The organism is Pseudodesulfovibrio tunisiensis (assembly GCF_022809775.1).
Lineage (GTDB): Bacteria > Desulfobacterota > Desulfovibrionia > Desulfovibrionales > Desulfovibrionaceae > Pseudodesulfovibrio > Pseudodesulfovibrio tunisiensis.
This window is the reverse complement of sequence record NZ_CP094380.1, coordinates 3,184,611-3,242,281: the sequence shown is the minus strand read 5'-3', so window position 1 is coordinate 3,242,281 and position 57,671 is coordinate 3,184,611. Positions and strand designations below refer to the sequence as shown.

General features: G+C 61.0%; 51 protein-coding genes and 2 pseudogenes (2 of these 53 cut by a window edge). 7 read left to right on the top strand and 46 right to left on the bottom strand.

The annotated features are described in order from the left end of the window. The 7 genes from MPN23_RS15440 to rfaD form a co-directional block, all read right to left on the bottom strand. On the bottom strand, positions 1 to 211 hold the 5' end (the start) of the coding sequence (locus MPN23_RS15440) for a DUF47 domain-containing protein (RefSeq protein WP_243545093.1). Its footprint begins 464 nt before the window's first position; 211 of the gene's 675 nt are visible here — the first part of the coding sequence; the start codon lies at positions 209 to 211; its stop codon lies beyond the left edge, outside the window. Positions 212 to 260: 49 nt separating this feature from the next. Next, positions 261 to 1,496 (bottom strand): inorganic phosphate transporter, encoded by a 1,236-nt coding sequence (locus MPN23_RS15435; RefSeq protein WP_243545092.1) that lies wholly within the window; start codon positions 1,494 to 1,496, stop codon positions 261 to 263. 23 nt (positions 1,497 to 1,519) lie between these two features. Continuing rightward, positions 1,520 to 3,313, bottom strand: a complete 1,794-nt coding sequence (locus MPN23_RS15430; RefSeq protein ID WP_243545091.1) for a HAMP domain-containing sensor histidine kinase — start codon at positions 3,311 to 3,313, stop codon at positions 1,520 to 1,522. A gap of 469 nt (positions 3,314 to 3,782) precedes the next feature. Next, positions 3,783 to 3,986: a hypothetical protein gene (locus MPN23_RS15425; RefSeq protein WP_243545090.1), complete on the bottom strand. Its 204-nt coding sequence runs from the start codon at positions 3,984 to 3,986 to the stop codon at positions 3,783 to 3,785. Positions 3,987 to 4,106: 120 nt separating this feature from the next. Continuing rightward, positions 4,107 to 5,936 carry a DNA mismatch repair endonuclease MutL gene (mutL, locus tag MPN23_RS15420; protein WP_243545089.1) on the bottom strand — a complete coding sequence of 610 codons (1,830 nt, stop codon included), beginning with the start codon at positions 5,934 to 5,936 and terminating at the stop codon, positions 4,107 to 4,109. 1 nt (position 5,937) lies between these two features. After that, on the bottom strand, positions 5,938 to 8,316 hold the full coding sequence (locus MPN23_RS15415) for an LPS-assembly protein LptD (protein WP_243545088.1): 2,379 nt from the start codon (positions 8,314 to 8,316) through the stop codon (positions 5,938 to 5,940). Next, on the bottom strand, positions 8,313 to 9,317 hold the full coding sequence (gene rfaD, locus MPN23_RS15410; RefSeq protein WP_243545087.1) for an ADP-glyceromanno-heptose 6-epimerase: 1,005 nt from the start codon (positions 9,315 to 9,317) through the stop codon (positions 8,313 to 8,315). Before rfaD ends, MPN23_RS15415 begins: the two co-directional genes overlap by 4 nt. A gap of 247 nt (positions 9,318 to 9,564) precedes the next feature. Here rfaD and MPN23_RS15405 point away from each other — a divergent pair, with 247 nt between their 5' ends. From MPN23_RS15405 to MPN23_RS15395, 3 genes are all read left to right on the top strand, one after another. Then, positions 9,565 to 10,125, top strand: coding sequence for a vWA domain-containing protein (locus MPN23_RS15405; RefSeq protein WP_243545086.1), 561 nt, complete (start codon positions 9,565 to 9,567; stop codon positions 10,123 to 10,125). Beyond that, the gene (locus MPN23_RS15400; RefSeq protein WP_243545085.1) at positions 10,089 to 10,613 is read left to right on the top strand and encodes an OmpA family protein; all 525 of its coding nucleotides are present in this window, start codon (positions 10,089 to 10,091) and stop codon (positions 10,611 to 10,613) included. Before MPN23_RS15405 ends, MPN23_RS15400 begins: the two co-directional genes overlap by 37 nt. Before the next feature lie 93 nt (positions 10,614 to 10,706). Beyond that, entirely contained in the window at positions 10,707 to 11,219 is a 513-nt protein-coding gene (locus MPN23_RS15395) for a hypothetical protein (protein WP_243545084.1), read from the top strand. 13 nt (positions 11,220 to 11,232) lie between these two features. Here MPN23_RS15395 and MPN23_RS15390 read toward each other — a convergent pair whose 3' ends face one another. After that, complete coding sequence (locus MPN23_RS15390) at positions 11,233 to 11,802, bottom strand: GrpB family protein (RefSeq protein WP_243545083.1); 570 nt, start codon at positions 11,800 to 11,802, stop codon at positions 11,233 to 11,235. A gap of 14 nt (positions 11,803 to 11,816) precedes the next feature. After that, positions 11,817 to 12,719, bottom strand: a complete 903-nt coding sequence (locus MPN23_RS15385) for an Lcl C-terminal domain-containing protein (protein WP_243545082.1) — start codon at positions 12,717 to 12,719, stop codon at positions 11,817 to 11,819. A gap of 294 nt (positions 12,720 to 13,013) precedes the next feature. On the opposite strand from MPN23_RS15385, the gene MPN23_RS15380 reads away from it, so the two are divergent. Beyond that, the gene (locus MPN23_RS15380) at positions 13,014 to 13,910 is read left to right on the top strand and encodes a DMT family transporter (RefSeq protein WP_341540080.1); all 897 of its coding nucleotides are present in this window, start codon (positions 13,014 to 13,016) and stop codon (positions 13,908 to 13,910) included. Between the two features lie 63 nt (positions 13,911 to 13,973). On the opposite strand, the gene MPN23_RS15375 is transcribed toward MPN23_RS15380, so the two are convergent. The 11 genes from MPN23_RS15375 to panC all read right to left on the bottom strand — a co-directional run bounded on the left by MPN23_RS15375 (position 13,974) and on the right by panC (position 27,106). Continuing rightward, positions 13,974 to 15,716, bottom strand: a complete 1,743-nt coding sequence (locus MPN23_RS15375) for a bifunctional aspartate transaminase/aspartate 4-decarboxylase (RefSeq protein ID WP_243545081.1) — start codon at positions 15,714 to 15,716, stop codon at positions 13,974 to 13,976. A gap of 213 nt (positions 15,717 to 15,929) precedes the next feature. Continuing rightward, complete coding sequence (locus MPN23_RS15370; RefSeq protein ID WP_243545080.1) at positions 15,930 to 17,321, bottom strand: FAD-binding oxidoreductase; 1,392 nt, start codon at positions 17,319 to 17,321, stop codon at positions 15,930 to 15,932. Between the two features lie 44 nt (positions 17,322 to 17,365). After that, positions 17,366 to 17,842 (bottom strand): SsrA-binding protein SmpB, encoded by a 477-nt coding sequence (gene smpB, locus MPN23_RS15365; protein WP_243545079.1) that lies wholly within the window; start codon positions 17,840 to 17,842, stop codon positions 17,366 to 17,368. A gap of 81 nt (positions 17,843 to 17,923) precedes the next feature. Beyond that, positions 17,924 to 18,403 (bottom strand): CreA family protein, encoded by a 480-nt coding sequence (locus MPN23_RS15360; RefSeq protein WP_243545078.1) that lies wholly within the window; start codon positions 18,401 to 18,403, stop codon positions 17,924 to 17,926. 122 nt (positions 18,404 to 18,525) lie between these two features. Beyond that, positions 18,526 to 21,066 carry a preprotein translocase subunit SecA gene (secA, locus tag MPN23_RS15355; RefSeq protein WP_243545077.1) on the bottom strand — a complete coding sequence of 847 codons (2,541 nt, stop codon included), beginning with the start codon at positions 21,064 to 21,066 and terminating at the stop codon, positions 18,526 to 18,528. A gap of 248 nt (positions 21,067 to 21,314) precedes the next feature. Next, positions 21,315 to 22,439, bottom strand: a complete 1,125-nt coding sequence (locus tag MPN23_RS15350) for a (Fe-S)-binding protein (RefSeq protein ID WP_243545076.1) — start codon at positions 22,437 to 22,439, stop codon at positions 21,315 to 21,317. Continuing rightward, positions 22,402 to 23,664 (bottom strand): pyridoxal phosphate-dependent aminotransferase, encoded by a 1,263-nt coding sequence (locus tag MPN23_RS15345; protein WP_243545075.1) that lies wholly within the window; start codon positions 23,662 to 23,664, stop codon positions 22,402 to 22,404. The genes MPN23_RS15350 and MPN23_RS15345 overlap by 38 nt, the downstream gene beginning before the upstream one ends. Beyond that, positions 23,661 to 24,452 (bottom strand): GNAT family N-acetyltransferase, encoded by a 792-nt coding sequence (locus MPN23_RS15340; protein ID WP_243545074.1) that lies wholly within the window; start codon positions 24,450 to 24,452, stop codon positions 23,661 to 23,663. The genes MPN23_RS15345 and MPN23_RS15340 overlap by 4 nt, the downstream gene beginning before the upstream one ends. Positions 24,453 to 24,665: 213 nt before the next feature. Then, complete coding sequence (gene metK / locus MPN23_RS15335; RefSeq protein ID WP_243545073.1) at positions 24,666 to 25,838, bottom strand: methionine adenosyltransferase; 1,173 nt, start codon at positions 25,836 to 25,838, stop codon at positions 24,666 to 24,668. Positions 25,839 to 25,875: 37 nt separating this feature from the next. Continuing rightward, entirely contained in the window at positions 25,876 to 26,250 is a 375-nt protein-coding gene (gene panD, locus MPN23_RS15330; protein ID WP_243545072.1) for an aspartate 1-decarboxylase, read from the bottom strand. A 7-nt stretch (positions 26,251 to 26,257) separates the two neighbouring features. Beyond that, entirely contained in the window at positions 26,258 to 27,106 is an 849-nt protein-coding gene (panC, locus tag MPN23_RS15325; RefSeq protein ID WP_243545071.1) for a pantoate--beta-alanine ligase, read from the bottom strand. A 193-nt stretch (positions 27,107 to 27,299) separates the two neighbouring features. On the opposite strand from panC, the gene MPN23_RS15320 reads away from it, so the two are divergent. Beyond that, on the top strand, positions 27,300 to 29,723 hold the full coding sequence (locus MPN23_RS15320; RefSeq protein ID WP_243545070.1) for a diguanylate cyclase domain-containing protein: 2,424 nt from the start codon (positions 27,300 to 27,302) through the stop codon (positions 29,721 to 29,723). A gap of 78 nt (positions 29,724 to 29,801) precedes the next feature. Here the strand turns inward: MPN23_RS15320 and MPN23_RS15315 are convergent. The 12 genes and pseudogenes from MPN23_RS15315 to MPN23_RS15260 form a co-directional block, all read right to left on the bottom strand. After that, positions 29,802 to 31,008: pseudogene (locus MPN23_RS15315) on the bottom strand (FprA family A-type flavoprotein). 91 nt (positions 31,009 to 31,099) lie between these two features. Next, positions 31,100 to 31,261: a rubredoxin gene (gene rd / locus MPN23_RS15310; protein WP_243547406.1), complete on the bottom strand. Its 162-nt coding sequence runs from the start codon at positions 31,259 to 31,261 to the stop codon at positions 31,100 to 31,102. A 72-nt stretch (positions 31,262 to 31,333) separates the two neighbouring features. Beyond that, positions 31,334 to 31,549, bottom strand: a pseudogene (locus MPN23_RS17230) (rubredoxin); the annotation flags it as partial. A 68-nt stretch (positions 31,550 to 31,617) separates the two neighbouring features. After that, complete coding sequence (locus tag MPN23_RS15300) at positions 31,618 to 32,004, bottom strand: desulfoferrodoxin (RefSeq protein ID WP_243545069.1); 387 nt, start codon at positions 32,002 to 32,004, stop codon at positions 31,618 to 31,620. Between the two features lie 26 nt (positions 32,005 to 32,030). Then, on the bottom strand, positions 32,031 to 32,606 hold the full coding sequence (rbr, locus tag MPN23_RS15295; protein WP_243545068.1) for a rubrerythrin: 576 nt from the start codon (positions 32,604 to 32,606) through the stop codon (positions 32,031 to 32,033). 117 nt (positions 32,607 to 32,723) lie between these two features. Beyond that, positions 32,724 to 33,122: a Fur family transcriptional regulator gene (locus MPN23_RS15290; protein ID WP_243545067.1), complete on the bottom strand. Its 399-nt coding sequence runs from the start codon at positions 33,120 to 33,122 to the stop codon at positions 32,724 to 32,726. Positions 33,123 to 33,492: 370 nt separating this feature from the next. Further along, positions 33,493 to 35,508 carry a methyl-accepting chemotaxis protein gene (locus tag MPN23_RS15285; protein ID WP_243545066.1) on the bottom strand — a complete coding sequence of 672 codons (2,016 nt, stop codon included), beginning with the start codon at positions 35,506 to 35,508 and terminating at the stop codon, positions 33,493 to 33,495. A 12-nt stretch (positions 35,509 to 35,520) separates the two neighbouring features. Further along, entirely contained in the window at positions 35,521 to 35,934 is a 414-nt protein-coding gene (locus MPN23_RS15280; protein ID WP_243547405.1) for a cytochrome c family protein, read from the bottom strand. Between the two features lie 342 nt (positions 35,935 to 36,276). After that, positions 36,277 to 39,276 carry an AIR synthase-related protein gene (locus MPN23_RS15275; protein WP_243545065.1) on the bottom strand — a complete coding sequence of 1,000 codons (3,000 nt, stop codon included), beginning with the start codon at positions 39,274 to 39,276 and terminating at the stop codon, positions 36,277 to 36,279. Positions 39,277 to 39,348: 72 nt separating this feature from the next. Next, positions 39,349 to 40,317 carry a polyprenyl synthetase family protein gene (locus MPN23_RS15270; RefSeq protein ID WP_243545064.1) on the bottom strand — a complete coding sequence of 323 codons (969 nt, stop codon included), beginning with the start codon at positions 40,315 to 40,317 and terminating at the stop codon, positions 39,349 to 39,351. A gap of 46 nt (positions 40,318 to 40,363) precedes the next feature. Continuing rightward, positions 40,364 to 41,059, bottom strand: coding sequence for a futalosine hydrolase (mqnB, locus tag MPN23_RS15265; RefSeq protein ID WP_243545063.1), 696 nt, complete (start codon positions 41,057 to 41,059; stop codon positions 40,364 to 40,366). Between the two features lie 12 nt (positions 41,060 to 41,071). Then, a complete protein-coding gene (locus tag MPN23_RS15260) occupies positions 41,072 to 42,391 on the bottom strand; it encodes a nucleotide sugar dehydrogenase (RefSeq protein WP_243545061.1) in 1,320 nt (439 codons plus the stop codon). A 69-nt stretch (positions 42,392 to 42,460) separates the two neighbouring features. On the opposite strand from MPN23_RS15260, the gene MPN23_RS15255 reads away from it, so the two are divergent. Next, positions 42,461 to 42,670, top strand: a complete 210-nt coding sequence (locus MPN23_RS15255; RefSeq protein ID WP_243545060.1) for a DUF2065 domain-containing protein — start codon at positions 42,461 to 42,463, stop codon at positions 42,668 to 42,670. On the opposite strand, the gene MPN23_RS15250 is transcribed toward MPN23_RS15255, so the two are convergent. The 9 genes from MPN23_RS15250 to MPN23_RS15210 all read right to left on the bottom strand — a co-directional run bounded on the left by MPN23_RS15250 (position 42,636) and on the right by MPN23_RS15210 (position 50,945). Beyond that, a complete protein-coding gene (locus MPN23_RS15250; protein WP_243545059.1) occupies positions 42,636 to 43,472 on the bottom strand; it encodes a ubiquinone/menaquinone biosynthesis methyltransferase in 837 nt (278 codons plus the stop codon). The genes MPN23_RS15255 and MPN23_RS15250 overlap by 35 nt on opposite strands. Continuing rightward, positions 43,473 to 43,664 (bottom strand): hypothetical protein, encoded by a 192-nt coding sequence (locus tag MPN23_RS15245; RefSeq protein ID WP_243545057.1) that lies wholly within the window; start codon positions 43,662 to 43,664, stop codon positions 43,473 to 43,475. 1,510 nt (positions 43,665 to 45,174) lie between these two features. Continuing rightward, positions 45,175 to 46,956 carry a phosphoenolpyruvate--protein phosphotransferase gene (ptsP, locus tag MPN23_RS15240; RefSeq protein ID WP_243545056.1) on the bottom strand — a complete coding sequence of 594 codons (1,782 nt, stop codon included), beginning with the start codon at positions 46,954 to 46,956 and terminating at the stop codon, positions 45,175 to 45,177. A 9-nt stretch (positions 46,957 to 46,965) separates the two neighbouring features. Continuing rightward, entirely contained in the window at positions 46,966 to 47,271 is a 306-nt protein-coding gene (locus tag MPN23_RS15235) for an HPr family phosphocarrier protein (RefSeq protein ID WP_243545054.1), read from the bottom strand. Between the two features lie 50 nt (positions 47,272 to 47,321). After that, a complete protein-coding gene (locus MPN23_RS15230; protein ID WP_243545053.1) occupies positions 47,322 to 48,107 on the bottom strand; it encodes a PTS system mannose/fructose/sorbose family transporter subunit IID in 786 nt (261 codons plus the stop codon). 34 nt (positions 48,108 to 48,141) lie between these two features. After that, the gene (locus MPN23_RS15225; protein ID WP_243545052.1) at positions 48,142 to 48,687 is read right to left on the bottom strand and encodes a biotin transporter BioY; all 546 of its coding nucleotides are present in this window, start codon (positions 48,685 to 48,687) and stop codon (positions 48,142 to 48,144) included. 45 nt (positions 48,688 to 48,732) lie between these two features. Next, positions 48,733 to 49,701: a biotin synthase BioB gene (gene bioB, locus MPN23_RS15220; protein ID WP_243545051.1), complete on the bottom strand. Its 969-nt coding sequence runs from the start codon at positions 49,699 to 49,701 to the stop codon at positions 48,733 to 48,735. Further along, a complete protein-coding gene (gene rsmI, locus MPN23_RS15215; RefSeq protein WP_243545050.1) occupies positions 49,698 to 50,531 on the bottom strand; it encodes a 16S rRNA (cytidine(1402)-2'-O)-methyltransferase in 834 nt (277 codons plus the stop codon). Before rsmI ends, bioB begins: the two co-directional genes overlap by 4 nt. A 6-nt stretch (positions 50,532 to 50,537) precedes the next feature. Further along, positions 50,538 to 50,945 (bottom strand): YraN family protein, encoded by a 408-nt coding sequence (locus tag MPN23_RS15210; protein ID WP_243547404.1) that lies wholly within the window; start codon positions 50,943 to 50,945, stop codon positions 50,538 to 50,540. Between the two features lie 151 nt (positions 50,946 to 51,096). On the opposite strand from MPN23_RS15210, the gene MPN23_RS15205 reads away from it, so the two are divergent. Then, entirely contained in the window at positions 51,097 to 53,601 is a 2,505-nt protein-coding gene (locus tag MPN23_RS15205; protein WP_243545049.1) for a transporter substrate-binding domain-containing protein, read from the top strand. A gap of 17 nt (positions 53,602 to 53,618) precedes the next feature. Here MPN23_RS15205 and MPN23_RS17055 read toward each other — a convergent pair whose 3' ends face one another. From MPN23_RS17055 to MPN23_RS15185, 5 genes are all read right to left on the bottom strand, one after another. Next, positions 53,619 to 53,876, bottom strand: a complete 258-nt coding sequence (locus MPN23_RS17055) for a molecular chaperone TorD family protein (protein ID WP_279388679.1) — start codon at positions 53,874 to 53,876, stop codon at positions 53,619 to 53,621. Positions 53,877 to 53,880: 4 nt separating this feature from the next. Next, the gene (locus MPN23_RS17050) at positions 53,881 to 54,315 is read right to left on the bottom strand and encodes a TorD/DmsD family molecular chaperone (protein ID WP_279388678.1); all 435 of its coding nucleotides are present in this window, start codon (positions 54,313 to 54,315) and stop codon (positions 53,881 to 53,883) included. Beyond that, on the bottom strand, positions 54,312 to 54,932 hold the full coding sequence (locus tag MPN23_RS15195) for a DMSO/selenate family reductase complex B subunit (RefSeq protein WP_243545048.1): 621 nt from the start codon (positions 54,930 to 54,932) through the stop codon (positions 54,312 to 54,314). The genes MPN23_RS17050 and MPN23_RS15195 overlap by 4 nt, the downstream gene beginning before the upstream one ends. After that, complete coding sequence (locus tag MPN23_RS15190) at positions 54,926 to 57,379, bottom strand: DMSO/selenate family reductase complex A subunit (RefSeq protein WP_243545047.1); 2,454 nt, start codon at positions 57,377 to 57,379, stop codon at positions 54,926 to 54,928. The genes MPN23_RS15195 and MPN23_RS15190 overlap by 7 nt, the downstream gene beginning before the upstream one ends. A gap of 256 nt (positions 57,380 to 57,635) precedes the next feature. Then, positions 57,636 to 57,671 carry the 3' portion of a ribonuclease HII gene (locus MPN23_RS15185; protein WP_424450076.1) on the bottom strand. It continues 597 nt past the right edge of the window, so 36 of the gene's 633 nt are visible here — the last part of the coding sequence; its start codon lies beyond the right edge, outside the window; the stop codon is at positions 57,636 to 57,638.

The following is a 57,671-nucleotide window of genomic DNA, read 5'->3' as shown; positions in this document are numbered from 1 at the left end:
TGTTCCGCTTGATCTTGTCCGCATGGTTCTCGATTTCATCAATGGTCTTGGTCAGTTCCTCGAATTCGCGGCACATCCCGCCGGAAACGTAGCACTCCAGGGACTCGTCGATGGTGGCGATGCATTCCGCGATCTTGTCATAGTGCTCCACCAGCCCGTCCATGGGAGACCGCCGGGCCAGCAAGCCGAAAAAAGGAATTCTCAAAAACATATGTTCACCTCTTCTAGAGATATTCGACTGGGTTACCGTCTTCCCTGTATTACAGGCAAAGCCATTTGAGCAACACAAAAAATACTATGGAGGTCAGCGCCGCAATGGGCACCGTCGCCACCCAGTACATGACAATGCGTCCAAGGACGCGAAAATCCACGGCCTTGAAACCGCGCGCCAGTCCCACTCCGGCAACGGCGCCAACAGCGGCGTGCGTGGTGGAAACCGGCAGTCCCATGTTCGAGGCCAGCAGAACCGTGCTGGCCGCGCCGAAATCCACGGCAAAGCCTCGGGTGTTGGTCAGGGTGGTGATCTTCTCGCCCACCGTGCCCATGACCCTGTGGCCGAGAGCCGCGATGCCCACGGCAATGCCCACGCCGCCGAGGACCAGCATGGACAGGGGCACGTCCGCCTTGGCCAGCAGCACATGCTCCTTGGCGATGAGGTAGATCGCGGCCACGGGCCCGATGGCGTTGGCAACGTCGTTCGCGCCCTGGGAAAGAGCCACGTAGCAGGAGGTGCCCACCTGCATCTTGCGGAAAACCTGTTCCACGCCTTCCGCGCCCTGCTCCACATTGGCGATCATGCGGGTCACCACCATGCGCGCGGCCACGAACGCGGCCCCGGACAGACCGGCGGCGATCATCAGGGAGACGGTCCAGTGCAGGTTCAGTCCCTTGCCCGCCGGAGTCTTGTACAGAAAGGAAAGGGAAATCAGGGCCAGGGTCAGGGCAATCCAGAACGGTGCCCAAAACCGAACCTGCCGCAGGAACTGCCGCTTGAACAGAATGTATTTCCGGATGTGACTGAACACCAGAAACCCGATGGTCGCGGCAAAGAACGGAGAAATGATCCAGGACATGACAATGCCCCCCATCTTGAGCCAGTTCACCACATCCGGACCGCCGGCAACCAGACCGAAGCCCATGATGGCCCCGACAATGGAATGCGTGGACGATACGGGCAGGGAAGTCAGGGTAGCGATGAGCACCCATGTTCCCGCAGCGAGCAGGGCCGCGAACATTCCCACCATGATCAGCTTGGGGTCGGCGATGGCAGCCGGATTGATGATCCCCTTGCTCACGGTGGCGGTGACGTGGGACCCCAGAAACACCGCTCCCGCGAAATTCAGGGTTCCGGCGATGAACACCGCCTGCCTCACCGTGATGGCCTTGGCCCCCACGGCGGATGCCATGGAGTTGGCCACGTCGTTGGCACCGAGATTGAACGCCATCAGAAAACCGGCGAACAACGACATATAAAAGAACAGATCGTAAAGGTCCATATTGGCTTCCCCAGAGGGGACGTCTAAAGGTTCCTGTCCGGGGTCGGCGCGTTCAGCCGGAAGCAGAATCGTGCTCCCCGCGTGTCCTCGCCATACCCGTCGTGCCAGATGTCTCCGTCGAAATTCCTGACTATGCGGCGGCAGATCGCCAGTCCGAGCCCGGCGCTGCCAGAACCGTCTATGGTGTTCCCGTCCACGCGGTAGAACCGCTCGAACACCTTTGTGCTGTGCTCACGGGAAATGCCCGGCCCCTGATCCTCCACGCAGAAGACCACGGATTCGCCGTCGTCCTCGGCATTGATCTGAATCACGCCGTTGTCCGGGCTGTACTTGACCGCATTGTTCATGAGGTTGTGAAACACGTGCAGCAACCCGTCCGGCTCGGCCATGACCGTGATGGTCCCCTCGGGTACGCGCAGGCCAAAGGAAATCCCCCGCTCTCCGGCCCAGGGAGCGAGATCGGCCAGCGCCCTGTCGAGAGTTTCCCTCGCCGAAACCGGGGAAAGTGTCAACCTGCGGCCCATCTCCTCGGACTTGGCCAGTGCCAGCATGCTGGAGATGACCTTGTCCATGTGGTCGGCATTCTTGAGAATGGTTTCCAGAAACTCCCGACCGACATCGGAATCGGCCGGAGGCGTGTCCACCAGTGTTTCAGCATATCCCTTGATGCTGGTGAGCGGCGTGCGAAGCTGATGCGAGGCGTTGGCCACGAAGTCCTTGAGGCCGCGCTCGCTGCGCTTCAGGGCGGAAATGTCATGAAAGACAAGCACCATCTTGCGCTCGTTCTGATGGTCGAAATACGGCACGGCCGCGACTTCCACGGTCCGCTGGTCCATGAGGTCGATCTCGGCCGAGGCATGGGGCAGGTCTCCGCCCAGGATCGAATCCGCCAGATCCTGCACCTCGAACCGACGCGTCACCTCGATGGGCGTGCGTCCGAGCGCGGACTCGGGCAGGTTGAACATGCTGTCCAGCGCGCCGTTGAACGCCTCGATGCGGCCCTCGGCATTCAGGACCATGACCCCGTCGCACATGCCGTCGAACACGGCCTGCAACCGCCCCTTCTGTTCTTCTATGGTAGTGATGTGGTGCTCGATGCTCCGGGCCATGCCGTTGATGGAATCGGCAAGGGGCTTGAATTCGCTGCCCGGGGTCACACGGATGCGCTTGTCGTACCCGCCCGCGCCGATGTCCCGGGCAAGTTCGGAAAACTCGCGCACGGAACGGGCCATGTTGCGTGACAGAAGCGCGCCGGTCAGGGCTGCGGCACCCAGCGCACCAAGAAATATCCAGAGGAAATCGAGACGAAGCGCATGAATGCGCTCGGCCACACGGGAAAACGGGACAGCCAGCCGGACAACGCCGTCCGGCACCCCGGAAAGGCCGGAGACCTTCCCGGCCACGTAGAGCATGTCCTTGTTCAGGGTTGCGCTGCGACGAATGTTCACGCCCCTGCCGGACTCGAGAGCCTGCACGATCTCGGGCCGGGACGCATGATCCTCCATTTCCCCGATCCGGGCGTATGGCACCTCGGAATCCGCAAGCACCCGGCCGCCGGTCACGTAGGTGACGCGCACGCCGAGTCGTTCGCCGAGATCGGTCATCCAGACATCCAGTTCCCCTTCGCGCGCAAAGGGGCCATGACTTTCGAGCAGCCACGCCAGGGAATCGAGTTCACGCAGGGAGCGTTCCTCGGTTTCCCGAACATACTCCCGGCTCATGACTCTGGTGGAATAGAAAAACGCCACTGCCAGTGCCAGGAGCAGCAGTCCCCAGGTCCACAGCAGCATTTTCGTCTGAAAAGACCGAAGCGTCATTCGCATAATCCTTGGTTGCGCGTTGCAAGAGATCGAAAAGCGATGGCGGATCGTATCCTGTTCGCGGCGCGCGTGCGCTCTGTAACATGATCGTGACGCAAAAGTAATGAGCAAATTTGTTACGGTTCTGTGACATGACAAACAGCTCAATCATCCCGGAAGGTTGTCTGCCGCTTTTTCTGAAAAACGCAGACCGCGGGCAATTCCGGATGCCGGAATTGCCCGCGGTCGCACCTGCCGAAAAGGGTCGGGAGGGCCGGGGAGGAGCTAGCTTCCGGCCCTCCCAATGAGGTGAGGGATTCTATGGCTCATGCCGAACCCTGCTGAAACAACAGCACGTTGCTTATTCATAGCACGCTTTTGCGACATGTGGGAAATTATTTTTCACCAGTCTCGGCGGGTGACAAAAAAAAGGCCGCCCCGATGGGACGGCCCCTGAAAAGCATTGCTTCGGAACGCAGACAGCCTGCTAGAATCCGCGCACGCACTCCATGAGTTCCTGGGAGACCTCGATGCGGACCACGCCGCCCTCTTCCACAACCCGCACGTTGCGTTCCGGAATCAGAGCCATGTCGTCGGCCACGTCCATCCACTTCTTCTGCAACCAGGTGCTGCTCACACCTTCCTTTTCCAGATCTTCCTTGGGGAAGCTTTCCGCAATGACCCAGCCCATATGAATTCTCCTTGAAAAACAGGTTCTCGTCACATGCTCCCGCGGACCTCGTCCGCAGAAAAATTCATCAACGCCGTCGGTCCGGGGTAGCGAATCCCATCGGCCTTGGCAAGGTATCGCCTACTTCCGCTTGAACAGCCTTTCCAGTTCCCCCGGATTCCAACGCACCACGACCGGCCTGCCGTGCGGGCAGAATTCGCGATCCGGAGTCTCCAGCCATGCCTCCAGCAAAGCCAGTGCCTCGTCCCGGGCAAGGGACTGGTTGGCCTTGATCGCGGTCTTGCAGGACATCATGATCCACAGGTCCTCGATGCAGCTCGCCTGCCCGTCCAGAGCCGACGCCAGATATTCCCGGGCGCGTCCAGCGTCCAGCGTCGGGGGCACCCCCCGAATCAGCAGGGTTTCCCCGCCTTCCAGATGCAGCACGAATCCCATGGAGCGCAGTCCCTGCTCCAGTTCGCGCAGGGCCTCGGCCTCGCTCGGATGCAGCCGCATTTCCAGCGGCACGGCAAGGGGCTGGGAATCGCCTCGGGTGCGTTCCTGACGCATGGCTTCGAACAGCACCCGCTCATGCGCGGCATGCTGGTCCATGAGCATCAGGGTCCTGCCCTGACGGATGACCAGATAGGTGTCCGCCACCTGTCCCAGATATTCCAGATTCGTGCCGGACAAGGGAGACGGTTCGGGCGCAGCGGAAAGCGGTTCGTCATGCATGGGCGCAGGAGACGACGCAGACGGAGTGATGGGCAGGTCCAGATCCCTTGGCGGATTGTACTCGGCCTGATACTCGCGGTACGAGGAAAACTTGGGCGCGCCCGCAGGCATGGAGCGCTGGGAATGACGGGAAGCGGGCATGGACCCGGTTGACACGGGAGAACCGCCGACAGGGGGCGAAGCAAATCCGGTATCCGCAGGACGCACAGGCATCTCCGGGCGCTCGGGTGAACCGCTCAATCCGCCCACGGCCTGCATTATGCCGCTGCGGATCACGGAAAACACGAGCTTTTCCTCGATGAACCGCACCTCCTGCTTGGCCGGATGCACGTTCACGTCCACATCCCGGGCAGGCAGTTCCAGAAACAGCACGATCTGCGGATATTCACGGGCCAGCAACATGCCCTTGTATCCCTGACGCACGGCGGAAAGCATGAGCTTGTCCTGAACCGGACGGCCGTTCACGTAGAGCAGGATGCGGTCGCCCCTGCCCTGCGCCGTGGCCGGGGAACCGGCAAGGCCGTGCACGCGATACCCGTCGCGCTCGGTGTCGAACGGAGTCAGCCCATGACAGACAGCCGGAGGCCAGAAGGATTGAAGCCGCGCCTTGAGGTCCTGATCCGGGGGCAGCCGAAACATCTCGCGGCCGTTCTGGGTCAGGGAAAATCCCGCGTCGGCATGGGCCAGACTGATGCGCATCAGCGATTCCTGACACCGCTTGTTTTCCGTGGTCTCGGTCTTGAGGAACTTGAGTCTGGCAGGCGTGGCGGAAAAGAGTTCACGCACCTCGACCCGGGTTCCGGCAGCCAGTGCCGCCGGTCCCTGATCCTCGATTTCGCCGTTGCCCACCTCGATGAAATACGCCTCGTCCGCATCCTGCGCCCGGGAGGTCATGCGGAAGCGCGATACCGAGGCGATGCTGGGCAGGGCCTCGCCGCGAAAGCCGAAGGAAGAGATGGCGGACAGATCGGAAAATTCACGAATCTTGCTGGTGGCGTGACGCGTCACGGCCAGAGGCAATTCCTCGGACGGCACGCCCCAGCCGTCGTCCTGAACCACGATCAGGGACCGGCCTCCCTGATCCACGGTCACGTCCACCCGGGTCGCGCCCGCGTCCAGACTGTTCTCCACCAGCTCCTTGACCACGCTGGCCGGACGTTCCACCACCTCACCCGCGGCGATCTGGTTCTTGAGCCCGGCGGGCAGGACCTGAATGCTGGATCTGATTGCGCTCATGCTAGAAATTGGCCAGCTCGAAACCGAACTCGAAACGGTCGTCGCTGGGCTTTATTGCGTAACTGAAATACAGGCCGTAGCACTCGCCGTTCCAGGCAAAACGAATCTTCTTCTCCAGATCGCGATCCGTCTCGAAATCACGACGATAAATCAGGCCGACCTCAAAATCCGAGGCTGCCTGCCAGTTGAGCTCGGCCCTGAAGATGAACATGTCATCCTCGCTGTACCGCTTGTACTCGTCAATCCTGCTGAGCAGATCGTAGCCCACGATGAACTCGCCCAATCCGGCCTTGTAGAGACGGATGTCATTCTCGTTCTGGGTCACGTTGCCATTGTAGGGAGATACCCAGGTGCGCGAGGTCAGGTCGATGTAGTCCAGCGGCTTGACCACGACTTCGGCCAGCACGTCGGAAAAGGGCCGACGCGCGTACTGGTCGCGCATGTCCTTGCGCGTGGCCTCGTTCCGGTCATAGGACTGTTCCAGCCGGAAGGTCAGGAAATCCAGATAGTCCGAAGCAACTCTGGTCAGGGGAGCGGCCCCCTTTTCACCGGGAGCCAGCACAACCCTGTCGCGCCTGCGGTCCAGCACGTTGGTCAGGGAGTACGTGACCATGTTCGTGCCCTTCAGCCTGTCGCGCGAGTCGAAATACGGGTACCGCTTCTGATTCCGCACATAGGGGGAATACGTGTATTCCACGCGCGGAGTGAGGGAATGCTTGAGCCGGGTCCAGCGCGTCGATCCGGCAAGAGACGGGTCCGCAGGCATGTCCCCGCCCAGCGGGAACACCCGGGCCACCTCCGAGAACAGGGAGAATCCCCCTTCCCATGAGGTACGCGACTGAAAGCCGTCCTTGGCCGCGTCCTGTTCCACGTTGAACCGGGAAAAGGTGTGCGTGTTCACGTTCTGCTGCCTGGACAGGCTGTAGAAGGTCTGAATGGCCTTGGCCCGGGGAATGAAGGTCACGTACTTGTTGGACATGGGCAGGCTCAGGCCGGGGCGGATGTCCAGTCGATGGCCGGAATTGCCGTAGTTGCGATGAAAATAGTCGTACTTGACCTCGGCGTCCCACTCCAGCGGCAGACCGGGCATGGCCTGGCGAAACGCAAACAGATCGATTTCGGGCAGGGTCTGGACCGTACTGTTCTTCGAGGCCTTGCCATTGCCGTTGAAGAAACGCAGGTTCTGGTCGTACTCGACCTTTCCGGCCAGCCCGTATTTGTCCCAGCTTCGGGACATGAACGCGGTGCTGATCCGGTCCAGAGCATCCTTGTTGGCAATATCGCGGCCGAACGTGTCCACGAATTCCTTGCGGCTGGCGTCAAAGCCGGACGGCCCATCCTGAAAATCCCGCAGATAGTTCTGGTCCGAGACCAGATCGAGATCGAGCTTGACCTTCCACTTGGGACTGCCGAGCCAGCCGTCGTACTTGCTGCGCACCCACCAACGATTGCGGTTGGGCCGAAGCAGACCGTCGTCCCGGTAGTCCTTCCATTCCTTGTCGATCGTGTTGGCGCGCCGCGCATCGTGCAGGAAATCCGCCTTCCACACGCCCTTGGTGTCCACGTCCTCGGCATGGCGGAATTCCACGCCCTGCATGTAGCCCCGGTTGCTCATGTAGTTCTGGTACAGGGTCATGTCGGCCTCGTCGCTGATGACCCAGTAATACGGCATGTTGAGCTGGAAACCGAGCTTCCTGCTGTTGGAGACGCGGGGCGGAAGGAATCCGCTCTGCCGCTTGCGCGCGCCGGGCAGGGCCATGAATGGCGAATACATGACCGGCACGTCCATGATATGGAACTTGGTGTGATAGAGCCGGACCCGGCCATCAAGGGTGGCGTTGCCTTCCTCGGAGGTCACGGACCAGGCCGGACGGTCGCCGGAGCAGGCCGTGACCTTGGCATTTCTGAAAGTGTAGGTGTCCCCGGGCTTGCGTTCCAGTTCCTCGGCCTCGACCCAGAGATGGGGCTGGGCCATGAACAGCTTGCCGTTTTTGAGCCACCCCGTCATGTTGCGCAGATCGAACTCGGCCTCGGAGGCTTCCAGAAAATCCCCGCCCCAATGTGCGCGGATGTTGCCCTTGACAAACACCCAGCCCGTGTTCTGGTAGTAGCGGGCGAAATCCGCCCTGAGCTGGTTCTCGCCAAGGGAAAGCTGGCAGTTGCCGAACGCCTCCACATACTCGCTGGTCAGATCACCCACCACGCGGTCCGCGGAAAAGGTCCACTGGTCGCTCTCCCTGACCGGAGGCGGGCCGTCCGCCACGTAGCGCCGCACCTGATTCAGCAACTCGGGCCGGGCCACGAGCGTCAGGGGCAGGCACAGCACGAGCATGGCCAGCAGGCAGCCGACGGACAGTATGCGCTTGGACGACGGGATCAACAACGGACCTCTTGCAAATCCTCTAGGATTTGAGGAACGGTGTTGTCTTGGGAGAGATAGTTCTTCACGTAGTCCTCGGCCGCATCCTCCAGAGAGGTCATCTGCACGGGACACCCGGCCTCGGCCAGCCTGGTCATGTCGGCCTGCGTGAAATACTGGTACTTGTCGCGGATCACCTCGGGCATGTCGATGTATTCCACGGCGGTTTCCCGACCCATGGCCGAGAACACGGAATCCGCGAGATCGTTCCATGTGCGGGCCGTGCCCGTGCCCACGTTGAAGATGCCGTTCACGTCCGGGGTCTGCATGAGCCACGCCATGATGTCCACGCAGTCCTTGACGTACACGAAATCGCGCTTCTGGCCGCCGTCCGGATATTCCTCGCGGTAGGACTTGAACAGCTTGAGCTTGCCGGTCTCCCCGATCTGGGTGTGAGCCTTGCAGATCACGCTCATCATGTCGCCCTTGTGATACTCGTTCGGGCCGAACACGTTGAAGAACTTGAGGCACACGATCTTGTCCAGCAGGCCGCCCTTGAGCGCCCACATGTCGAAAAGCTGCTTGGAGTAGCCGTACATGTTCAGGGGACGGAGCGCAGGCACCACGTCGTGGCTGTCGGAAAATCCGTGCTCGCCGCCGCCGTAGGTCGCCGCGCTGGAGGCATTGATGAACCGCGCACCGTGCGCAAGGCAGAAGCGGCACACGTACTGGGTATAGCGGTAATTGTTCTCCATGAGGAAATCCGCGTCGAATTCCGTGGTGGAGGAACACGCGCCCATGTGGATCACGGCCTCGGTCTCGAACGGGTCATCGCCCTCGATGATCAGCTTCAGAAACTGGTCCCTGTGCAGATAGTCCTCGTACTTCAGGTTGACGAGATTCTTCCACTTCTCGGTGGAGGCGAGATTGTCCACCACCAGAATGTCGTCGATGCCCATCTGATTGAGCTTCCAGACCATGGCGCTGCCGATGAATCCTGCGCCGCCCGTGACTATGTACATGCTGTCTCCTTGCTCTCCATTTCGCCCCCCCGATATTTCGAGGCGCGTAAACGCTTCTTTATACGTTGATATGCGCCCGGACGCAACCGGGACACCTCGTGTTCCGCCTCCCCCATTTTTTCGCATTTCAATGCATAATCTAATATCGGGCGTCTTGCGCTCCGTGGCGCGATAGCCTATTGTACGCACTATCGGCATTTTTTTTCGCCGCCAACAGGGAAAGACAACCCGCAAAGGAGTTTACGTCATGAAACATTCCAGAAAGCTGTTGCTGATCGCCCTGGTATCCGCCCTTGTCATGGCTTTTGCCTTGCCCGCTTCGGCAGGCATGAAGAAAGTCAAGAAGGTGGACAACTTCGTGTTTTTCATCGATCAGTCCGGCTCCATGGCCATGAAGCACAAGGACCTCGGCAAGAAAAAGATCGATCTCGCCGTGGATACCGCCACCCGCATGGCCGGGGCAATCCCCTCCCTGGACTACACCAGCTCCATGTTCCTGTTCGCCCCGTTCGCTTCCGGCGTGCAGCCCATGACGTTCAGCCAGGGCGCCCTGAAGCAGGGAATCGCAGGCATTGACACCGACTACGACATCTTCGGCCGCCAGACCCCGATGGGCAACGGCCTGATGGACCTCGACCCGGTGCTGGCCTCCCTGTCCGGCAAGACCGCACTCATCATCTTCACGGACGGCAACTCCAACTACGGCGCCGATCCCATTGCCCAGGCCGGCGGGCCCTGTACGCCAAGTACGGCTCCAACCTGTGCATCCATGTGGTCAGCTACGCGGACAACGCGCGCGGCCAGATGATCATTGATGAAATCCGCGCCCTGTCCGGCTGTTCCGTGGTATCGGACGTGAATTCCCTGATGACTCCTGCGGGAATGGATGCCTATGCCAAGGACGTGTTCTACAAGGAAGTTCAGGAAGCCAAGCCCGTGCCCGTGGCCGCGCCCATGGAAAAGGAAGTCATCACCTTCAGCCTGCACTTCGGCTTCGACAAGTACCAGATCACCGACGAGATGATCCCGGTGCTGGAACAGGCCAAGATGATCCTCGAGGAAAACGCCAAGGCCACCTACGAGATCGCGGGCCACACCGACTGGACCGGCACCGAGCAGTACAACCAGGGACTGTCCGAACGCCGCGCCAATTCCGTGAAGCAGTGGCTGATCGACAACGGCGTGTCCACTTCCCGGCTCAGCGCCGTGGGTTACGGCGAACTCAGCCCCAAGTACGACAACAATACCAAGGAAGGCCGCAGGCTTAACCGTCGCGTGGAAATCACCACCAAGTAACGGTTGCCACGCACCTCTTCGTAAGGTAAATATGGGCCGGATGGGACACCCCCGTCCGGCCCCGTTTTTTTTGGACAAGGAAGGTATCACGACATGGGTAGACAGCTTCTCACCACCGCCATCGGCCTGCTTCTGGCAATCATGCTCTGTGCGCCAGCCGTTTCGGCTCAGGAGCCTCTTGCGGCCGGAGAAATGGCCGCCATAACCCCGGGCGCGACTGCCGCCCCCATGTCCGCGAATCAGGTCCCCGTGTATCTGGACGAGGAACTCGCCCAGCGGCACGACGAATTCTCCCGCTTTGTCAAGGGCAAGGTGCAGACCCTGAACCGCAACCACCGCCTGTCCAAGTCCCGCATGTCCATCACCAGACTGGAAGACGGTTCCTACCGCGCCCGCTACCACCGCATCGACGATGGATCTCTCGTCTGCAAGGTCCGGCGGTCCAAGTCCAAATCCGTGCCGTTCGTGGGTGTGCTCAAATACAAGGAACAGGTCTTCGAAAGCGTGGGCGCATCCCCGGACGAATGCCGCAAGGCCGACTTCATTCCGGTCACCGTGATCCCCAACCGCCACATCTTCAGTTTCAAGCAGGGGCACTGGAACTAGGTCCCGGCCAAGATCATCCGCGCGGCTGCCGCGCGTCCCTCATGACCCGGGCGATGAATTCGCCCTTGGCCGCAGTGTAGGCCACCCTGTCCCCGGGATATTCCGCGGCCAGCTTCCGCTTGAGCTGCGCATATTCCCTTGCCAGATCGGGCCGGACAATGAGTTCATCCCGAAACCGCAGCCGTTCCCAATGCTCGAAATCCGGCTCCACCATGTGAATGTGATGAGTCCGGCGCCCCTTGTCATCCCGCTTGATGAACCACGGATAAAACGGAGGCACGTCGTCGCCGAAGGATGGCCGCCAGAAGGCGTCATAGCCCTGAGCCTCCAGAATGGGTGCGCACGTTTCCCATGCCTGCCGCGCGTCCGCCACTTCCACGAGCATGTCCACGACAGGCTTTGCATCCAGTCCGGGCACGGCAGTGCTGCCGAAATGCTCCACCCGCCCGATGCTCCCGGTCGGAAGACAGGCCAGCAGATGCGCCTTTTCCGCCTCGAACAGGAAAAACCATTTCGGATCATGAGCCACGACCTCGATCCTGTCCTCAAGCACGCGCGCCACTTTCCGTTCCAGAGTTTCCACGACTTCTCCGCAAGTTATCGATCAATGTCCATCAATCCGGCAGAATCCAGCACGGGCCAGACGCGGAATTCGCGGCTCTGCGCATGTCCAACGCCCACTGCGCCCTTGTTCAGATACAGACAGAAATGCCACCCGACCTCGTACCCGCTGGCCGTAGCCGACCAGTAGGCATCGCCCAGCCCGAAAAACGGATGGCCCGCAGGCAGTGCGGGATTGGCCCGCGAACAGTCCACCAGCAATTCCAGCTCATGAATTTTCGGCAACCGCCACTCCTGTCCGGTTTCCTCGGACAGCCGTTCCACAGCCTGCCGCGCCTCCTCCAGATTCACGGGACCTTTGGCAAGGTCGCGGCTGCGCGCCCAGACCAGTCGGCTCATCCTGTCGAACACGCCCATGTCCACACTCCGAAAACGCGGCTCGGGCCACGGCTGCCCGGCCAGCACGTCGCCGTCCTGCCCGGTTCCGGCACACGCACATGCCGTTCCGTCACCGCCAAAGCAGTGATCCTGTCCGGTACGATAAAGTACCGGGGATTTGCCGCGCACCGGCCAGACCATGGCATCATCGGTCTTTCCGCCGTAGAACATCCTGCCCCCGCTGAACTGCACCCACCACGCATTGGCAGGCAGTCCGGCAAAGGTGGTGGAAGTCCAGTAGCGTCCGCTCCACACATCAATGAAGGGATGGTCGGACGGCAGGGCTGGCTCCCGGGCTCCGGGATCGATCAGGGAAAGCAGCTCGCGCCGGTTGGGCAGCCGCCAGTCGTCATGGCCGAACCGTTTCCGGGCATTCATCTCCTGCACGAAAGCCAGAGCCTCGGGCCAGGAAAGCCCGGTTTCGGACACGGCCCCGGAAATCGGCCACATCAGACCGGATGATCCGTCCGCAACGATTTCGCCCTGAACCAGAAAACGCATGCCGTCCTCCTTCCATTCCGCAACCACAGCATGTCTTCCGTTCTAAGTACCCGGCAAACCGTGCGTCAAGAACCCGTGAAAATGAAAAGCGTGTTTGACACCGTTTCCATTTCAATGCCACTATACGTCTGTTCCATATTTGCGGCCCATTGAAACAATGCAGGCGGCTTTGCATCGACCCGTATGCCGTGAACGAAATTCCGCAGCCAAGGCGTGTGCAACCAAGGCGGGGAGCTCGGCGTTCCCGGCACCTGTCCGACGGGTCGGGCAGTCCTGCGGAAGAGGGAATTCATCATGGGCATCTATCTCAAACTCGTTGCCTGCATGTGCTTCTGGGGCGGCACCTGGGTTGCGGGCAAGGAACTGGCGCAGCATCTGTCCCCGTTCTCCGCTGCCCTGCTCCGGTTCTCCAGCGCGTCGATCTGTCTGGTCATCATGACCATGCTGGCGGAAAAACGACTTCCCCGGCTTGACCGCGCCAATCTCGTCCCGGTCCTGTTTCTCGCTCTGACCGGCATTTTCGGCAACAACGCGTTCTTCTTTGCAGGCGTCAAGGTCCTGCCCGCTGGTCGTGCCGCGCTCATCGTGGCCGCCCTGCCGTCCGTGGTTTCGCTCTACACCGGGCTGGTCCAGCGCGAACGGTTCACCGCATCCCGCGTTCTGGGCATCATGTGCGCGTTCTGCGGGGTGCTGCTCATCGTGTCCGGCGGTAATCCCGCAGCCCTGCTCAACGGTGGGCTCGGCATCGGCGACCTGTACCTGTTCGGCTGCGTGCTCAGTCTGGCCGCGTACACCATTGCCGGGGTTCCGGTCATGCAACGCATGTCTCCCCTGTCCACGGTGACATGGGCCTGCATCCTCGGTTCGCTCATGTTCGTCCCCTTTGCACTGGCAACCGGATTCGCGTCCCAGGTCGGCGACCTGACCGTGCTTTCGTGGAGCAATGCCGCATTCATCGGCATCTTCGGCACGGCCTTCGCCTTCTGCTGGTTCTACGAGGGAGTGCGCGCCATCGGACCGTCACGAGCCGGGACCTTCATCAACATCGTGCCGGTAGTGGCCGTATGTCTGGCCTTTCTTCTGCTGGACGAACCGCCCAGCCCGTCACTGCTCACGGGCGGCGGCATGGTCCTGTTCGGCGTCTGGCTCACCAACCACAAGACCGCCGTGCCCCGACCTGCGGAATCCTGATCCGAAACAGCAAAAGCCGTCCCGGCACCCCGGGACGGCTTTCCGTTTGATGTCTGTGCGGACCTATCCGCCGAGTTCCTTGTAATATCCGTCCATCACCGCGAGAATGTTCGCGCCGATGTCCATGCAGTCCGGCTCGCGAATGTTGGCCAAGGCCACGCGCAGGGACCAGTCCGGCCCGGCGAATCCGGCCCCGGGCAGGCAGACCGTGTGATACTGCTCGGCCAGCCGGAACAGGAATTCCAGCGCATGCCGCTTGACCAGCTTGTCCGCGAATCCCTTGCCGTGCATCTTTTCCGCCAGCATCTTCAAATCGATGAGCGCATAGTACCGGGTCAGCCCGGCTCCGTCCGGCTCGGGCAGGTTCAGCGCCTTGAACAGCGCGGCCCACCGCTTTTTCAGCACGGTCATGATGGATTTCTTGTACACGTACGACTTGTCCAGCAATTCGAACAGGGAAAACAGGCACATGGCCGCCTGCTGCGGACCGGACAGCCCGCCGGTATGCGCCAGCGCCACCTGCCGACTGTCGATCTCCAGCCGATCGTGAAACGGAATATCCCCGGGCCTGGTGGAAACCAGCCGGTACCGCCTGTCCAGCCGCGCCTGTTCGGACTTGGACAGCTTTTTAATGATGCGATCCACCACGCAGTTCTCGTGCACCATGACCACGCCGAGCCGCCAGCCGGTCACGCCGAAATACTTGGAATAGGAGTACACGCCCAGAATGTTCTCGGGCAGAAGCTTGCCAAAGGTGTGGAAGGAATCCACGAAGCTCGCGTACACCGTGTCCGAGATGATGACCATGTTCGGATTGTTTTTCCGAATGGTGTCGGCCATGCGTTTCACCGTGTCCGCGCTCAGGGAAACCGAGGTCGGATTGGTGGGATTGACCATGTACAGGGCCTTGACCTGCGGGTCGCGCAGCTTGGCAACCTCGGAGTCCGGCACCTGCCAGCCCATGTTTTCATCGCCCTGAATGTAGATGGGCTTGAGCCCGTAGTCGGCCAGTGCGGGAATCTCCAGATAGGGAGAAAAAATCGGCGTGATGATGGCGACCTTGTCTCCTTCCCGGAGCACCATGTTCTCCTTCAGGGAGTTGAAGATGTAGATCATGGCTGCGGTCGCGCCCTCTGTGGCGAACAGATTGAACCTGCCCTTTGGCGGATCATTGGTGAACACCACCCGGTCCAGATAGCGGTTCACGATGGCTTCGGTCACCGGGAAGATGCGCGGCGGGTCCGGATAGAAATCGCCCTGCATCCCGTCGACCAGCTCGAACACGACCTGATCCGGCTTCATGCCCAGCTGCGTTTCCGCATAATGCAGGGCTTCACTCAGAAACGCCGCGCCCGGGTGCGCCTTGTGTTCGACCAGAAATGCATCGAACTCCTTTGCCATGCCGTCCAGCCGGCGGAAGCCCACGTCCCTTATGGACGAATGCCTTTCCGCAGCCGTGGCCGCAAACAGGGTGAGCAGAGCCAAAGCCTTGCGCACCGTGGTATTCAGAAAATCCGGATTGCCGCGTCCGGCATTGATGATCTGGCACCCGGACTCGGCGCACGCATCCTTGGCCTTCCGGATGAGCAGATTCTTGATCTCGAACGGACTTTCCTTTTCCAGATCAGGCCAATCCGGGTCGGCCGCCAGAGCCAGCTCCGCCCCGGCCAGCCCGATGAGCCTGCCCGCTCCCAATGCGGACACGCCGAAACACGCTGCATATCGAAAGAAATCCCGGCGGGAGATACCGCCCTTCCGCGCTTCCTCGGCCGCCTCATGAACAAACGGATGAATCGTTTTTGTCATGGCAATCCTCGCAAGGCATGGTTGTCGTTTTTCAACTCATCAACCAATACAGCCTTTCACAACAAAATGCCAAGTCAGGAAAAAACAATCTCATTGGAGAACGAAGGGGGCGAGAGCAAGGCACAAGGGAAATGCAGGGCCGACGCGTATTCCTCATACGCGAGGGGCTGCATTTTCCGCAGCAACGCAGCTATCGGCCCCTTATCGCCCGTCCTAGAAGGCTTTGCCGGGATTCATGATTACGTGAGGATCAAACACGCGCCTGATGGATTGCATGAGCGCGATCTGTTCCGGGGGAAGCTGCTCGACCACGAAATCCTTTTTGGTCAAGCCGGTGCCGTGCTCGCCGGAAATGGTACCGCCAAGGGACAGGGCGAGCCGAAACACGGCTTCCTTGGCCTTGTGCGCGGACTCGGTCTGCCCCGGAATGGTGGCATCGTGCAGAATGTTGACGTGAATGTTGCCGTCGCCCAGATGGCCGAAGCACATGACGGTCAGGCCGTGACGGTCGCCAAGGGCATGACACCCTTCCACGGCCTCGGGCACGCGGGAACGCGGCACGGCAATGTCCTCGGCCAGCTTGTTCGGGGCCAGATGATGCGCTGCCGGAGAGATTGTCCGACGCGCCTCCCACAGGATTTCCTCCTGCTCGCCCTGTCCGGATTCGAGGGACACGGCCCCGGATTCGGCGGCAACGGAGCGCAGTCGTTCCAGCTCCGCGGCTACGCCCTGTTCGGTGCCGTCCACCATGAACAGCAGGGCTGCGGCGCAATCCGGGGAAAGAGGCACGTCCGGCATGACCGCACGTACCGCGCGGATGGTTCCGGCATCCATGAATTCGCAGGCAGCAGGCAGAATTCCGGCCCGGAACACGGCTCCGGCCCCGTTCAGGGCGGAACGCAGGTCCGGATATCCGGCCAGCACGGACGCCGTGGTCTCGGGCAGGGGCACAAGCTTGAGCGTGACTTCGGAAAGCAGGCCCAGCTTGCCAGCACTGCCCACGAAAAGCCGGATCAGGTCCAGCCCGACCACGTTCTTGTGACTGCGACCGCCCGGGGCGATGATTTTTCCGCCGGGCAGCACGGCCCTGAGTCCGAGCACCCAGTCACGGGTCACGCCGTACTTCACGGCGCGCATGCCGCCCGCGCAGGTGGAGACATTGCCGCCAATGGTGGAATAGTTCACGCTGGCCGGGTCCGGCGGATACAGCAGATCTTGTGCGGCACACGCGGCTCGAAGGTCGCCTGTCACCACGCCGGGCTGGGCCACGGCCACGAAATCGTCAGGGGAAATGTCCAGAATGCGATTCATGCGCAGGGTGGAAACAACCACTCCGCCATGCACGGGCACGGCATTGCCCACTCTTCCCGTGGCCCGGGCGCGCGGGTACACGGGCATGCGTTCGGCATCGGCCCAGCGCAGGAATTCCTGCATCTGCTCCTCGTTTTCCGGACGCACCACGGCCCACGGCATGGCCCGTTCCCGACTGGCGTCGGCAGAGAACACGGCCAGTTCCTCGGGCGAAAGCACGCAGCCTTCACCGGGAAACAGGTCCCTGAGAAAGGATCGATGGGCGCGGGTGAGTTTGCGGGCATATCCGGTCATGCCGAAAAGGTACGGCCCGCGCCCGGGAGTGTCAATGGAGTTGCCTACTTGTAGGCGGCGAGCTGGCGGGCCGTGTCCCGGGCGATATCCCGGTCCTTGATGTCCTGCTTCTTGGAATGCACGTTCTTGCCCTTGCCAAGGGCAATCTGCACCTTGACGCGGCCACGCGCGAAATAGAGCTTGGTGGGGATCACGGTCAGGCCGCGCTGTTCCACCTTGGCGGCAAGCATGGCGATCTCGCGCTTGTGCAGGAGCAGCCGTCTGGGCCGTTCCGGGTCGTGCTGGTCGTAGATGCCGGTCTTTTCATAGGGCGCAATGTGCACGCCCACCAGAAAGGCCTGCCCGTCCTTGAACCGGACATAGCCGTCCTTGATGTTCACCGCGCCGAGACGCAGGGACTTGACCTCGCTGCCCACAAGGGAAATGCCGGCTTCAAGGGTCTCCACGAACTCGTACAGGCGGCGGGCCTGCTTGTTCACGGCAATGGTGTTGGACGATACTTTCTTCTTTTTCTTGGCCATGATTCGATCCGATTGCAGATGTTCCCGGAATCTCCGGAAATCCTCGTGTACCAGTGATGCGCGGTCCAGGCAAGCCGGACGCTATTCCACCCGCACGCAGGACACGCTGTTCTTGGGCGATCCCTCGACCATGCGGTCGCTGTACACGAGATAGATGAGCACGTTGCGCTTGCTGTCGTAGAACCGGACCACCTGCATGGACTTGAAGATCAGGGAGGTGCCCTTCTTGAAGACGCGAACCCCGTTCTTGCTTCCGCTCTTCACGGCCTCCGGCAGAACGATGTGCCCGGTGCGCACGCATTCGATGGATGCGTCGGACGGGTCCTCGGCCACGCCGACCATGCCCTTGATGCCGCCCTTGCGCGCACGGCTCAGATAGCAGGTCACACCCGGAATGTCCGGGTCGTCAAAGGCCTCGACAATGATGTCGTCATCCCGGGAAAACATGTGAAACACGGTGTCCACCGTGCCGATGGTCTCGGCCATGGCCGGAGCGGCCATGAGCAGGACCAGACACGCGCACATCCAGATGGAAACACGGATACGGTGTTGTTTTTTCATGGAGCGGAAGTAGCAGGCGGACGCAGGGAAGGCAACGCGAAAAAACGGCTCAACCGTGTCCGTATTCAGGAAAAAAACGCCCCAACCAAAAGGCCGGGGCGCTTGATTCACAGACATCCTGGCTACTTGCCGCAGCACTTCTTGTATTTCTTTCCCGAACCGCAGGGGCAGGGATCGTTGCGGCCGACCTTGGGCTCGGCACGACGCACGGTCTTGGCCTTGGGCCTGTTCTGGGATTCCGAATCCTGATATTCCAGTTCGTCGGTCTGTTCATGCTGGAATTCCTCCTCCCGAACCTCGGCCTCGATGCGCAGGTGGGAAAAGGCGCGCAATGCGTTTTCCTTGATGGTGTACAGGGTCTCCTGAAACAGCTCGAACCCCTCGCGCTTGTATTCCTGCTTGGGGTCCTTCTGGCCGTAGCCGCGCAGGCCGATGCCGTCACGCAGATGGTCCATGTTGAGCAGGTGTTCCTTCCAGTTGCGGTCCAGGGATTCCAGCAGGAAATAGCGGACGATCTCCTGATAGTGATCCGGGGCCGCGCCCTTGAGGTAATCGAAAATGTCGGCCACCCACTTCTGCGCCTGTTCCAGCGTGGGCAGTTCATCGGATTCCCTGAACGCCTTGAATCGATCGAAATTGAAGACCTCCTCAAGCCGGGAACGCACGGACTCGATGCCTTCCTCGTCCAGATGCTTGTCATCCAGAGCCGCGACAAGCACGTCTTCCAGCAGGTCGTCGGCATATTCAAGGGCAATGTCCTCCAGCTTTTCGGACATCATCATTTCGCGGCGCAGGGAATAGATGACCTCGCGCTGCTGATTCATGACGTTGTCGAAATCCAGAAGCTGCTTGCGTATTTCGAAATGATGGTTTTCCACGCGGGTCTGGGATTTCTCAATGGCGTTGGAAACCATCTTGTTCTCGATGGCCTGCCCGTCCTCGAGCCCGAGCTTTTCCATGATGCCCTTGAGCCGATCCGAACCGAACAGACGCATGAGATCGTCGTCCAGCGCCAGATAGAACCGGGAGGAACCCGGGTCGCCCTGACGACCGGCACGACCGCGAAGCTGGTTGTCGATGCGCCGGGACTCGTGGCGTTCGGTGCCCACGATGTGCAGACCGCCCAGTTCCTTGACACCCTCGCCCAGCTTGATGTCCGTGCCGCGACCCGCCATGTTGGTGGCAATGGTCACCTTCTTCTGCTGACCGGCCTCGGCCACGATCTCGGCTTCCATGTCGTGCTGCTTGGCGTTGAGCACGTTATGGGGAATCTTCCGCTGCTTGAGCAGTTGGGAAAGCAGCTCGGATTTCTCGATGGAGACCGTGCCCACCAGCGCGGGCTGGCCCCGGTGATAGCACTCGGCAATGTCGTCCGCGATGGCGTGGAACTTCTCCTGATGCGTCTTGTAGATCATGTCCGGATGATCCTTGCGGACCATGGGCTGATGCGTGGGGATCACGATCACGTCGAGGTCGTAGATCTGGCGGAATTCCACGGCCTCGGTGTCGGCCGTACCGGTCATGCCCGCCAGCTTGTCGTACATGCGGAAATAGTTCTGGAACGTGATGGACGCGAGGGTCTGGTTCTCGGCCTCGACCGAAACCTGTTCCTTGGCCTCCAGCGCCTGATGCAGACCGTCGGAAAGACGGCGCCCCGGCATGAGTCGGCCCGTGAACTCGTCCACCAGCACGACCTGACCGTCCTTGACGATGTAGTCCACATCCGCCTTGAAGCAGTGGTGCGCCTTGAGGGCCTGAAGCACATGGTGCTGGAGCGCGATGTTCCGGGTGTCGAACAGGTTGTCGATGTCGAGCAGGTCCTCGACCTTTTCCACGCCTTCGTCGGTCAGGGTGATGGTCTTGCCCTTCTCGTCCAGCTCGAAATCGCCGGGATTCGGCGTCTTCTGATCCTTTTCCCGGGGTTCGCACATGATCATTCTGGGCACGATGGCGTCGATCTGGCGATACAGGCCCGAAGACTTTTCGCCCGGGCCGGAAATGATGAGCGGGGTTCTGGCCTCGTCAATGAGAATGGAGTCGACCTCATCGACGATGGCGAAATTCAGGGGGCGCTGCACGAGCTGTTCCTTGTAGAACTTCATGTTGTCGCGCAGATAGTCGAACCCGAACTCGTTGTTGGTGCCGTAGGTGATGTCCGAACGATAGGCGGCCTGCCGCTCCTCGTCGGTCAGTCCGTGCACGATCACGCCCGTGGTCAGGCCGAGAAAGGCATACAGGCGGCCCATCCACTCGGAGTCGCGGGTGGCAAGGTAGTCGTTGACCGTGACCACGTGCACGCCCTTGCCGGACAGGGCATTGAGCACCACGGGCAGGGTTGCCACCAGCGTCTTGCCTTCACCGGTCTTCATTTCCGCGATCCTGCCCTGATGCAGGACCATGCCGCCGATGAGCTGCACGTCGAAATGGCGCATTTCCAGAACACGGCGGGAGGCTTCGCGTACCAGAGCAAAGCATTCGGGCAGCACGTCGTCCAGAGTCCGCTTGCCAGCCTGGACTTCCTCCTTCCAGGCGGCGATCCGTTCCGGAAATGCCTCGTCCGGCAGGTCCTGCATCCCGGATTCCAGATCATTGATCCGAGTGATGACGGACTTGAGTTTTTTCAGATAGCGATCGTTCTTGGACCCGAAAAGAAACTTGAGCATTATGTATGGTCTCCTGAAAGGATGATATCCTGTGATTGCATGCTGCGTGCCCGGGGTGAAACAGGGCGTCCGGCGCAGCCCTCCGGTAGATATGACCTCTGGCCGCGTTGTCAATGCAAAAGGCTTGGCAGCACCCGCCGAACCCGGCCTCCCCGGATACCACAAACCCGAAATTCAGTAAAACGCGGAAAACCGCACGACAGACCAGGATCGGGAGTGCGGTCCGATTTCCGTCCGTTCCGGTTCCATCACACGGACAAGGCTTCGAGCCAGTGCCCCGCCCGGACGTTTTCCGGAACCGTGGCCGCAAGCTGCATGACGCAGGCCGAGCATCCGGTCAGCACAATGTCCGCACCTTCCAGATGATGCAGGCACTCCCGGTTCACGGTCGCGGACAGTTCCGGGGCGCAGAGCTGCATGATGCCGCCGAAGCCGCAGCATTCCCGCTTCGTGGCCGCGACCAGCGCAGGACCGAACATGGCCGACATCAGAGCGGCGTCCGGGTCGACGCCATGCATGTGGCAGGGATGATGATAGCCGACGCGCCCGGGCGCCCCGGGCAGCAGCGCGAATTCCGCCCCGTCCAGCAGCGAGGACAGGGCAACAAGCGAATCGCGCCACTCTCCTTCCTCTTCCGGGGAATCGAACACGGACACGTAGCGGCGCAGATGATCCAGACAGGAGGCGCAGAACACGGCAATGCGCGGCTTTCCGGCCTTGCGCCAGACCTCGACATTGATCCGGGCCAGAGATTCGGCATCATCCGCAAATCCGGCGCAATCCAGCCCGGAACCGCAACAGGAAAACTCCGCGGGAATCACGCTCGCGCCCAATCCCTCCAGCACGGCCTCGGCGGTTTTGCGCCACTCCGGGCGAACGTGCTCGGCCATGCATCCGGCAAAGAGCAGCAGGGCCTCGCCCCGACAGGTGGCAGGCCAAGTGCGCACCTGCACGCACGGCGCAAGAGCCGCATCCGCTCGCATTCCGGCGGCCAGCCTGAGCAGATTCCCGAACCGTTCGGGAAACAGGGACTCGGGCACCAGAGGCGCGCCTTTCCCGGCCAGAGGCCAGAGCGTGCGCGCCCGGGAAAGCCACTCCTTCCACACCTTGGACCGGAATCCGGGATGCGCGGCGCGCAACCCGGCCACCAGACCGGGCACGTCCACGTCCTGCGGGCACTTCTCGCGGCAACGGCCGCACCCGAGACACAGCCCGGCAAGGCGCGAAACCGCCTCGCGGCTCAGTTCGGCCGGGTCATCCAGCAGGGCGGCCAAATCCGCCTTGGCCCGAGGCGAGAGTTCCTCCCGGGCCGTTGTCCGCAACAGCGGACAGACTTCAAGACATTTCCCGCACAGCACGCATTTGTTCGTCATGACGCGCGGATTCTACTCCGGGCGGCTGCGGCTGGCAAATGCCCTGATGAATGTCCCGGCACGCGGCCAGGAACCTGTCGTTGTCCGCAGTGCAGCGTACGGTCAGGCGCAGGTAGCGCATGCCCTGAATCCCGCGCACATTGTCCAGATTCGCGGTGAGCATGCCCCGCCGAGCCAGGGCCGCGTGCAACTGGGCCGCGGTCAGCCACTGATGCCGAACCATGAGCGTGTTCGAATCCGAAGGCACGGTCTCGAACCCGGGGATGAGACGCAGACCGCGAACCAGTGCGGACCGCCGCCGTTCCACCTCCACCCTTGCCCGGTTCACGTGGCTGCGACTGAGCAGGGCGAGCTGGGCCATGTACAGGGACACCCACGAAAACGGAAACGTGGGCCGATACAGCAGCACCGCGTTGCGCAGCTCCCTGCCGGAGCACATCATGTACCCCACCCGCACGCCGGGCAGGGCGTACATCTTGGAAAAGGTGCGAAGCACCATGAGATGCGGATGGTCGGGCACGAGCCGGGCCGCGCTGCGCACGCCGGAAGGGGCGTCCGTGTATTCGCCATAGGCCTCGTCCACAACCAGAGCCGTGCCGCTCCGGGCGCAGGCATCCGAAACCAGTTCGATATCCGCCGGATCGATGAACTGGCCCGTGGGATTGACCGGGTTGCTGATCCACGCCAGCTTGGGTTCCCGACTGCGGATGCGATCGATCATCTCCCTGGTCACGCTCCGGTTCCAGCGGTAGTGATGCCCATCCAGATGGACCACGTGAATCTCGGCTCCGGCCCGGCGCGACATGTCCTCGAACACCGAGAAATTCGGCACCGGAATCAGGCAGGCATCACAGGGGTCGAGCACGGCCCGGGCAATGTGGTCGATCATGGGCTCCAATCCCGCGCTCATCACGAACCATTCCGGCGGCAGATTGAACTTCCGGGAAAGCTGCTTCTTGAGCAGGCCGTATTGGTTGTCCGGGTACTCGGTCATGTTCGCGGCAACCAGATCAGGCAGCGCGTCCAGACGCAGCACATCCTGAACCAGAGGCGGACACCCGTCCGTGTTCTTGCCGATGTCGAATCGATACACCCGCTCCAGACCATGCTGCACACGCAGGTCCGCAATGAAGGCCAGCTCGTCGTGCTCCTTGCTCACATAGTCGCCCGAAGCAAAGGACAGTGCGTCCCGCGTCAGGCAGGAAAGGCAGTTGTCCCAGCTCATGCGGCCCTCCCCTTTTCCAGCACGTAGCAGCTCATGCGGCGACCTTCCGTCTTGCCGGATACCAGCCGTTCGGCCACGTAGCCCCGGTTGTTCAGATATTCCAGAAACACGGCCCGGGTTGTCATGCGGGCCTGATAGGCCGCCTCCATGTCACTGAGCTTGAGGCTGTCCAGATCCCCGGGAATGGGCACCAGCACGACCGGGGAATCCGGCATGAATTCCGGCCCGGCCAAAGGATATCGGCACAGGGCATCGTCCAGGGTCTGAAAACCGCTCGTGGTCTCCGACGCGCACAGGTCCACCAGTGTCACGAACCGATCCAGCGGCAGGCCCCGGTGCATGTCGCAATCCACGTTGTAATACCCGGTCTGATACGAAACCGCCCTTCCGCCCATGCGATTCAGGTACATGTGCGCATTGCGGCTTTCCAGCGGTTCGTAGGTCCAGTGGCAGTACGTGATCCCGCATTCCACGAGCCGATCGCGCACGGCCATGAGCAGGGACATGCCGATGCCCGAATCCCGGTACGGCTCCAGCACGCCAAGCATGTGGCCGTACGCGGTCTTCGGCGTGAGAGTGGGCAGAAACAGCACGAACGCCACCATCTCCTCTTCCAGAAACGCGCCCAGCAGCACGGATGTTTCCGGGATGTCCATGGCCCAGGCCCTCAGGCTGATCGGCGAGGTTGCGCCGCCGCCGTCCAGTCCCCAGACTATTTTCTGGATTTCCACGACCCGCTCCAGTTCCTCGTGCGTATGCAGGGGTTTTATCACCCATTCCAGTTCCATATCTTCCTCCAAATATTGAAGATCGTTCGTCGGAATTACGGTCCGTCATCAAGGGGTCCCGCCATTGCGGACCGCAACCGGATATTCTGTTTATAATATCCATATATCGATAGATGGAGGTGCGCCACAAGAATCGTATTTTGACAGCAAAAAAAACGAAAAAGGGCGGAAGCCGAAGCTCCCGCCCTGAAGACCGTGTATGAATCGAAACGGTTAGATCTTGCAGGCAGTGCGAAGATCGTCCACCGCGTCGGTCTGCTCCCACTGGAACTCGGGGAGTTCGCGACCGAAGTGGCCGTAGTTGGTGGTCTTGCGGAAGATGGGGCGGCGCAGCTTGAGGCGCTCCACGATGAAGTAGGGGCGCAGGTCGAAGACCTCGTTCACGGCCTTGGTCAGCATCTCGTCGGACACTTCGCCGGAACCGCGGGAGGAAACGACCACGCTCACGGGTTCAGGCACGCCGATGGCGTAGGCAATCTGCACTTCGCATTCCTGCGCCAGCCCGGCGGCCACGATGTTCTTGGCCACGTAGCGCGCCATGTATGCACCGGAGCGGTCCACCTTGGACGGATCCTTGCCGGAGAATGCGCCGCCGCCATGGGCACCTGCGCCACCGTAGGTATCGTTGATGATCTTGCGCCCGGTCAGACCGCAGTCGCCCACGGGACCGCCGATGACGAACCGGCCGGTGGGATTGATGTAGGTCTTGATGTTCTCGTCAATGAGGTCCTCGGGAAGCGTCTTCATGATCACTTCCTGCATGATGGCGTCCTTGAGGTCGGCATAGGCCACATTGGCGTCATGCTGGGAGGACACGACCACGTTGTCGATGCGCAGGGGCTTGCCGTCCTCGAATTCCACGCAGACCTGGGTCTTTCCGTCCGGGCGCAGAAAATCGAGAATGCCTTCCTTGCGCACGTAGGTCAGGCGGCGGGACAGCTTGTGGGCGTAGTAGATCGGGGTCGGCATCAGAGCCGGAGTCTCGTCGCAGGCATAGCCGAACATCATGCCCTGGTCGCCTGCGCCCTGCTCTTCGGGCTTGGTGCGGTCAACGCCCTGAGCAATGTCCGGAGACTGCTTGTCCACAGAGGAAATGACCGCGCAGGTCTGCCAATCAAAGCCCATGCTGTCGGCGCTGTTGTAGCCGATGCTCTTGATGGTGTCGCGGACGATGTCCGGGAAATGGGCATAGGCAGTGGTGGAGATTTCACCGGCAATGAAGGCCATGCCGGTGGTGACCAGCGTTTCGCAGGCCACGCGGCAGTTCTCGTCCTGCTCCATGATGGCGTCGAGGATGGCGTCGGAAATCTGGTCCGCGACCTTGTCGGGATGGCCTTCGGTCACGGATTCCGAGGTGAACAGGTACTTTCCTTTGGGAGTCAGCATTCTTGGTCCTCCTTAAACGATTAAACTCGACGCCAGCCTACAAGGGAAGGCAGGGGTCGTACTCGATGGTCCTGTCGATACAATTGTCCTGCCCGGCCATGACCACCTTGGGGCGATACTCCGCGGCTTCGTCCTCGGAGAGCCAGACATACGTAGCAATGATGACTCGCTGGCCAACCTCGCCCTTGTGCGCAGCAGCCCCGTTCAGGCAGATTTCGCCCGGGCCGCCCACAATGGCATAGGTCGTCAGCCTTTCTCCATTATCCAAATTATAGATGTCGATCCGCTCGTTGGGCGTGATCCCCGCAGCCTTCATCAGCACCGGGTCAATGGACAGACTGCCCTGATATTCCAGCTTGGCGCAGGTGATGGTTGCACCGTGAATCTTGCCGCCCAAAAAACTCTTTTGCATTCTACTGTCAAACCTTGATGAAAATGTTGTCCAAAAGCCGCGCCTTTCCAATACGCACGGCGACCGCAGCCAGTACCGGCCCGTCGATTCTGTCCACAAAGGCGATGGTTTCGGGATCAACAAGGTCCACGTAATCGATCTCGCCCATGGGAATCGTCCGGGCGTATTCCTCCCGGACAAAGGCCTTGACGGCCTCAACGTCGCGCTCTCCGGCCTCGATTCTCCCGGCCGCCTTGAGCAGCCCCTTGCGCAGATTCGGAGCAAGCGCACGCTCATCGGCAGTGAGGTAGGCGTTCCGCGAGCTTTTGGCAAGGCCGTCGGCCTCGCGCACAATGGGCTGGCCAACGATCTCCACGGGAATGTTCAGGTCGCGGACCATGCGGCGAATGATGGCAAGCTGCTGCCAGTCCTTTTCCCCGAACACGGCCACATCGGGCTGGGCCAGCATGAACAGCTTGGTCACCACGGTACAGACCCCGCGAAAATGCACGGGCCGGGAAGCGCCGCACAGATTGCGTTCCAGTTCCGGGGAAACCACCCAGGTGGCGTGACCGGGACCGTACATTGCGCCCGGCTCCGGTGCGAACATCACGTCCGCGCCGTGCGCCTCGGCAGTGGCCCTGTCACCTTCGAAGTCGTGGGGATACTTGTCCAGATCCTCGTCGGGACCGAATTGCGTGGGGTTGACGAATACGGAAACAACGAGCTTGTCGCACAGGGAACGAGCCCGGTCCATCAACGCCATGTGTCCTTCGTGCAGATACCCCATGGTGGGGACCAGTCCCACTCGCCTGCCTTCACGTTTCCAGGCCAGACAAAGAGCCTGAAGTTCTTCCGGAGTTTTTACTACTTGCATATTACCTTTGATTTCCTGAATAACGTCATACGAAGATTTCTAGCTATGATAATCGGCCTGTAATGTCCATATCTTTATGTATTGATATAGTCCGTTTGACAAGCCCTTCGGGACAGAAAATCATGCCCCCGGGTGAATTCCCAGGCAAAGTTTTGTTTGAGAAATGAGCGTGCGCGTTGTAAGGTCCCGGATTATGTGGACGAAAAAAGATATTTTCGAAGACGGCACGCTGTCGCTCACCCCGCAGGAGCTCATCGATTTCGAGCATACGCTCAAGGACATGATCGCGGAATTCCTGGATTTCGACTCCTACAGTCTGTTTTTCCCGCGTCAGGGTAACTCGAACCGCAACACGCATGAACCGGAATTTCGCGAGGAAACCGGAGAGCTGCTCCTGCCGCTGGTGTTTCAGGGCACCCTGCTGGGCTATTTCGTGGCCAGAGGCGTCCGGCTCGAGGCTCCGTCCACGGCCCCGGCGTACATCATGCGTCTGGCCTCTGCCGCATTGGACAAGCTGGCCCTGTACCGGAAAAGCGTAAGCGACCCCCTGACCGGACTGCACACCCGGGACTACTTCTTCCACGAACTGGAAAAAGCCATCGGTCAGGTTCAGGGCTGCCTTGTCAACGGCAGTTGCCGGGCCGGGATCGAGGCACGCGAAGTGGACCTGACCTTTTCCGGCACGCTGGGCGTGATCGTGCTCGACCTGGACTGCTCCCAATGGATCAACGAACGCTACGGCTACCTCACTGGCGACGACATCGTGTCCGAAGTGGGCCGACTGCTGCGCACGGTCTGCCCCAAATTCGTGACCGCATCCCGGTTCGCCAACGACAAGTTTTCCATTCTGGTGCCGGATGCCAAGCCCAAGGCGTGCTTCCAGCTTGCCGAAGTGATCCGTCAGGGTGTGTCCAAGCTCCAGTTCGAGGACGAGGTCACGGGCGACCTGATCTCCATCACGGGCAGCCTCGGTTTCGTGAACTATCCGCAGGGACTCGAAGGGGCGCAGTTCCGCCGCAGCCCGGCCGAACAGGCGCGCATTCTGGTACGCAAGGCCAAAAAGGCCGTGGCCACGGCCAAAAGCCACGGTCGCAACCGCGTATTCGGGTTCGGGGACATCCTGAACGTAGGTGGCAAGGTGCTGGAAATGCTGCCCATGAACCGCATGGCCGTGAGCATCGGCGCATCCGCCGGAGCGCGCGTGGGCCAGCGGTTTCTGGTTCGCGCACCCAAGTCCGGACGCACTGCCGCAGCCGTGATTACCGAGGATGAACGCATCACGGGCCGCTACCCCGCCATATACAAGGGCGAAGTGGTGCTGGTGGAGGTGCAGGATGAAATGGCCTTTGCCGAGGTACTGCATCTTGCCGATCCGAGCATGACCATCGGCCCGGGCGACCGGCTCAAGCTCGTGAGCGCATCGGACGCACTCTACGAACCGCCCGCCCATGAAGGCGGCACGCCAACGCGCGATCATGCCACCGGCCTGTTCTCGTACAAGGATTTTCTCAGTCAGCTTGCCTCGGCCCGGCAGACCCCGGAGACCTTCGGACTGCTTCTGGTTCGCGTTCTGGATCAGCCGCGCGAGGGAGCGGAAGGCTATCAGGAAGCCATGGACCGCATGGCCTCGGAAGCCGCATCCATTGCCCGCGGAGCACTCGGGGAGACCGCCATCGGCGGCCGATACGGCCTCGGCGGGGTGATCTTCCTCCTGCCCGACACCGCCCCGAAAACCCTGCTGGCCCGGGCGCACGAAATACAGGAACAGGCCAAGGCGCGCCATTCCCTGCGCGTGGCGGCCGGAGCTGCCTGCTACCCGTTCCTGACCTTTGACCGGGCCGACATTCTGGAAAACTGCCGCAAGGCGCTGGAACACGCCCTGCTCCTGCCCGACCCCAAGGTTGCGGTATTCGATTCCATTTCCCTGAACCTGTCCGCGGACCGCCGGTTCATGGACGGCGACATCTATGGCGCAGTGGATGAATTCAAGCTGGCCCTGCTTGCGGACGACGGCAATCTGCTGGCCCGCAATTCGCTGGGCATCTGCTATGCCCAGCTCGGGCGCTTCGAGGAAGCACGCCGGGAATTCGAAAAGGCATCCCTGCTCGATCCGTCCGACGTGCTGGCCCTGTACAATCTGGGCTGGGCCAACCACAGGCTGGGTCGGTTCGACAAGGCCGTGGCCGCCTACATCCGCTGCCTGAAAGTGGACTCCGGCCACATCTACAGCCTGATGCGTCTCGGCTCCCTTGCCGAACGGGACGGCGATCTGGACATGGCCGAAACCTATTACACCGAAGCAGCGGGCCTGCCCGGCGGACAGGATCTGGTGCTTCGTCCCCTTGCCCGCGTGGCCCTGTCGCGCGGAGACAAGGACCGGACCCGGGAATATCTGCATCTGGCCCTGAACGCGGACCACAACGACCACCAATCCATGCACATGCTGGCCCGGCTCTATCTCCACACCGGCGAGGACCCGCAGATCGCGGAGATTCTGGCTCGGCAGGCCGCAGCCCTTGCCCCGGAAAAGAACGCGTACTGGGACACCCTGATCCAGACTCTGGAAGCACAGGACAAGCACGAAGAGGCTGCCAAGGTCTCGGCCCGGGCGCGGTAGCGCTCCTCCCCCTTTCCGAACGAAAAAGGCCCGGACTCCATGGAGTCCGGGCCTTTGATGTCGGTGAAACGATTCGCCCTAGGCGAGCTTGGCCTTGATGGCCTGAGCCAGCTTTTCGCCCAGTTCGTAGCAGGACTGGAGCGCGGCGTGATCCGGAATGAACTTGTTCTTGACCGGCGGCTCCACGATTTCCATGTTCATGGCCTCAAGCCATTCGGTCAGGGTCTTGACGCACTCGCCGGACCAGCCGAACGAGCCGATGGCCGCGCCGATCTTGTTCTGGGGACGCAGTCCCTTCATGTAGGTGACCATGTCGGCCATGCCGGGCAGGATGCCGTTGTTGTGGGTCGGGGGCCCCCAGCACCACGGCGGCCGCGTCGAACACCTCGGTCATGACCTCGCTGTGATGATTGTTCTTCATGCACATCAGCCGCACGGACACGCCGTTGTCGGCAAGGCCCGTGGCAACGGCCTCGGCCATCTTCTCGGTGGACTGCCACATGGTGTCGTACACGATGACCGCACGGTTTTTCGGCTTCTGCTCGGCAAACTCCACGTACTTGTCCATGACCCATTTCACGTCGTCGCCACGAAACATCAGGCCGTGGTCGGGCAGAACGCAATCCAGCTGAAGATTCATGTCCTCCAGCGCCTTGAGGGTCTTGAGCACGACCGGGGAATACGGCAGCACGATGTTGGCGTAGTATTCCTTCATGCGCTCTTCGAGCATGTGGTTGTCCACTTCGTCGGCCCAGCGTTCGCTGGTGGCCCAGTTCTGGCCGAACGCGTCATTGGTGAAGGCCACGCCATCCTCGGGAATGTAGGTCAGCATGGAATCCGGCCAATGCAGCATCCGGGTCTCGATGAACTGGAGCCTGCGCGAACCGATGGAAATCTCGGAACCGGTGGGAACGACTTCCACGGGCCAATCCTCGTAATGGAAATGGGCCTTCATGGCCTTTTCGCCCATGGGAGAGGTGTAGATTTTCTCGGGACGATATTTTTCCACGGCTTCGCGGAGACAACCGGCATGGTCGGGTTCAAGGTGATTGATCACGAAATAGTCGATTCTGGCGTCCTTGCCCAACACCTGAGCGATGTTGCACTGAAGACGGCTCCAGAACTTATGGTCAACCGTATCCACCAGCGTGGTCTTTTCGTCCCTGATCAGAAAATTGTTGTAGGTGGTGCCGTAGGGGGACTTGGAATAGCCGTGGAAGTTGCGCTTGTTCCAGTCCACCACGCCGATCCAGTAGATTCCGTTCTTGATTTCAACAGGCTTCATTTCGCGTTTACTCCGAATTGCATGGCGCTCGGCCAGTACATGAAAAGAAGCGCGGCCCGGGGGCTCGCGCTTCCACCCTATCAAAAAAACTCTAATCCTCGGGGCTGAAACTGTCCTTGGGTGCGCCGCAGATGGGGCAGACCCACTCGTCCGGCAAATCCTCGAAGGCAGTGCCGGCAGGGATGTCGCTGTCAGGATCGCCGACTTCGGGATCATACACATAGCCGCAGATATCGCAGACATATTTCTTCATGACATCATTCTCCTGTTTGTCCGAAACCTTTGCATCCGTCCTGCCCGGTGTCAACTCCGCAGGGTCGTCCACCGTGGGCAGTTCGCAATCGGCCCTGGTGGACCCTTCGCCCACCAGCGGCCGAAAACACTTTTTCGTCCCGCCGCAAATGGGACAGCGCCAGTCGTCAGGCAAATCCTCGAACAGGGTGCCCTTGGGAATCTTCCCCTTTCTGTCGCCCTTGTCCGGATTGTAGATGTAGCCGCAGTTCACGGTCTGGCATTGCCACATGTCTTCGGGTCTGGCCATGTCTTCCTCCTGCGCGGATGAAAAAGGGGCGGACCTTGCGGTCCGCCCCGGGATAGCGTGATGCGGACCTACTTTGCGGCCCAGAGGCCGTGCAGGTTGCAGTAGGCGCGGACCGAAACGTCGCCGCTCAGGTCGCACAGGCAGAACTCGGCCTGGGGTGCATCGCCGGGTTTGAGCATCTTCGTGAGCACCACATCGCCCACCATGACCTCGATCCATTCGATATAATGCTTTTCCTCCATGGGATGCGCCACGCTGCCGACCTTGACGGTCAGCTTGTCGCCGTTGCGCTCCATGACCGGAACATGCTTTTCCCTGGCCGCATCCACGGTGTTCTCGACCATGAGTTTCATGCTTTCGCCGCAACAGACCAGTTCTCCGGCGCCTTCATGCACCATGATCACGATGTTGCCGCAAACTTCACACTTGTAGACTTCACCAAGCTTGGTCGCCATATGAAAACTCCTTGAACAGTTTGACGTTACTTCCAGTTTTCGTCACGCTTCTCGAAGTACTTCTGAGGATGGTCGCAGGCCGGACATTTGACCGGGGCAGTAGTGCCCTTGTGGTTGTAGCCGCAGTTGCTGCAACGCCAGACGATTTCCTCTTCCTTGGCAAAGACCTTGTCGGTCTCGATGCTGTCCATGAGCGCCTTGTACCGCTCCTCATGGTATTTTTCGGCCACGGCAATGTTCTCGAACACGGCCGCGATGTCGTTCAGGCCCTCTTCCCGGGCGATCTTGGCGAACTCCGGGTACATTTCGGCCCATTCGTGATTCTCGCCGGCAGCGGCTTCCTTGAGATTTTCCAAGGTGGAACCGATCACGCCAGCCGGGTAGGCTGCAGTGATCTCCACCTCGCCGCCCTCCAGAAACTTGAACAGTCTCTTGGCGTGTTCCTTTTCATGGTCGGCGGTTTCCGCGAAGATATTGGCGATCTGGACGTATCCTTCCTTCTTGGCCTTGCTGGAAAAATACGAATAGCGGTTGCGGGCCTGGGACTCGCCGGCGAATGCCGTCAGCAGGTTCCTTTCAGTACGGGTTCCCTTCAAAGACATGAATGTCCTCCTTGAAAATCGGACGAGTGTAGAGATTGGCAGGTAGTCATCCTGCTCCGCAGTACCACACAACGGGGTAAAAGGCACGAGGGCCTCATGTTATTTTTCTGGACTGTCTTACTGTCGGCAGGCCCGGCACTCCGGGCAGATACCGACGAACTCCACCGAGCAGCTCAGGATGTCGAATCCGGCTGCATGCTCTTCAGGCAGGCTGGGAATTTCAATGTCGCACTCCACATCGATCACCCGGGTGCACACCGCGCACCGCAGGTGGGGATGGGGAACGGGGTTGCCATCGAAACGCTTCTGCGCTCCGGGTGCTCCGAGCTTGAGCACAAGCCCCTTGCTGCAAAGAAATTCCAGATTGCGATATACGGTTCCCAAGCTGATGCGAGGGATGATCTTGCGGACCATGTCATACACCTCATCCGCAGTGGGATGGGTCTTGACCTTTCTGAGTTCCTCAAGGATCACCTTGCGCTGCTTGGAAAGACGAAATCCCAGTTCGGCAGCCATAAACAACCTCCGTTGTGAACTTGAAAATAATTACTATTAGCCAAGCTGCCCAATGTCAAGCAATAGTTGAAACAGCAATCACCGTCCCACTACATGAATACGCTGATTCGCGCAAACAAAACAGCCGGGCATCATGCCCACCCATGCATATTAAGCTGATAAAACAAATTGTTACCGCCACCAGCTTAGTAGAACGATTGACCTAACTTTGTCGCTGGACACCACATACACGATTTGTGGGCTTTTTGACAGGAACAATTTCAACCATTTGTTATTGCTAACGAAACAAATCAACTCCACAGAGACAGCAAAAGGACGGGTCCCGGCTCGGCCGGGACCCGTCCTTTTCAATGCATGTTTCCGATTCCGCTCAGTTGCGGAATTTGGCGACCAGTTCGGCAAGCTGCCGGGCCATGCGGGAAACTTCCTCGATACCCTCGCTGGATTCGCGGATGCCGGCTAGCACTTCCTGGGACAGCTCGTTGATATGCGTAACGCTGTTGTTGATCTCATCCGAAGTGGACGATTGCTGTTCCGCGGCCGTGGCGATTCCACGAACCATGTCGGCTATGGAATTGGAGTGGGTCACGATCTGATCGAGCACCTCTCCGGCCTGCTGGGCCATGCCAGACGTGTTGACCACCCGCTCCCTGGCCGTATCCATTTCCCGGACAACGTCCGTGGTGGACTGCTGAATCAGGCTGATGGCCCCTTCCACTTCCTTGGTGGCCTGCATGGTCTTTTCCGCGAGCTTGCGCACCTCGTCCGCAACCACGGCGAATCCGCGTCCGGCATCTCCGGCCCGTGCCGCCTCGATGGCCGCGTTCAGGGCGAGCAGGTTGGTCTGATCCGCAATGTCGTTGATCACGCCCATGACCTGACCGATATTCTCGGCCCGGCTGGAAAGTTCGCCGAGCGCACCAGCCAGATTCTCGGTGGTGGTGGCCACGGAATTGATCTCGACCACGGTCTTGCGCACCACGTCCCCGCCATCCACGGCCACCTTGTTGGCCTGTCCCGATGCATCGGCTGTTTCCGACGCGTTTTTGGCGACCTCAAGCACGGTGGCGTTCATTTCCTCCATGGCCGTGGCCACCTGTCCGGTCTGATCCGCAGAGGTATCCACGCCGCGAGCCAGTTCGCGCATGCGCTCGGAAAGCAGATCCGACGCGGAATTCAGGCTGTTGGCAACCTGCGTGACCTCGGTGGCCACCTCCAGCAGGTTTCGACGCTGGGCCTCGATGTTGCGACGATCCTCCTCCTCGCGGGTCAGATCGATGAGCACGCAGATGGCGCCTACGGTCCTGCCGTCCGCATCCTTGAGCGGAGAAGCCTCGAAATGCAGGGGAAAGGCGGTTCCGTCGGCCCGGACATACCGGAAATTCCCGGTCAGGGTCGTGCCGCTTTCGATGACATGGGCCGCATCGCAGGTTTCCTCGCCCGGCTCGCACTCGAACACATCGGGCACGGCGCGACCGAGAATCCCGTCCTCGTCCTGACCGAGGATATCCAGAAGCGGCTGGTTCACGAACCTGAGCCGTTCCTCGGCATCGGTCACGAACAGGGGAACAATGATCCCGGACAGGACGCTTTTGTTGTACTGGAGCTGATCCTTGATCTGATCCACCATTTCGCCGAGATACCGGCTCAAACGTCCGATCTCGTCCTGTCCCTTGACTGCGAACTCGGCATCAAGATTGCCCTTGCTCACTTCCTCGGTGGATGCGGCAATGGCACTGATCCGATTGACCACGGAACGACGCATGAAGATGATCAGCGCGGTCAGCAGGGAAATCACCCCGAGCACGGAAATCCCGGCGGACCTGACCTGATTGTCCTTGAGGCTGTTGAACTGCGGGCTTACGTCCACGGTAATGACCATGGCCCCGAGAATCTTTCTGGACTTGCCATGGCAATGGTAGCAGCGGGGACTGTTCGGAACGGCCTTGACCTCGGCAAAATTCAGTTTTTCGGAGATGTCCATGAGCTCTCCGCCTTCGGTCCCGCTTTTCAGGCTCTCCCGGATCATGCCCGGCAACCCGTTTTCGGAGCGCACCTTCATGATGTCGCCACGAACAGCCTCGGGGTCCGTGGAATAGGTTATCTCCCCCTTGTAATCCACGAGATAGGCGCGCAGGTCGGCATATCGCGCAGCAACTTCCTCGAACTTTCGTTCCGTGCCCTCGTTGTCGCCCACGCTCATGGGCTCCTCGATGGCCATGTACAGCATGTCGCTCACGCGACTGGCCGCATGCTCCACTTCATGAAGCGTATTGGTATAGTTGGAATAGGAGTTGTAAAGGAACAGGCCCGTGAACGCGAGAATGGTAAGCAGGGACGACAGCAGGATGACCTTGACGCCCAGCGATCGATTCAGAAACTGCATGAGGCCTCCCTTCTAGTGCGCGCCGCCGAACAGCAGCGGCTTGAAGTCGAACGCCTCGACGCGCTCGGGATTGTGGCAGGTCTCGCAATCAGAGACCTCGATGTCAGCCTTGATGAATTCCGGATCGCCCCCGGCCTCCACATGCTCGTACCCGGGTCCGTGGCAGACCTCGCACCCCGCGTCCGCCATCTTCGGGGTTTCGTCGAAGCTGACGAACCCGCCGGGCTTGCCGAAGCCGGTCACATGGCAGGCGTAACACTCGGCCAGTTCCTCACTGGTCAGGTCACCGGCCATGATCTTCACGGAATCCCCGGAATGAGCCTTTTTGGAATACTGTTTGAAATTCTGATACTCGCTGTCATGACATTCGGCACAAGCTTCCGAGCCGACGTATCGCCCCGAATCGCTTCGCCCCGTGCCCGCCATGCCAACGGCAAGAAAAAAAGCCGACAGGAAAAACGCCAGGCCGCATCTGGCCCAGCCGGATTCAACATGCATGCACCAACCCCCGTGTCTCAGCAGTCACTTGCACTCGCGGCGCAATGCCGCGTCCTCCTATGACAAGCTATTCATTCATATAACGTTTTTCCTTTCAGGTAAAGAACTTCACTATTAAACGAAGACTGGCCCCAATACGGCCCTTGCCGTCATATTCACCAAAAGGACAAAAAGGCCCGACACTTGGGAACAAGTGCCGGGCCATCATGCCTCTTCGGAAATCATGTCCGAACGGACAAGATTCGACAAAATGACAGGAAAACGGGTCGCCTACCAGTCCAATGTGACCTTGAACGCTCTGGCCAAATCCTCGACCGACGCGTCAACGACAGCATTTCCGCCGGACCGCAGAACCAGATTCGCCGATTTCCCGACCTCGCCGATGCAGGCGGCGAACTGACCGGAGAACGCAGCTTCGAACGCCTCCCGCCTTTCAGCAGGCACGGACACCAGCAGGCGGCTGGCGGATTCCGAGTACAGCAGTTCGGTCAGATTCATGTCGCCGCATGTCGGGACCGCATCCAGATTCACATCCGCGCCCAGACGGCCGCCGATGCACATCTCGGCCACGGCCACGGCAAGTCCGCCGTCGGACAGGTCGTGACAGCCGTTGACCAGACCATCCTGAATCGCGTTGAACAGGGTCTCGTACCGCTGCTTCGCGGACAGCAGATCAACCTGCGGCACGCGCGAGCTGGAGAATCCGAGCTGATCCGCAACCTCGCTGCCGCCCAGTTCGGACCGGGTCAGGCCAAGCACGTAGATCAGGTCACCGGCCTTCTTGAAGTCCGAGGTCTGGCACTTGTTCACGTCCGGCAGCACGCCGATGACCGAGAACAGCACGGTCGGGGGAATGGAAATCTTGCGGCCCCCGCCCTTGTAGTCGTTCTTCATGGAGTCCTTGCCCGACACGCAGGGAACGCCGAACCCGAGACAGAAATGGGACAGGGCCTGATTGGCGCGCACGAGCTGGGCCAGCTTGTACTGCCCGTCCGGAGTGGATTCGGACTGGACCGGGTCGCACCAGCAGAAGTTGTCGCAACCGGCCATGTAGCGGACATCGCCACCCACGGCCACGGCATTGCGCACGGCCTCGTCAATGGCGTTGGCCATCATCCAGTAGGTGTCCAGATCGGAAAACTTGGGGCAGATGCCGTGGGACACGACCAGGCCCTTGTCGCTTTCGTAGTCGGGACGAAGCACGCCCGCGTCGGACGGACCATCCGCCTTGACGCCCACCATGGGCTTGACCGCGCTGCGGCCCTGCACCTCGTGGTCGTACTGACGCACCACGTATTCCTTGGAGCAGATGTTCAGACGGCCAAGCATGTCCTTGAGCAGGCCTTCCTGATCCTCGGGAACCGGAATCTCGTCATCCGCGATTTCAGGACGCTCCCACACGGCTTCCAGCTCCATCTGGGGCACGCCGTTGTGCAGGAATTCCATGTCCAGACACGTCACCAGCCTGTCGCCGTAGCGCACCAGATACTTGCCGGAATCCGTGAACTCGCCCAGCACCGTGGATTCCACGTCCATTTCCCGGGACAGGGCCATGAACTCGTCGAGCTTTTCGCGGGGAACCGCCATGGTCATGCGTTCCTGCGCCTCGGAAATGAGAATCTCCCACGGCTTGAGTCCGTCATACTTGAGCGGAGCCTTTTGCAGGTCCATGTCGAACCCGCCGGAATCCTCGGCCATCTCGCCCACGGACGAAGACAGGCCGCCTGCTCCGTTGTCCGTGATGGCGTGGTACAGACCGCGATCACGGGCGCGCATCAGAAAATCGTACATCTTGCGCTGGGTGATGGGGTCGCCGATCTGCACGGCGGTCGCCGGGCTGCCCTCGTGCAGTTCCTCGGAGGAAAAGGTCGCGCCATGAATGCCATCCTTGCCGATGCGGCCGCCGGACATGACGATCATGTCTCCGGGCAGGGCGCATTTCTCGTGGGACGGATGACCGGCCACGTTGGCAGGCATGGTGCCGATGGTACCGCAGTAGACCAGCGGCTTGCCCAGATAGCGCTCGTCGAACACGATGGAGCCGTTGACCGTGGGAATGCCGGACTTGTTGCCGCCGTGCTCCACGCCCTCGCGCACGCCTTCGAACACGCGGCGGGGATGCAGCAGTCTGGGCGGCAGTTCGCCCTCGTGAAACGGAGAGGCAAAGCAGAACACGTCCGTGTTGCAGAGCAGATTCGCGCCCATGCCCGTGCCCATGGGATCGCGGTTCACGCCCACGATGCCGGTCAGGGCTCCGCCGTACGGATCCAGAGCGGACGGGCTGTTATGGGTCTCCATCTTCACGCACACGTTCAGGGTCTCGGAAAACCTGATCACGCCCGCGTTGTCCTTGAACACGGAAAGGCAGTAGTCCCCGAACGGCCCGGACTCGGCATTGCGCTGCCGCAGCACCCTGGTGCTGTTCTGGATGAAGGTCTTGTACAGGCTGGAAACCTGTTCGGACGTGCCGGTCTCGCGGTTCTGGTAATTGATCCTTGCGCTGAATATCTTGTGCTTGCAGTGCTCGGACCAGGTCTGGGCCAGCACCTCGATCTCCGCATCCGTGGGATCGGCGGGCAGCCCCATCTCCCTGCGTTCGGTAGCGACTTCGGGGTCGGCGTAATAGGCACGGATGTCATGCAACTCGCGCAGGGACAGGGCCAAGGTATTGGCCCGGGAAAAATCCATGATTTCCTGATCCGACATGGTGGAGAGCGGAATCACGGCCACTTCGTCACTGGCCTGTCCGGTCACGCGGGCAGCGCGCGCCTCGAACCCGGGATTCTCCGCCCATGTGGCAGCGGACTTGTACTCGTAGCGCTGGATCAGCTCGTTGGCGAGCAGGTCCCGGGCAACGCCCTGAATCCCGGCCTCGTCCATGGCCGGAGCATTGATCAGATATTGACGGCAGGTGTAGACCTTGACCGCATCCAGTTCCTCGCGGGACAGCTCAAGGGCGATGCCCAGCGTCTCCCGCGCGGTGCGGCCCTCGTTGTCCGTGACACCGGGCCGAAAGCCCACCTCGAGAATCCAGTCGAAATCCCGGGCCAGCGGCTCCAGCGAGACTTCATGCAGAACCGGATCGTGCAGGGCGGCCCGCTCAAGCGCGGCATCCACCTGTGCCTGTTCCAGTCCTTCCAGCGTGTAGACGTTGACCACGCGAACGTCGTCCACGTCCACATGCAACTCGCTTCTGATCTTGCGGGCGACCTTTTCACCCACCACGTCACGTACATGAGGCTTCAGCCCCACCAGTACCCGGCACAACATGGTTGTCTCTCTCCTTGCCTTTTGAGCGTATGAAAGCGAAAGGCCGGTCCGAAACCCCGAACCGGCCCGTGATTACTTGGTCCGCGTCAGCACATAGTCCGCGGCCTGACGCAGCACGGTCAATTCCGGTCCGGGCGAAAAGCTGTCCAGACAGGCCTTGGCCTTTTCCACGTAGGTAGCGGCTTCGGCCCGGGTGCGATCGGCATATCCGCCGTCGCGCACCTGAGCCACGATGTTCTCGCACTGCTCCGGAGTCAGGGACTGATCCCGCAGTCCGGCGAGCAGTTCCTCGGTCCCGGCGCCGTCCGAATCCTCCATGAGCAGGATCAGGGGCAGGGTCACCTTGCCCTCCCGCAGGTCGCCGCCCTCGGGCTTGCCCGTTTCCGACGTGGGAGAGGCATAATCAAGCGCGTCGTCCACCAGCTGGAACGCTATACCGAGATTCAGACCGTACTCCCCGGCCTTGTCCTCGTCCTCGGCAGAGGCACCGGCAAGAGACGCGCCACAGCGGCATGCAGTCTCGATGAGCCGGGCGGTCTTGCCAATGATGATCTCCAGATACGCCTGACGATCCAGAGCCGGAGCGCGGGAAAATTCGATTTCGCGAATTTCGCCCTCGGCGGTCTGCATGATGCCCCGGGCCAGCAGCCAGCTCAGGCGCACGTTGTTGTAGCGCGCGGCCATTTCATTGGCCAGAGCCAGCAGGGCGTCGCCCGCCAGAATGGTTTCGGTGCGTCCGAACACGGTGTGCGCGGCGGCTCTGCCCCGACGCAATTCCGCGTCGTCCAGATAGTCGTCGTGCAGCAGGGTGGCGGAATGCAGAAGCTCAAGGGCACAGGCAATGGCGTGATAGTCATCCTTGCCATAGCCCATGACGCGGGCCGTGAGCAGGGTCAGCATCGGGCGGATGCGTTTGCCCCCGGATTGCAGGATGTGCTTGGCAACATCCCGCACAAGCCCGTTCAACTTGTCTGCCTCGGCATCAAGAAAACCATTGATACCGGGCATTTCCTTTGAAAAATATGCGAGCAGCTCGTTCATGGCGTCACTATGTCAGGTTGCGGGACCCGAGGCAAGCAGCCCGGGGTCACGTGATTAGGGCATGGGCGCAGGGGCCCAGCGCAGCCAAGGCCCGTTTCAGGGCCCAGTCCTCCTCCCGGCGGGACCCCACGACATTCGAGACGGTCCGCACTTCCAGAAACGGCACCCCGCGCACTGCGCAGGCATATGCCAAACCAAAGCCTTCCATGTTCTCCAGAGCCGCACCGTATTTCCGACCAAGCCCTGCGGCCCGTTCCGAAGTTCCGCTCACGCAGCTCACGGTCAGGCTCGCGCCCCGGCCCCATGCTTCGGACAGACGCAACCCCATGCGCCGTGCGTCGCCTTCCGGGTCCAGAGCCACGCGATCCCACACCGGACCGGAATCCAGCCGGGCCTGCGCAAAACCGATGCCCTTGGGATCAATGGTCCCGTCCGGCATCAGCAGCCCGTATTCCGGCCAGATTTCGCACTCCGCGGCATGGGCCGAACCAAGGGGATGCGTTTCCGGGTCGAATGCCCCGGCAACCCCGAGATTGACCACACCGTCCACGTCCTCCCGGGCGAGCAGCATTCCGGCGGCAAGCGCGGCATTGACCACGCCCACGCCGGTCACGACCAGAAGAACCGACCTGCCCCGAAGTTCCAGCGGTACGGGACTGCCCTGCTCCACGGTCGCACGCTCGCCGAATCCGGCCAGTACGGCCTTCATCTCCCTAGGCGTGGCAGTGGCAAGAACGAGCACCCCGGCCTCCGATTACAGCCGCCAGTAGGCGATGCCGGCGTGATCCAGTGCGGCGCGGTCGAAAAATCCCTTCACGTCGATGATCAGGGCCAGTTCCTGATCCGCAAACCAGGTTTTGATCTCGGCCAGCTCGATGTCCCGATACTCGTCATGGGACACGGCGAGAATCAGGGCGTCCAGATTGCGGAACGCATCCAGACCGCACAGCTCGATGCCGAGTTCGCGCTGCGCTTCCTCGGAGTCGGCCATGGCATCGTGCACCAGCGTGGCAACCCCGTAGTCCTGCAGCTCGTGCACCACGTCCACCACGCGGGTATTGCGCAGGTCGGGCACGTTCTCCTTAAAGGTCACGCCCAGCACGCCCACGCGAGCGCCCTTGATGCGTGCGCCCGAGCTGATCAGCCGCTTGACCGTGGACTCGGCAATGAACTTGCCCATGCCGTCGTTGATGCGACGACCGCCCAGAATCACCTGCGGATGAAAGCCCTCGGCCTCGGCCTTGAAGGTCAGGTAGTACGGGTCCACGCCAATGCAGTGTCCGCCCACCAGACCGGGCCTGAATTTGAGAAAATTCCATTTGGTTCCGGCGGCTTCAAGCACGTCGAGCGTATCGATGCCCATGCGGTCGAAGATCATGGACAACTCGTTCATGAGCGCGATGTTCAGGTCGCGCTGGGTATTCTCGATGACCTTGGCCGCCTCTGCGGTGCGGATGTTGTGCGCGCGGAAGGTGCCGGCCTTGACCACGGAGCCGTAGACCTTCTGGAGCAGGTCGCCGGAAGCCTCGTCCTGTCCGGCCACCACCTTGACGATGGTTTCCAGCCGATGTTCCCGGTCGCCCGGGTTGATGCGCTCCGGGGAATAGCCGACCCAGAAGTCCCTGCCGCATTTCAGGCCGGACTCCTCTTCCAGCAGCGGCACGCACACCTCTTCGGTCACCCCGGGATAGACCGTGGATTCGTACACCACCACGGAACCGGGCTGGAGATGCCTGCCCACGGACCGGGACGCGCCCACAACGGGCCGCAGGTCCGGGGAACGGTATTCGTCGATGGGCGTGGGCACGGCCACCAGAATGACGCGGGCCTCGGCCAGATCAGCCGGATTCGAGGTATACGTCACATCCACATCGCCCACGGTGGAATAGTCCACCTCGCCGGTGCGGTCGATGTTCCGCCTGAGTTCCGCGATGCGGCGTTCGGACACATCCACGCCCAGAACGCGGAAATGACGGCCCAGAGCCACGGCCAGAGGCAGACCTACATAGCCGAGACCAACCACGGCCACGGCGTTCTTCTTGCTTTGAAGCTGTTCAAAAGTAACCATGCTCATTCGATCATATCTCCGAGTTGCGCGCGTTCCGGTGTGGACATTCGTCTCGCGCCCGGATACGTAGTCTTCATGAATATCGACTGGACCCTGCTCCTCGCCGCCGTAGGGCTGGCGCTCGTGTTCGAGGGAATCCCGTATTTTCTTTTTGCGGAAAAAATGCCGCGCATGCTGCTGACCATGGCCAGCCAGCCCCCGAAATTTCTCCGGTTCATCGGGCTCGCAGCCATCATCCTCGGCCTGCTCGTCATTTCCCTCGGCCAGTCCCTTTCTTCCATGTAGCGGACCGCTTTCCGGTCTTTCCCGCCGAGGCGTCCGACTTTCCGCCGTCAGCCTGCGCCGCAGGCTTCTCCGCCACGTGCAGGTACACGATGCCCGACATCATGGGCACGTGGTAAACCCTTTCAAACCCAGCGTCCACCATCTCCCTTGCCAGCGCCCGTTCGTCCGGAAACTCCCGGATGGTGTCGGCAAGATAGCGGTAGGCCATGGGATCGCCGGAAATCCTGTCGCCCACAAAGGGCAGCAGCTTGTCCAGATAGAAATTGTACAGTCCCTTCCAGACCTTGCGGCTTCCGGTACCGAATTCCAGCACGCAGAGTCGCGCCCCGGGCTTGAGCACGCGGTGGAATTCGCGAAACGCGTCCATGCGCGGAAGGATGTTGCGGATGCCGAAGGCTATGGTGGCGGCGGACATGGATTCGTCCGGCAGCGGCAGGCTCCTGCCGTCCGCCTGAACCGGAAAGATATGGGCCTCGCGGCCGTCACGGACCTTCTTGCGACGCCCCTGCTCCAGCATGGGCAGGGCAAAGTCCAGAGCCGCGATGCGCACATCCGGATACTGGCGCAGCAGTTCCACGGATACGTCCAGCGTGCCTGCGGCAAGGTCGAGCACCCAGCCGCCCGGCTCGGGTCGCGCCGCGCGCGCCAGCCGGTGCCGCCAGTAGATGTCCTGACCAAGGGAAAGGAAATGATTGAGAAAGTCGTACCATCCGGCGATGCGGCCGAACATGTCGGCCACCCGACGGCCATGCTCGACATGATTGGTCGCGCCCGTGGCCGAACGGCATTCCTGCCCGGCCATTTAATCCTGCTCCGGTTCGATATCCGAGGATTCCACGGCAGAAGACGGGCTTCCGGCAATGGTGTTCATGACATCCTTGTAGATGGCATCGAAATTCTGGCCGAAATTCGTGGGGGAGATACGCCCCACCTCAATGAATTTGATGACCACTTCCTTGGCCACCTGTAACGCCTGCTTCTGATACTTGTCCATGAAAAGCCTCCCGGAATAGCAATGAAAAACCGCCCGGCGGGAAATGGCCCAGACCAACGCAGTCAGGGTCCCGGGCGGAAACAGGGACGAAACCGATGAGCTCCGCCCCATATTTTTGCGCTTGCAGTAGCACGAAGGCATATGGTTCGTCGAGAGGGAATACGGTGCAAGCGGCGCGGTTACGCGCCTTGAAAAGCTGGGGCCGTACCAGCTTGGCGGGCTGTGCCGGGCGAAGCAATTCGCCGTCAACTGCGCGCCAACTTGAAAAGGGAAACGGTGGAGAGTTGGTTGGGCCGAGGGAGCTTGGTAGAGCTGGGGCGACTCGTCACGCCCGGAACAGTGTTCCTTACTTAGACCGAATTTCGGCTCGCGAGGGCTTGGAACCAGTCGAAGCGACCGAAGCCGGGGCGATGCGGTTTCCGCAGGAGACGTCGCAATCGCCCGGCGAAAGGGCGCTACTGGTTCCTGCCCGAGGGAGTCGGGAGCACAGTGCAAAGGGGCTTTTTTTTCGTTTATTTTTTTGCCCCAACAAAAAAATGAACTCGCCCGGGAAGGGCGAAATCCTCACCTTGCAGGATGGCACGGCGAAGACGGCGCGGCGACGCGCCCTGAAGAGATGGGGCTGTACCAGCTCGGTACCCCGGGCCGGGCGAAGCAATTCGCCGTACACGCCTTACGAGCTTTCAAGGGGATGTTTCGCCTCCCCCGGCGACCTACTTTTGTTTCAAGGCGAACAAAAGTAGGCAAAAAACGCCTTTTATCGACCGCCCCAGCCGTGCGCGTTTCCTACTTGATCAAGGCTGGTCTACTGTGCGTCCGCCACTGGGACGGAAGCCTTGATCAAAGGGAAACGGTGGAAAGCTGGTTGGGCCGAGGGAGCTTGGTAGAGCTGGGGCGACTCGTCACGCCCGGAACAGTGTTCCTTACTTAGACCGAATTTCGGCTCGCGAGGGCTTGGAACCAGTCGAGGCGACCGAAGCCGGGGCGATGCGGTTTTCGCAGAAAACGTCGCAATCGCCCGGCGAAAGGTCGCTACTGGTTCCTGCCCGAGGGAGGCGGGAGCACAGTGCAAAGGGGCTTTTTTTTCGTTTATTTTTTTGCCCCAACAAAAAAATGAACTCGCCCGGGAAGGGCGAAACCTTCCCCTTGCAGGATGGCACGGCGAAGACGGCGCGGCGACGCGCCTTGAAGAAACGGTTCATCCCCACGCCTATGGGGAACACATGGGTGACGCGTTTCAGCCTGCGACTATCGCCGGTTCATCCCCACGCCTGTGGGGAACACAGGGCATGGTCATGATTCCCATCGTCGTCTCCCGGTTCATCCCCACGCCTGTGGGGAACACTCTTGCTGAAACAAACCGACTTCTCTGAAGAAAAAAGCCGCCTCAAAAATAGCCAGCCCCAAACCGTTTTTTCGGCGCGAAACATGCTTCAACTTTCGATATGCAAAACAAGGTATCGCAAGCCGTGACGCATGGCAACGGCAAGACGCGTTGATCGTGCGGAAGCTAGACCAGTTCGTCGTTTTCCAACAGGGAAGTGAAGAAGCCGACCTCTTCGGGGAAGGCCTTGAAGATGTTGTCCTGCACCAGATTGTTGATGCGATGGACCGTGCGGCAGGCCAGCACTTCGCGCAGGAGCTCGCGGCAGTCGTGCATGCTGGTCTGGCGGATGATGCGCTTGATGCCCGGGATGGCCTGTGGCGTGAGGGACAGGGAATCGATGCCCATGCCCAGCAGCAGGGGCACGCAATGGGGGTCGGACGCGACCTCGCCGCACAGGCTGACCTCGATGCCGGCCTCGTGCGCCGCGTCCACCACCAGCTTGATGATGCGCAGGGTCGCGGGATGCAGGGGCTGATACAGGTAGGACACGTTGTGATTGGTGCGGTCCACACCGATGGAATACTGGATCAGGTCGTTGGTGCCGATGGAAAAGAAGTCCACCTCGTGGGCCAGATACTCGGAAATCATGGCGGCGGCAGGCAGCTCGATCATGATGCCCACGGGCATGTCCGGATCGTAATCCACGCCCTCGCGCCGAAGCTCGGCCTTGGCCTGCGCCAGCCATGCCTTGGCCTGCCGGATTTCCTTGACCCCGGAGATCATGGGAAACATCAGGGAGGCGTTGCCGTACGCGCTGGCCCGGAGAATGGCGCGAAGCTGGGTCTTGAAGAGCTGGGGATGCTTGAGACAGAAGCGGATGGCGCGAAGCCCCATGGCCGGATTCTGCTCGTTGAGTTCGCCGAACGAGGAAATGAACTTGTCCGCACCCAGATCAAGGGTACGGAACACGACCTTGCGCGGAGCCATGACCGAGGCAAGGTCCGAATACATCTCGGCCAGCTCGTCCTCGGACGGCAGTTCCCTGCGGTTCAGATACGCGTACTCGGTGCGGTACAGGCCGATGCCCTCGCCGCCGTTGTCGATGACCGCAGCCACCTCTTCCACCAGCTCGATGTTGGCGTGAACCTGAATCCGGAACCCGTCGTAGGTTTCGGCCGGGAGCTGGCACTGACGCTTGATCTTGCGGGTGTAGTCCTCGAACTGGGCCGCCCTCTCGCTGTACAGGGCAAGCTCTTCCTCGGTGGGATTGACCACCACTTTTCCGGCCAGTCCATCGATGACCACGAGATCGCCGTCCCGAACCGACTCCTCCAGCCGCTCCACACCGACCAGAGCCGGAATGCCCAGAGTGCGGGCCATGATGCCCGTGTGCGAGGTCTTGCCGCCACGCACCGTGGCAAAGGCCATGATCTTGTCGACCTCAAGCTCGACCGTGTCCGCCGGGGTCAGGTCCAGCGCCATGATGATGGCACGGCCGCTGAAGGACGACACGTCGAACTCCTTGCCCATGAGCTTGAGCTGGACCTTGTCCGAGACCACATGCACGTCCTGCATGCGCTCGCGAATGTAGGGATCGTCGATGGCGCCGAATGCGGCGTCCTGATCCGCGACAGCCTTTTCCAGCGCCCATTCCGCGTTCAGGCCAAGTTTTTCAATATAGTCGATGGCCACGCCGGACAGCTTGGGGTCGTCCAGAATGACCAGATGGGTATCGATGAGCATGGCGTAGTCGCGCAGTTCCGCAGGTACGCGCTCCCGCGTGTCCGCCAGCTCGGTCTTGACCGAGGCGAACGCGTTGCGAAGCCGTTCCACTTCGGCCGGAACCTGGGCCGCACCCACGGTGCGGCGGGACAGCATCGCCTTGTGGCTGCGGTTGACGAAAAAGGCCTTGCCAATGGCAAACCCCGTGGCAACCGATATGCCGCTGAGAACCTTTTCCGCCACGACTACCTTCTATTCGCTGAATCTGTTTTCGAAAAGGAGAGCCAGTTCCGTCAGTGCCTGTTCCGCGTCGCTGCCGCTGGCGCGGATTTCCAGAGCGCTGCCCTGACATGCCGCCAAGGTCAGAATGTCCAGAATGGATTTGGCATCCACTTCCTGTTCGTCACTGACCAACATGATGGAGGACTCGTATCCCTGGGCCGCCTGGGCCAGTTTCCCGGCGGGCCGCGCATGCAGGCCATGCTCGTTCACGACCATGACCTGCCTGCTAAGGAACTCCTCGGAACCGCTTTCCTGGATCTGATTTTGTTCAGACATAAGGTTTCCCGTTGTTTTCAAAAACTATATATGTCCGATCGACCTGAAAATCACAAGTCGAAAAACATCCTGCCCCACGCCTCGATGCGCGGGAAGGCATCTATGACCGCCACAAACGCGGCAGCCGCAAAAATGCGCGAAATCTGCCCCATGCGGACGTATCGACCGATGAGGATCAGCACCACGACACCGGCCAGCCATTCCCACCACGCGAACGGTCTGGGCCAGACAAGCAGCCAGAGCCAGAGCAGCAGGGCCGCATTGCCGTACTTGATACGGCGGCCCCAGTTGATGAGGTCCCACTGCCTGAGCCGCTCCAGAAACCGGAAACCGTCCCGGAATCCGGCGCGAAACGTGTACGCCCTAAACAATTGGAGCGCCAGCCAAAACATCAGCCCGACCAGAAACGGCAGCACCGTGAATCCGGCCAGCAGCAGACAGATGGTGGCAAGTGCCCAAAAAATCAGCAGACTGCCCGCAAACACGGAATCTCCGAGCGCGGACAGGGTATAGGCCGTGGTATCCTTGACCTTCTGCAGCATGGCCGGAGGAAACCGCTTCTGGGCAATGCCCATTTCCACATTCAGGAAAATGCCCACCAGACAGGGCATCCAGAACGGATGACTCTGAAAATGGCGCACGTACCGCCGCCGGGCCCGCCGCAGTTCCCGGGGATCCGCATGAATGGCGGACAATCCCGGCTGCATGGCAAACGCCAGCCCGATGTTCTGCATGCCGCGCGTGTTGAAGCCTGCGCCCGCCAGATAGCAGCGCACAAAGCTTCGAACAAAGGCCATGGACCGGGAATCCGGCATGGACGGCATGGAACGTTTCACGGGTGCGATGGTATGATCTCCTGATGCTGCAATGTCATGCTTCCGGGAGCAGTCTAAACCGAGACAGGTATCGCCAGCAAGCCACAGCCGCCACAATTTTCAACGCATCCCACGGGATGAAGGGGGCCACGCCCACGGCAAGGGCCTTGCCCCAGGAGATGTCCAGAGTCAGAGCCAGCCATGCCATGCCGATGCCGTAGACCGCGACCAGAGCAACCGCGCCCCAGACCAGACCGCGAATCCACGGGGTTCCCTCCCCTTTCCGGGCCATGCCGCACAGCCATGCCGAGGCAAGAAAGCCGAACAGGTAGCCGCCGGTCGGTCCCATGACATAGCCCAGCCCGGCCCCACCGCGCGCAAACACGGGCAGACCGATGGCCCCGGCGATCAGATACAGGCCCACGGCCATGGCTCCGCGCTTCGGCCCGAGCGCATATCCGGCCAGAAACACGAAAAAGGGCTGCATGGACACGGGCACCGGCCCGATGGGAATGACAAGATATGCCCCCACGGCCACGGCCGACGCCATGAGCGCGGTCCAGACCATGCGGTGCAGGGGATTCAAGGTCGCATAGGGCATGCAAGGACTCCTTGCCGATACGGAGATCGGCGTATCGGACGGCTATCAGGCAGGAACCAGACCAGCCCCGGCAATTTCGCCAAGGTCGGAATCCACGGACGCGCCCGAGGTGGTGAGATAGTCGCCCACCATCAGGCCGCTGGCCCCGGCATGAAGCAGCTCGGCCTTGCGCGCCTCGCCGAACACGGTGAGCCTGCCGCCGCAGATGCGCAATGCCGCGTCCGGCAGCAGCAGCCGGTACACGGCCACGATGCGCAGGGCCTCTTCCGGGGCGAGCACGGGCCGATTCTCCAGCCGGGTTCCGGGAATGGGATGCAGAAAATTCATGGGCACGGACGGCACGCCCAGTTCCCTGAGCAGCAGGGCCAGCTCCACCCGGTCCTCCCAGGATTCGCCAATGCCGAAGATTCCGCCCGAGCACACGTACAGCCCGGCCCTGATTCCGCTGCGCACGGCGCGCACGTCCTCGTCATAGGCATGGGTGGTGCAGATGGACGGAAAAAACGACGCCGAAGTTTCCAGATTGTGATGATACCCGACAAGCCCGGCCTTTTTCAACATGGCGAGCTGATCTTCGGCAAGAATGCCCGGGGACAAATCCGGCTTCAGCCCGATGCGGGCGAGCCGTTTCACGGCCTCGGCATACTCGTCCAGATCGTGCCCGCCCACGAGCTTGCCGCTGGCCACCACGCCGAAATGCGCGGCGCCGTGGTCAAAGGCCCGCTGCCCGGCCGCAGCGATTTCCTCCACGGGAAGCAGGGGGTATTCCGGAGCCCGGGTATGATGATGTCCGGACTGGGCGCAGAACGCGCAGTCCTCGGAACAGCGGCCCGACTTGGCATTGACGATGGCGCACAGGGAAATTCCATTGCCGAACCGGGCCGAACGCACGGCATGGGCGGCCTCCAGCAGATCGGGAAGGAGCGCACCGTGCGGGTCGATGATGTGCCGTATCTCGGCGTCGGAAAGCGGCTTGCCTTCCAAGGCCTTGCGGCGTGCGGATTCAAGGATCATGAGGCGCGCATGGTGGCATACACGGCCTTGGCTGTCCAGCCTTTGGCACGCGCGGCCACGCGTCGGGCGATCTCCTTGGGCTTGCCGCCCAGAGCGCTTTCCTCGTTGTGAATGGCGACGATTTCCTCTTCCGAGGTTCGTTCCTGTTCCGTGGCCGGACCGATGATCACGGTGATCTCGCCCCTGAGCTCGAAATTCATGCCGTCAAGCCGATCCAGAGAGCCGCGAATGAACTCCTCGTAATCCTTGGTCAGCTCGCGCGCGATGCAGAACTCACGCGGTCCCAGCACCTCGGCGGCAATGGACAGGGTCTCGGCCAGCCGGGTCTTGCGTTCGAAAAAGACCAGCGTGGCACCGGTGTCGCGATGCACCTCGAAGAATTTCGCGGCCTGACTCCTCTTTCGCGGCGGAAAGCCCAGAAACGAGTAGGGAAGCGGCGGCAGACCACAGGCGCACAGGGCGGTGACAGGCGCGCTGGGCCCCGGGACCGGCCTGACCGAAATGCCGCGCTCCCGGCATTCGCGCACCAGCTTGAATCCGGGATCGGACAGCAGGGGCGTGCCTGCATCCGAAAACAGGGCGGCCTCCCCGCCGTCTTCAAGGTACTCCAGCACCTTGGGCGTACGCTGTTCCTCATTGTGCTCGAAAAAGCTCATGAGCTCGCCCGACCGCTCCAGCCCCAGACGCTGGAACAGCAGCCCGGCGCGGCGGGTGTCCTCGGCCAGCAGCAAACCGGCGCGAGCCAGCACGGCCCGGGCACGGGGAGAAAGATCATCCACATTGCCCAGCGGCGTGGCCACGACCCACAGAATTCCGGAAACATCACTCATATGAAATCACCACGCCCGACCCGCGTTTCCCAGATCGGACAGATCAAAAGCATCAGGATAATGCGTCACGTCCAGCCCGTCCGGGCTCTGCATGACGGCAACAAGATCGAATCGGCACGGCACGTCCCACAGCCCCTTTTCCGATAGATACAGGGACGCGGCCTTTGCCAGACTGGTCATCTTGGCCCGGTTCAAGGCGTCCGCAGGCGTTCCCAGAGAACCGGTCCCCCGCGTCTTGACCTCCACGAAAACAAGGGTGTCCCCCTGCCGACAGACCAGATCGAGCTCCCAGCTCCGGCTGCGCCAGTTGCGCTCGAGCACGCGGAATCCCCGGGATTCCAGATACCGCGCCGCAGCATCCTCGCCCAGCACGCCACGCGACCGCGCGCAAAGATTCCTGCCTCGGATTCGCATGCAGAGGCGGTACCATACTCCGCCTCCGGAAGCCAGAACACGATGCGTCCCGAAAAATATCATAACTTTTCCAGTCAAGGCGTGATAACGAAAAAAGACCATGAAACCATGCTGTTCAACGCCCGCTCTCCGCGCAACAGGAGGATCATCCATGCGACACGCCGCCATCCTGACGCTGGCAATCCTGCTCTTCTGCCTTTCGGTCGGAACTGCGTCCGCAGCCGAGCCGCTGCTCTTTCGCGGCGACCAGAATTATCCGCCCTACGAATTTCTGGACGAAACCGGACATCCGACAGGTTTCAACGTGGACATCACCCAGGCCGTGGCGCGCGTCATGGGGCTCGACATCGAAATGAGTCTCGCGCCCTGGGATACGGTTCGACGCCAGATAGAAGCGCGCAACATCGACGCGCTCATGGGCATGTACAAATCGGAACAACGCGCCCAGATGGTGAACTTTTCCGAACCGACCATTGAAATATCCCACGCCATATTCGTGCGCGAGGAGTCCTCGATTTCCGGGAAAAACGACCTGAACGGCAAAAGCATCATCGTGCAGCAGGGCGACATCATGCACGATTTCCTGATCGAAAATCGCATCCAGGCCAGAATCGTCACCACGGGGGATCAGGCAGAGGCGCTGAAACTCCTGTCCTCCGGGAAATACGACTGCGCTCTGGTGGCAAGACTTCAGGGCCTGTACTTCCGGGACAAGCTCGGCCTGCACAACCTCGTCACCGTGGGGCCGCCACTGGCGCCGCGCAACTACTGCTTCGCCGTGAACAAGGGCAACACCGCCCTGCTCGCCCGCATCAACGAGGGGCTGGCGATCATCAAGCAGTCCGGGGAATACAACGAAATCTACCACAAATGGTTCGGGGCCTATGCCGTCAGGGAGACCGACTCGTCCCGGGACATGCTGATGCTCGCCGGGACCATTCTCGCAGCCGGGCTGGCCGTGATGTTTCTGGGCACCACTCTCTTCTGGCGGGGACGCGCCCGGAATCTGAGCCGGAATATGGACGACCAGCTGGAAATGCTGGACAGGTTCCAGTCGGAACAGGACTGGTCCGAAGCCAGATACGAAGCGCTTTCCGACCTGTTGCGCGACGGAGTGACCCTGCTCCAGACCTCGCCGCGAAAGTATGTCCACGCCAATCCGGCGTTCTGCCAGCTCACCGGCTTTTCCCGCGAGGAAATTCTCGGTCGGGACGCGAACTCGCTCTTCGGATTCGTCCACCCCGAGGACCGGCACATGGTACGCGACAGAATGGAAACCCTGCATGCGGACCCGGCCTGCCCCTCGCGCTTCGACTTCCGCATCCTCCGCACAAACGGCGAACTGCTGTGGATCACGGCTTCGTCCTGCGTTCTGGAAAGAAACGGTCAAAGCTGGATACAAACCATCTACAATGACGCGACCAGTCGCATCCAGTCGGAAAACGACATTCTCAAGGCCAGAAACGAAGTGGAAAATGCGCAGCGGGCCAAGGAGGAATTTCTCGCCAACCTGAGCCACGTCATCCGCACTCCCCTGAACGGTCTGCTCGGCATGCTTCAGCTTCTGCGGAAAATGCCCCTGACCTCGACGCAGGAGGAATGTGTCGAAATTTCGCTCGATTCCGGGCGCAGCATCATGTCCACCATCAATGACCTGCTCATGATCGCCCGGTTCGAATCCGGCTTCATTCCCCTTGATGAACACCCCTTCAGCGTCAAGAACGCGGTACGCACGGTCGTTGCCGGATTCATGCCCCATGTCCGGGAAAAGGGGCTGGAGCTGACAAGCGAAATCGGTCCCGAAGTCCCCGGAGAACTCATCGGAGACAGGGCAAGGCTGCGGCACATCCTGTTCAACCTGACGGACAACGCCGTGAAATTCACGCGCTCGGGGAACATATCCATTTCGGTTCACGCCCTGCCCGTGCGACCATTCGAGGAAGGTGTGCGACTGCTGTTCACGGTCTCGGATTCAGGCGCAGGCATAGCGGACACGGAAATAGACCTTGCCTTCAACCGGTTCCACGTTCCGGTTCCCGACGCGACGCGCCGCCATCCCGGCATGGGAGTGGGCCTGAGCATCGTGCGCCGTCTGGTGGAAAGCATGGGCGGCACGATCACCGTGGACAGCACGCTGGGCAAGGGCACCACGGTCATGTTCACAGCAGCCTTTCTCAAGACGCACGTGGTTCTGGACGAATTGCCCCAGTCGGCCCGGGACTACGAGGAAAGCCCGCCCCCCGCCTCATTGCGGGTGCTTCTGGTGGAAGACGATCTGGTCAACAGGCTGGCTGCGCGACGATTTCTGGAAAAGGCCGGGGCCGAGGTCACGGCCGTGGAGAACGGGGAAGACGCGGTCAACGTGTTTGAAAAGGAGAACTTCGACTGCATCCTCATGGACATTCAGATGCCGGTCATGGACGGCTTCGAGGCCACGCGGCGCATCCGGCGCTCCACGACCCCGGGCCGGAACCCGAAGATCCCGATCATCGCACTCACCGCGCATGCACTGGCCGGAGACAGGGAAAAGATTCTGGCTGCAGGCATGGACGATTATCTGGCAAAACCCATTGAACTGGAAAGCCTGAGCCGGATCATTGCCACCCATGTCCGCTCCGACTCCGCAGAATCGGAGGCAGCGAAACAGCCGACGTAAGCCGTGATCGGCTGAAGTCATTGCCCGGATTCACCCGGGAATCCGGCGACAACGCGAAGCGTGTCCCGACAGAGCATGGCCGCGCCCCTGCAGAACGGGGTGTCGGCCCGGACCTGCAAGGCATCCAGAAACTCCCCGACCCACGGCATGAGGTGCTCGCGCAGAAACGCGGCAGCCGCATGCAAGGCAATTTCGGCCTGCGCAGTCCGCGCTTCGGCAAGAGCATCTGCAGCCATGTGCAGCAGACTGGCCACGAATGCCAGTTCATAGCCCACATGGTCATCGGCTTCCCCCGGACTCCCGGGGCAGGGCCAGCCCGAATTCCGCATAGAGACGACGCACCGCGAACGCGGGCTCGCCGAACAGAAGGCGGTCTTCGGTCAGGCAGACCGATTCCCATTGCGGCAACGGATCACCGGGCCCCACGAACATGGCCGCATGGTCGCGCCGTATCGCGGCAATCCCGGCTTCATCCAGTTCCGCAACAAACCGGGCCATGAGCCGCAACCCCGTGTCGCCCTCCCTGCCCTGTTCCGCAGGCATGGCAAGGGGCCACTCCTCCAGCAACTGCCGGTCGCGAAGGGTCAGCAGCCATTCCCGCGAAGGGCATTCCTGAAAAAGCCGGGCAAAGAATCCGCAGGCCACAGCGCAGGCTTCGGCCATGTCCTGATCCATTCCCGAAAAATCAGGGAAAACCTCGGACGTTCGCGTCATATTTCCTCGGGATTGCAGACCTTGCCATTGCGGGACTTGGGAGGCTGGGCCGTCGGGCCGGGAGTGCACAGCAGATTGGGCTGGGTAATGGCCGGATCGGGCAGGGGCGCCACGACCTCGGATTTGCCGAACCGGGCGACAAGATCGTCGTATTCCCCGAACTGCAAGGCCCGGGTCGGACAGGCGGCCACACATGCCGGGGGCTTGCCCTGCTCCAGATAATCCCGGCACAGATCGCACTTGGTCATCTTGCCGGAATCCGCGTCATACTGGGGCGCGGAATAGGGGCATCCCCACTCGCAGTAGCGGCACCCCACGCACTTTTCCGGATCAACGGAAACAATGCCGTATTCGTCCTTCTGCATGGCCGTAGTGGGACAGGAGCGCACGCAGATGGGATTTTCGCAATGATTGCAGGCAATGGAAAGGTAATAGGCAAACACGTTCTGCACAAAGGTGCCGTCCTTGCGACGGGTCCAGCCGCCCCCGGAATATTCCGATACCCGCCGGAACAGTATCCCCCTGGGCAGATCGTTCTTGTCGATGCAGGCCACCATGCAGGTCTTGCATCCGATGCACGCACCCAGATCAATGTGAAAGGCGGGCCGCTTCAGCATTGCTCGGCTTCCTCCCGCACCTTTTCCACCTGAACCAGATTGGTGTGCTGGGGGTTGCCCTTGGCCAGCGGCGAAGTACGCAGTGACGTGAGCACATTGATGCACCCATTGCGATCCACGCCGTTCCCGTCAGGCTTGAGCCACGCGCCCTGCGGCAGGGTCACGACTCCGGGCATGATCCGTTCCGTGACCTTGGCACGCACGCGGGTTTCACCCCGGTCGTTGAACACCCGGACCATATCGTTATGGCGGATGTCCCGCGTCTCTGCATCCAGCGAATTGATCCACGCCTCCTGCGGCGCGACCTGCTGAAGCCAGTCCACGTTGCCATAGCTGGAATGGGTGCGCTGCTTGTAGTGATGGCCGATGAGCTGCAAGGGATACGGGCCGGAACGCGCCTGTTCAGCGCCTTCCCATGTGGGATGATACTCGGGCAGGGCCGTGATGCTGTCGTCCTCGGGCAGCTCCCATGTCCGGGCCAGTTCCCAAAGGCGTTCGGAAAATATCTCGATCCTTCCGGACGGCGTGTTCAGAGGATGGGCTTCGGGGTTTTCCCGGAATTCGCGGTACATGACCTCGGGCGGATCAGGCCGTTTCCATTTGAACAGACCGACCTTCTGCGCCTCGGCAAAGGTGGGCGGCAGTTCGGGCTTCACCTCGCGGCACTTGGCGTACATGTATTCCAGCCATCCCCGGCGGTCCATGCCAAGGGAGAATTCCTCGTCCACGCCCAGCCGCCGGGCCATGCCCCGGACAATGTCGTACAGGGTACGGCTTTCGTAGAACGGAGCCACGGCCGCCTCGGTGCAGACCAGAAATCCCATTTCCATGGCATAGCCCTGAAACACGATGTCCTCTTCCTCCAGACAGGTGCAGCACGGCAGGAGGATGTCCGCGAATTTCGCACTGGAGGTCATGTAGTTGTCCAGCACCACGATCATTTCGCATTTGGTGTCGTCGCGCAGGATTTCCGCGGTCCGGCGGCAGTCGGAATGCTGGTTGATCAGGGCGTTGCCCGCATGGTTCCAGATGAACTTGACCGGCGTGTCCAGTTGTTCCTTGTTGCGCACACCGTCACGCGTGGCAGTCATGGAAAGGGGGTCGTCCACGGCCCTGGTCCATGCGAACACGGGTATCGAGGTCCTGACCGGATTCTCCCCCTCGGGCACGAGCGGAAACGGTATGCGGAAAAAACCTTCGCGGTCGCCGGTGTTGCCGCCCTGAATGCCCACGTTCCCGGTCAGGATGGGCAGCATGGCAATGGACCGGGCGGTCTGCTCGCCGCATGCCTGCCGCTGCGGCCCCCAGCCCTGCGCAATGTAGCACGGCTTGGCCGTACCGATCTCCCGGGCCAGTTCGCGAATCCGGGTTGCAGGAATTCCGGTGATGCTGGCGGCCCAGTCCGGAGTCTTCCGAATCCGGTCCGGCCCGGTTCCCAGAATGTAGTCCCTGTAGGCATGGCCGTACGGAATGCCCGGGGGCATGGTCTCCTGATCGTAGCCCACGCAGTAGCGATGCAGAAAGTCCTCGTCCACCAGCTTTTCGGTGATGAGCACGAAAGCCAACCCCGCGACCAGCGCCGCATCCGTGCCCGGACGGATGGGAATCCATTCATCGGCAAACGTGGCTGCCGTGTCCGAGAATCTGGGGTCGATCACGATCACGCGGACCCCGCTCTTCCTCCGGGCGCGGAGCAGATCGTACATGCTGCCTCCGCCGCTCATGCGCGTGGCAGCGGGATTGTTGCCGAAAAACACGGCGAGCTCGCAGTTGGCCACGTCGGAAATGGGATTCGCGTTGCACTCGTCGTACTTCGCGCCATAGGTGTACTCCATGGCCGCGGTGATCTGGGCCATGGAGTAGTCGCCGTAATAGTTCAGGCTGCCGCCCAGCAGGTTGACCAGCCTGTGGAAAAACTCCCGGCGGGCCACGATGCCGCCCAGCACACCGCTGCCGTAGTGCCGGTACACGGCCTCGTTGCCATAGGTGTCGATGATTCGCCGAAGCTCCGAGGAAACAATGTCCAGCGCCTCGTCCCAGGAAATGCGCTCGAACCGGCCTTCCCCGCGTTTGCCCACGCGCTTCATGGGGTACTTGAGCCGTTCCGGGGAATAGGCCCAGCGGCGCATGGACCGCCCGCGCAGACAGGCGCGAATCTCGTGCGTGCCGAAATCCCCATCCCCGGTATTGTCGGTCTCGATTCGCGTGACCAGCCCGTCGCGAACATGCGCCCGTAGCGGGCAGCGGCTGCCGCAGTTCACGTTGCATGTGGTCCAGACCACTTTTTCATCAACAACGGGGGATTCGGTCACGGCCCGAAGACCGTAGAAGACGCCGGGACCGGCAACAGCCGCGGTTCCGGCCAGAATCGAGCCCCATTTGAGAAACCCGCGACGATTCACGCCTGCGGGCAGTGGGGTATGGGAAGGGTTCCGGTTCCTGTTCATGAAATATCTTTGCGCAAGGACGCATTTTGCGTCAGCCGTTTCGGCTGCCGAACGCCCGAACCTATCAAATTGCGTACCAGAAGCCAAAAGTCCGCAATCCGGTCGAATTCGCCAGGAACGGATCTCGGTACGCCCCCGATTTCCGCAAAAAACGGAATGTGCCTATTGGAACTTCCGAAAAAAATGGAGAACAAGTATTGATGCTGTGGCGAAAAGACCTATCTGAACCCCGAACGCCATGCAATGCGGAAATCGGCTAGAACAGGCTGCCCTGTCTGATCTCGGGCTCTTC

Excerpts from the sequence above, each read along its gene's own strand:
- MPN23_RS15435 (WP_243545092.1), bottom strand. The coding sequence starts at position 1,496 with ATGGACCTTTACGATCTGTTCTTTTATATGTCGTTGTTCGCCGGTTTT.
- MPN23_RS15430 (WP_243545091.1), bottom strand. The coding sequence starts at position 3,313 with ATGACGCTTCGGTCTTTTCAGACGAAAATGCTGCTGTGGACCTGGGGA.
- MPN23_RS15425 (WP_243545090.1), bottom strand. The coding sequence starts at position 3,986 with ATGGGCTGGGTCATTGCGGAAAGCTTCCCCAAGGAAGATCTGGAAAAG.
- mutL (WP_243545089.1), bottom strand. The coding sequence starts at position 5,936 with ATGAGCGCAATCAGATCCAGCATTCAGGTCCTGCCCGCCGGGCTCAAG.
- rfaD (WP_243545087.1), bottom strand. The coding sequence starts at position 9,317 with ATGTACATAGTCACGGGCGGCGCAGGATTCATCGGCAGCGCCATGGTC.
- MPN23_RS15405 (WP_243545086.1), top strand. The coding sequence starts at position 9,565 with ATGAAACATTCCAGAAAGCTGTTGCTGATCGCCCTGGTATCCGCCCTT.
- MPN23_RS15395 (WP_243545084.1), top strand. The coding sequence starts at position 10,707 with ATGGGTAGACAGCTTCTCACCACCGCCATCGGCCTGCTTCTGGCAATC.
- MPN23_RS15385 (WP_243545082.1), bottom strand. The coding sequence starts at position 12,719 with ATGCGTTTTCTGGTTCAGGGCGAAATCGTTGCGGACGGATCATCCGGT.
- MPN23_RS15380 (WP_341540080.1), top strand. The coding sequence starts at position 13,014 with ATGGGCATCTATCTCAAACTCGTTGCCTGCATGTGCTTCTGGGGCGGC.
- MPN23_RS15375 (WP_243545081.1), bottom strand. The coding sequence starts at position 15,716 with ATGACAAAAACGATTCATCCGTTTGTTCATGAGGCGGCCGAGGAAGCG.
- MPN23_RS15370 (WP_243545080.1), bottom strand. The coding sequence starts at position 17,321 with ATGACCGGATATGCCCGCAAACTCACCCGCGCCCATCGATCCTTTCTC.
- smpB (WP_243545079.1), bottom strand. The coding sequence starts at position 17,842 with ATGGCCAAGAAAAAGAAGAAAGTATCGTCCAACACCATTGCCGTGAAC.
- MPN23_RS15360 (WP_243545078.1), bottom strand. The coding sequence starts at position 18,403 with ATGAAAAAACAACACCGTATCCGTGTTTCCATCTGGATGTGCGCGTGT.
- secA (WP_243545077.1), bottom strand. The coding sequence starts at position 21,066 with ATGCTCAAGTTTCTTTTCGGGTCCAAGAACGATCGCTATCTGAAAAAA.
- MPN23_RS15350 (WP_243545076.1), bottom strand. The coding sequence starts at position 22,439 with ATGACGAACAAATGCGTGCTGTGCGGGAAATGTCTTGAAGTCTGTCCG.
- MPN23_RS15345 (WP_243545075.1), bottom strand. The coding sequence starts at position 23,664 with ATGAGCTGGGACAACTGCCTTTCCTGCCTGACGCGGGACGCACTGTCC.
- MPN23_RS15340 (WP_243545074.1), bottom strand. The coding sequence starts at position 24,452 with ATGGAACTGGAATGGGTGATAAAACCCCTGCATACGCACGAGGAACTG.
- metK (WP_243545073.1), bottom strand. The coding sequence starts at position 25,838 with ATGCTGACTCCCAAAGGAAAGTACCTGTTCACCTCGGAATCCGTGACC.
- panD (WP_243545072.1), bottom strand. The coding sequence starts at position 26,250 with ATGCAAAAGAGTTTTTTGGGCGGCAAGATTCACGGTGCAACCATCACC.
- panC (WP_243545071.1), bottom strand. The coding sequence starts at position 27,106 with ATGCAAGTAGTAAAAACTCCGGAAGAACTTCAGGCTCTTTGTCTGGCC.
- MPN23_RS15320 (WP_243545070.1), top strand. The coding sequence starts at position 27,300 with ATGTGGACGAAAAAAGATATTTTCGAAGACGGCACGCTGTCGCTCACC.
- rd (WP_243547406.1), bottom strand. The coding sequence starts at position 31,261 with ATGAAGAAATATGTCTGCGATATCTGCGGCTATGTGTATGATCCCGAA.
- MPN23_RS15300 (WP_243545069.1), bottom strand. The coding sequence starts at position 32,004 with ATGGCGACCAAGCTTGGTGAAGTCTACAAGTGTGAAGTTTGCGGCAAC.
- rbr (WP_243545068.1), bottom strand. The coding sequence starts at position 32,606 with ATGTCTTTGAAGGGAACCCGTACTGAAAGGAACCTGCTGACGGCATTC.
- MPN23_RS15290 (WP_243545067.1), bottom strand. The coding sequence starts at position 33,122 with ATGGCTGCCGAACTGGGATTTCGTCTTTCCAAGCAGCGCAAGGTGATC.
- MPN23_RS15285 (WP_243545066.1), bottom strand. The coding sequence starts at position 35,508 with ATGCAGTTTCTGAATCGATCGCTGGGCGTCAAGGTCATCCTGCTGTCG.
- MPN23_RS15280 (WP_243547405.1), bottom strand. The coding sequence starts at position 35,934 with ATGGCGGGCACGGGGCGAAGCGATTCGGGGCGATACGTCGGCTCGGAA.
- MPN23_RS15275 (WP_243545065.1), bottom strand. The coding sequence starts at position 39,276 with ATGTTGTGCCGGGTACTGGTGGGGCTGAAGCCTCATGTACGTGACGTG.
- MPN23_RS15270 (WP_243545064.1), bottom strand. The coding sequence starts at position 40,317 with ATGAACGAGCTGCTCGCATATTTTTCAAAGGAAATGCCCGGTATCAAT.
- MPN23_RS15260 (WP_243545061.1), bottom strand. The coding sequence starts at position 42,391 with ATGAGCATGGTTACTTTTGAACAGCTTCAAAGCAAGAAGAACGCCGTG.
- MPN23_RS15255 (WP_243545060.1), top strand. The coding sequence starts at position 42,461 with ATGAATATCGACTGGACCCTGCTCCTCGCCGCCGTAGGGCTGGCGCTC.
- MPN23_RS15250 (WP_243545059.1), bottom strand. The coding sequence starts at position 43,472 with ATGGCCGGGCAGGAATGCCGTTCGGCCACGGGCGCGACCAATCATGTC.
- MPN23_RS15245 (WP_243545057.1), bottom strand. The coding sequence starts at position 43,664 with ATGGACAAGTATCAGAAGCAGGCGTTACAGGTGGCCAAGGAAGTGGTC.
- MPN23_RS15235 (WP_243545054.1), bottom strand. The coding sequence starts at position 47,271 with ATGTCTGAACAAAATCAGATCCAGGAAAGCGGTTCCGAGGAGTTCCTT.
- MPN23_RS15225 (WP_243545052.1), bottom strand. The coding sequence starts at position 48,687 with ATGCCCTATGCGACCTTGAATCCCCTGCACCGCATGGTCTGGACCGCG.
- bioB (WP_243545051.1), bottom strand. The coding sequence starts at position 49,701 with ATGATCCTTGAATCCGCACGCCGCAAGGCCTTGGAAGGCAAGCCGCTT.
- rsmI (WP_243545050.1), bottom strand. The coding sequence starts at position 50,531 with ATGAGTGATGTTTCCGGAATTCTGTGGGTCGTGGCCACGCCGCTGGGC.
- MPN23_RS15210 (WP_243547404.1), bottom strand. The coding sequence starts at position 50,945 with ATGCGAATCCGAGGCAGGAATCTTTGCGCGCGGTCGCGTGGCGTGCTG.
- MPN23_RS15205 (WP_243545049.1), top strand. The coding sequence starts at position 51,097 with ATGCGACACGCCGCCATCCTGACGCTGGCAATCCTGCTCTTCTGCCTT.
- MPN23_RS17050 (WP_279388678.1), bottom strand. The coding sequence starts at position 54,315 with ATGACGCGAACGTCCGAGGTTTTCCCTGATTTTTCGGGAATGGATCAG.
- MPN23_RS15195 (WP_243545048.1), bottom strand. The coding sequence starts at position 54,932 with ATGCTGAAGCGGCCCGCCTTTCACATTGATCTGGGTGCGTGCATCGGA.
- MPN23_RS15190 (WP_243545047.1), bottom strand. The coding sequence starts at position 57,379 with ATGAACAGGAACCGGAACCCTTCCCATACCCCACTGCCCGCAGGCGTG.